Genomic DNA, 56193 nt, shown 5'->3' with positions numbered 1-56193 from the left:
AGGTTGCTCAACTGGCAGGGTCACAAGATCGAATGCCTTACCGTTGCGCGCGTCCAATATCACCTCGTATCGCTCGCCAGCATGTATAACAAGTTCCGTCAATTGCACCGGTTGTGCCAACAACCCTCCATCCGATCCAATCACAAACAACGCGCGATTGTCGGACGCTGCCAACCGATAGCTGCGCGCGTTGGATCCGTTAAGGATACGCAGGCGCAGCCATCCCTTAGCCGTTTTTGCGATCGGGTATTCTGCGCCGTTAACAAGTGCGACATCGCCGACATAGCCTACTGTCACCGCAGCGAGGTTGAATCGGTGAAAGAAATCGCCATCGGACTTGAACCGTCGATCTTGCAATATCAGAGGAATGTCATCTATGCCCCAAGTGGAAGGCAATCCAAGTCTAGTGCTTTCATCATCGTCAACTAACAATAATCCCGCCAAGCCCTTGATGACCAGTTCGGCAGTGGCGGGATAGATATGCGGATGGAACCAAAGCGTCGCCGCGGGCTGATCAATCGACAGTGGCGCCTGCCAGCTCTCTCCAGGCGCGATTATCTGATGCGGTCCACCGTCGACCTGGCCAGGAATAATCAGGCCATGCCAATGAATGGTCGTGGGCTCGGGCAGGGCGTTCCTTACATGCATGACAACTTGATCACCGCGCTTTACCCGTACGGCTGGCCCAAGAAAGCTGCCATTGATCCCATACGTAGAAGTATGGGGTCGGTCGCCAAATGTCATCGAGCCTGTCTGCGCGGTTAAGTGGATTGCCCCATCAGCATTGGCAAACAGTTGGCGTGGGATCGACAGCGCTGGTCTCGCACCTTGTGCGGCCGCTTGGTTTACCGACGGCATCAGCGCACTTGCGCCTAGAGCAGTTAGGCCGCCGAGGATCTGTCTTCGATTTGATTGTGTTCGCATCTCCGCCAACCTTTAGAGTCGCCATTTTCGCAATTCGGTGGAGTGCCTACCTGAGGTTCACCAAGCCTTGAACTGATCCAGGCTGTTTCATATCTAGGACGCAACCTTAGTCAGCGTAAGGGCTCTACTCGTACCCCCGCCACTGTCTATTCTCGTAGCTTTTACCTCCTGCGTCTAGCCCGCTGAAAACCAGCTAGCTTAGTATCCACGCCCTGGACTAGACCCTCCGACTTCCATCACTCCTATCCCGCCGTTTGCCTTTGGTGCACCCTGGGGTTCTAGATCTTTATCGCGTTGGTTCTACTGGTCATTGCCTGCCCCTGCGCGCGGTCCCATCATGGGGCGACGAAAAGGACCCTTTTTGCAGCACTGAACTTCATTCGCGCAACCCACTGATTTTCAGTGTACATGACTGACGCAAAACCCTATGCAAAATACATTCGCGAAAACTGGCAAATTTGCAACCAAGTAGAAATGTCACTGGTTGTGCAAAGTAGAAATGTCCCAGTTGCCGCGGAACGGGAGTGCAGCCTGACAGGGTGGAGACCTCAAACATCGGAGCCCTGGTTGGCTGCACGCTTCTCTTTCGCTGTTTTCGCAAGCCTTGAGTTCCAGCCATCTCAATTGCCGCCAACCGGTCTATGCCGGAGCTGGTGCCGCGTATCACTAGTGACCTGCCACATCCAAGAGCAGGTGGTTGGTCCTTACTTCCGAACTTGAGCGGTCGAAGAAGCTTTGTTCCAAACCCGCTAAACTTACTCATAGGTTCTTAACCCAAATTTTTCGATCTGCATCTTCACCAAATGCGCCAGCTATGGCCTCGATGGAAATAAGAAACCGCTCTGACAAGCTCGCCGCTTCGACCGGTACAAAGCTCGCAAGATCCCGAACCTGTCGACCCCGATCAAAGGAGATGATCTCATAGTTATTACGGGTCCAGTACACTATCCCGCCAAGTAGTACACGTTGATCCCGATCGACGACTTCTAATACCGGATTTGCGAAGAAGTCGGTCCACAGTAGTGTTCCAACACTCACAGCGCGTCCGACAGCCTGCTCAATCGTATTGCTCCTGAACTTGGTCATAATAGAGTCCGTAAGAATGTTGACCAGGCCGGAGGAAAAGCCAATTTGGCGGGCGATGCTCTGCGGAGACAAACCAGCCGCCAACATTCTAAGGACATCTCGTTCATCCCCAGACAAAGACTCCGCGGGGAAATCGAGGGTAATGTCGATTACATCCAGTGCCAAGAGGTGCAGAAGCTGGGCCTCGTGTCGCAATTCGGGGAGGAGCTTCTGAACCTTTGATTGCCAGCGCGTGGCGGGTAGGTTGGAGGTGACAGTGAAAAGGCCAAGATTACCGAACGGGCCGATTGTGGGAATTGATATCCCCTGGCAACCGACGCCGAAGCGTTTTGCAGCCTCAAACATTGGAGCATACTCGGGTTGTGCGGAATATGCTGACCACTCCAACGGCGCAACAGTGTTCGCCCCATATCGAATGAGTGGATCAGCCAATATCAGATTGTTGTCCGTGTAGTAATTCACCCAATCTGTAGGGAAGGTTGTGCACCCATGAACGATTTGGAGAGACGTGTCGATGTGTGCATAAGACGCATTTGTCAGCACATATCTGTCGCAGATTTCTTGCAACCTGGCTTCGCCGGTCTGCTGCAAATCTAGGGTGCTCTGCCCAATATCTGTAAGTTGCATGTGTGTTGTCCTCGGGCGTTTGTTTGCGTTTTAGGTCTTCAACTATCGGTTGTTGAGAACACGAGAAGTCTATTTGCCGCGCTATCACTAAGGTTGATTGCCACAGCTGCTTGACAATGCCACGAAACGGAACGAGATCATACGAGAAGATATGAGAGCTAGTTAGCCAAGCACTTGAAAAACAAGAAAAGAAAATCTGCCCTACCGCCGAAAAATGGCAGCGACTTTAAGGAGCTGTTCAAGTACGCAACGGATATCGGCGTAGGTCTGCCGATAGGTGGCGATGGTTTGCCGATCGGAACCTGGACGCCGCAAACGCTTGCGGCTGCTCTATCTGAGATTGAGGCAAACAAGACCGGTGTTGACCTTCGTGCCGTACAGCACTGGTTCGAAAATAATGATAAAGGAATAAGTGCTCCGAGCATCAATTTGTTAGCCAGGGTGTTCGGTGGTGGCGACACTGAAGCCACGACAGCGTGGCGCTCTGAGCTGACCGCTGGGCAAAGGCGGCTGATGGCAAAAAGGAAGGCAATCAAAAGTAAGAAGAAGCGCCAAACCATAGAAGCGGCTGTAGAAGATCCAACCCCAGCGAAACCATGGCCTGCCCCAGCTATTCCGGTCGGAGAATTTCCCGAGCCGTCTTCTGTACCGACTGACACCAGCGGGATCTATGGCTTACAGCATCATCCAAAGACCCTTGCCGAGAGATGCGAAAAGATCTTGAGTGGTGCAGCGTCAATGAACCTACTGATCGTGTATTGGCTGGTTTTTTGCGGGCTGGGACTGATGAACTATGTCTTTGACACTCTGAGTGTCACATACAGCCCGTTCGAAGGTCTGGACAAGCAAGTCGGGTTTATCTGGGCCCCAACCCTGACCGTCTTGCCGTTGGTGGCTCTCCCGGCTTTCATCTATTACGTGAGCGAATTGACAACCTATTGGAAGCGGGTCGGTCGTTCGAAGTGCATTTTGCAAGGCGTGACGTCAATTGATGGCCCAGGCAACGCGGCCTGGTATGTTAAAGTGAACAATTTCTCGTTCTCGTTTTGGGCAATTGCCCTTTTTTGCCTTCTCTTCGTGTTCGGCTTTCAGTGGGCAGGGATCTACTTGCCTGCTTACCTTTCCGGAGATGCAAACAGCGTTCAGATCGATCGGTACCTTGTTGCGCTTGTTCGGCCAGAAGTCATCTCTATCGAGGAAGCAATGGTGCTATCGTTCGTGGGCTACTTGTATACCGCGTCATACATCGCAGTTTTCATGTTTGGCCTCCTATTCTTTGTCATAATCGTCTTGGACTTCCAAGATATCTGTATGACGCTTGACGTTGAAGACAACGAAATCGAGGGCCGCCAGGTCCGCAAAGAAGGACAGAAAATCGTTTGGGGCGGTTTCAGGGTTGTTGTCTTTGCTTTGTGGTTGGCCACGCTCGTAAAGCTTCAAATTACTTACCTGTCTTCTGATAGCTCAGATTTCCTCTCTTGGATGAGTATAGACATGATGGGTGCATTTGATGCGACCTCATTGCGTAATGGCTTATTGGTGAATAGCTCAATTAGCCATTTCACAACTTTCATGATGATGGCTGTAACGGTCTCTGTCTTCATTTTTGGAGTTCTCAGAATCCGAAGCTCTTTTGAGCGTTTGGCCGTTTACGACCGGATTCAGCAGTCGACACGGGACTATCTTACATTGTTTGAGATGCTGGGTGTGATCGCGCTGTTGTCGATTAGTTTGGTGCTAGTTGGGAGGTTTACTGGGTTTTCTATTGTTGTTGGTATCAGTGCCATCGCCTCACTACACGTGCTATCGGGACCGAAACTGAGAACCTACTAGGTGGATAATGATAGAGGCAGAATTCTACGATCAAATGGCGGAAGGGCCAGCATCCAGCAATGCTTACTGGATGCAGACCGAAGACAATGTACGTGTTCGTGTGGGCGCGTATCGGTGCGAAGGCGAGAGCAAAGGTACTATTTTGCTCATGCTGGGAAGGTTTGGCTACGTGGAAAGATATGGGCGCGTTGCAAAGGCGTTCGCAAGGCATGGGTTTGCAACCGCTGTCATAGACTGGCGAAGCCAAGGGCTTTCGGACCGCATAGCCGATGACCCTTTGGCCGGCCACATTAACAGCTTCTCAGATTATCAGAAGGACGTTCAGGCTCTCATCGAGGCAGCGAACAGTTTAGAGCTACCGAAGCCGTATTTCCTGATTGGCGTATCGATGGGTGCCTGTATCGGTCTCCGGGCGATGTTCAACGGCCTGCCTGTTGCGTCTGCTGCATTTATCTCCCCGATGTGGGGGATACGAATGACCGCTGCACAGCGTATCGCAGCTTGGCCCCTTTCGTGGGCATTCAAGCAATTTGGGATAGGACAAAAATACGTCCCAGGTGAGAGCAGTGAGATTTACGTGTTGGAGACACCATTTGAGGAAAACAACCTTACCCACAATAGCGCCATGTATGACTATTGGGTTGATCAAGCCAAAAAAGCCCCCGAGCTACAAATAGGTGGACCAACAATGGCATGGCTTTATTCGGCCCTATACGAGTGCCGGAGCCTTTCAAAGATGCCCTCCCCCGACATCCCGTGCATAACCTTCTGTGGCGAGCTCGACCAGCTGGTGGACAACTCATCGATCAAGCGTCGAATGGCGGCATGGCCAAACGGTGAGTTCTCGATGATCCGCAATGCCAAGCACGACGTGCTGACAGAAACCTCGGAAGTAGGGGGCGATGTGATAAGCGAGATTGCCGGTTTCTTTACCAAACATGGTGCTTCTGCGACGCCAGCAGAATAGTGTTGGCAAGCTGCCCCTTCTAGGCTTGGGGTTGCTAACAACCCAAGCCGTCTCATCTGGCCTTTAACTCTTGGGTTGATCTTGGCCGGCGGTGTGGCGGTATCCTGCCGTAGCTTGTGTCGCCTAATAACGGACCAGTTCGTAATCGTAGTTCCCAAATATGTCCGACCACTCGACGCCAACGCCACGGAAATAGGTCGGGCACCTATCCTTGTTCAGGGGCAGCCAATCAGGACGGGGGCCTGGCGCGCGATCTGACCAGTGGAAATTGGCGTTTTCGTCGTAGGTCCCGACGGACATATCCAAGCGGGTTGTGCATGGGCCCTCGCGTTCACGGATCCTGTAGCTGTAGTGACGGACATCCCAAACACGGATCGAGCGAATAACATCAAAATCTGCAGATGATAGATCAACGTTTGCAAGTGTTGGCGCGGGTAGGCTAGGGGAGGCGGGTCCGGGGTTGGCCCAAGACTCTAAGGCAAATGATACTTCAACAATTACTGAGGGTTCTTGCTCTTCTTGGGGCAGCTCAGGGAAAGGCGTGGCACTGACCTCCCTAATTGCTTCCAGGCGTTGCATCGGCGTGAGATTGGAAGTGCCCAAGACCACGCCCATCGGACATCGCCAAAGTTGCAATGGTGGTTCAACCGGCATGGGCGTGATGCGACGAATGAACTCGGCCCTTGCCGCGTTGCAGTCGGGATCGGTCGGCCATCCACCAGCTAGACATAAGAAGATTGCACAGTCAATGGGATAGGCTTTGACCTCAGTGGCGGGCACGCTTGCGACTGCGAGCGTACCAACCGCAAACAAGCTTCGGATCATGGGTGTCTTGTGTCTCATAAGGTCTCCTTTCATATATTGCGGCACACTATCAGAGTCAGAACACTTTTCCAGTTTTTTCACATTTTAATGTATCACCTCAATTTAATAGATTGACACAACATAAGTTTTCCATCACAAATTTTGGGTGTAGAAGGCGGTCCAAGGGGGATCGCCATGGCGGACAATAAGAGACAGTATACCGTGGTAACCATTGATATGGTCCGGGGCTTTCTGGAAGACAAAATTCCCTTTACGTGCCGCTACGAATTCATCGGATTTGCGTCCCATGACCGGCCAAAATACCACTGCATTTACACATCACCAGATTACGTTGGTGCGCTTTGTAAATCGAGGATCTCAAGGACAGGTGCTGTCCCGCGTGAGCTTGTCCTTTGGCCCGGCCTCATCAATCACCACCAAGAGTTTGGTGATGGCCGGTTCCTGTGCCTTAAGCCGGATTTCTCCATCGAGTCAGTTTCACCCAAACAACTCGAAACAGCCCTGGCCTTGGACACTCAGCCCTAACTCTAGTCGAGGCCTGCACAGGGCCTCCTACCTTAGAAACTGCTCAAGCACTGCTTGCCCGTCCCGGCACGGGGTAGGGGACGAACCTTTTGATGTCCTTCGCCCACTCGCCTCTGATCATATCATTCTTCTGCATGAAGGAGCGCAGGGCGGATGAAGAAGCTCCTTATCTCCTGCGCGGTGATAGCCGGGGGGCTGATCGCCAACCATCACTTCGGCCAGACGACCAAGGTCCTGCGCGCCTCGGAAGTTGTTGCAGTTGACGGCGACACCATCGACCATGGCGATGACCGCTACCGCCTGGTCGGCTTCGATACGCCTGAGACCTACCGTCCACAATGTGATGCGGAAAAGGCTTTGGGGCTGAAGGCGAAAGACAGGCTCACAGGCCTCATCGACACAGCCGGTCAAATTAAGTTGGTCATCAAACCAGAACTGGACAAGCACGACCGTTTTCTGGCGGTCGGACGTGTGGCCGGGCAGGACGTCGGGGTCATCCTGATTTCCGAAGGTCTTGCGCGACCCTATGACGGCGGCAAGCGCCAGTCATGGTGCATCTGATTGGAGTAAAAATGCAGGAAAAGGAAAGAAACTAATCGAGCAAGGAACGGTCCTGTCGGTTGTTGGCGCAATCGACAGGACCAGAAACGCCCCAATGCGAACCAGGGCATTCCTCAACATCAAGAGAGAACCGTAAGCGATGAAGAATACAGCAACACTCGATGCTGCTCCCAACAAGGACAGCAAATGCGCCGGAGTCAATGCCTCTGACTTCGGAAGCAATAGCGACTTCTGAACGGTCTTCAGGGGTCCGGTAGGTGCGCGCTCATGCATGCCAGAACTACGCCCCATAATGACTGTTATGTTAATTATGTAAGTATTGCTGACCTAATCCTGACAGGCGGAAAGGAGGTGCCAAATGACACTGTTTTTGAACAACAAACCCCTTTCGGTGGATAGCGAAAGCGGACAAAGTGCTCTGACCGCCGCATACAGCGCAGGCACCCGAATTGAATGCCGCTGTCGCATTCCGGCCCCGGAAATGTACATCGCGGCGACCGCCGGCAAATTCATCGTCAAGCGTATGCCCGGAACCGGGCCCGATCATGCAATTGATTGCCCGTCCTTCCTGCCGCCTGAAGAATTGTCAGGGCTGGCACAGGTTCAGGCGTCGGCGATCACAGAAGATCCTGACGATGGCACCACCACGCTCAAGCTGGGCTTTGCGCTGCGCAAGAACAGCAAGAGCCGCACCGCCCCCGAACATACCAGCGCGAAACCACCCGAGGCCAAGGTTGCCCCGCGTAAGCTGACGATCACGAGCGTGCTTCAATTCCTCTGGCATGAAGCTGATCTGGGCAAGTGGTATCCCAGGATGGAGGGCAAACGGTTCTGGGGCGTGATCCATCATGCTCTGTGCCGCGCGGCGGCTGGCAAGATCGTCAAAGGGCAAGAGATGCCCGACATTCTCTACGTGCCGGAATACTTCAAGCCTGAGACCAAAGGTGAGATTGCCGCCAGACGAAACCGGCTCTTTGCAAACCTACGCCCAGCGGGCCGCGGTGCAACGCCTTTCGGTCTGGTGGTCGCGGAATTCAAGGGCAAGGAAACCTCGGCGCACGGGGCGCGGTTCATGTTCAAACATGCCCCGGATTGCGCGTTCTTCGCAGATGAGGATCTGTCCAAAAAGTTCGACAAAGTGTTCGGGGAACAGCTGCTCCTTCTTGAAGCGATGGGGTCCGGCCATGCCATCCTGATCGCCAGCTTTTCAATGGCAAAGGCGGGTTATCCAGTTCTCCATGAAATCGGAATGATGCTGGTGACGGACAACTGGATTCCGTTTGAAGGCTTGCGCGAACTGGAAGTGTTGAATGCGCTGACCGAACAGAACCGCGCGTTTCAGAAGCAATTGCGGTTCAACCTGCCTGTGGACGCACCGATCGCATCGGCTGTGCTGCTGGATTCCAAAGATCCGATTGCCGTCTTTGTTGCAAACAACCCCGACGATGCTGGGGCGCTGACGCTGCTCACCAAAGCCTCTGAAGAAGGCCGGTATGCGAGCTGGAGCTGGTTCGATGATGGGCCAATGCGCCCGTTCCCGCATCGTGGCGCGTCCCCCTCCAGCCATCACTCACGACCACCGGAGGGGGGCGCTACCGGTCAGAGTGTGAGGCCATCACCGGTAAACGAGCGCCGCGCATCGGGCGATGAACGCAACACGATGTGGGATAGCCCCATTCTTCCGAAAGGAGCAAGCGGCCATGGCTAGAGCCACATTCGTATCTCTCGTTTTTCTATCGACAGTAGCAGCCCCGGCATTCGCCCAGAATGACGAGGCCGCAATTTGTGCGGGCCGTGATGGCCCGCTGTTGAGTGGAGGACGCTTGCTCTGCGCGACCGCCCCCACCCGCACCTGCCTGGAACCCGCATTCCGGGCAGGTGCAATGGTTTGCTTGCACTATGAGGATGGCGGCAATTCTGAACAGGTCGTCTCAAAGAATGCAAGTCCGCGCGCCAAAGGCGAATGGGCAGCAGAGGCCGAACGTGCCGCCAAACGCCACGGTGTTCCGGTGCCCCTGTTTCATGCGCTGGTTCATCATGAAAGCCGCTGGAACGCCAATGCGGTGAGCCCCAAGGGCGCGCTGGGGCTGGCGCAGCTGATGCCGCCCACCGCAGCCGCGCTTGGCGTCGATCCGCATGACCCGGTTCAGAACCTCGATGGCGGCGCGCGGTATCTGAAAGCCATGTTCCTGAAGTTCGGCACATGGCGGCTGGCGCTGGCCGCATACAACGCCGGGCCCAAAGCCGTGGAACGCTATGAGGGCGTCCCGCCCTATTCGGAGACCACCCATTACGTCGCAACCGTTCTCGAAGGGGCCGGGCTACCGCCCGACGTCTGAACACCCCAGTCCAAGGAGACTATTTTCAATGAAACGTAACCCTCAAAGCGTCACATTGCTGACAGTGCTGGCCCTCGTGGCACTCAGCAGCCCGGCCATGGCGCAATCGCTGTTTGATGCGCCGGTGTCCATCCTGACCCAGATCCGCACCTTTGTGACAGGTGCCAATGGTATTCTTCTCGGTGGTGCAGCCATTGCGCTGGCCGGGATTTCTGCCGCCAGCCCGCGCGTGCCGGTCACATGGGGCCATTTCTTTGTCATCCTCGTGGTGCTGGGCATCTTCTACGGTGCATTTGGTATCGCCGAAGCCATTCAGGGCTTTGCAACCTGATGAGCGACGATAACCGCATATTCCAGGCGATCACCAAGCCTTCTGAGAGGGCCGGAATGCCGATGACGTTTCACATCGTGGCGATCAGCATTCCCCTGATGACGTTCATCATGACGCAGGGCTTTTTGGGCTTCTGGGGATTGCTCGCCATCGCCCCGTCTTATGCCGCCGCCCGCTGGATTGTGAGCGTCGATCCGTATCTGCCGGATCATGTCGCCACCATGGCCGACTGCAAACTGTTCACCGCAAACAAGCCCTACTGGGGCGGCAATTCCTACTCCGGAGACTGACCCGATATGAACATGCACCCCGAGATTCAAAAAGCCATGCCATCCGCGCGCCGCGGCGCGCGGGAGGTGCCGGCCACCAAGCATATCCCGTTTGTGCGCTTCCTGTCAGATGGGACATTCACCACCCGCAACGGAGATCTGTTGGCGGTGTTGGAACTCAAGGGGTTTATCCACGAAACCGCAGACCGGGCGGCAAGCAAGGCCGCAAATGATACCTTGGCTCGGCTGGCCTCCAGTTTTGAAGACAACCGGACAGTGTTCTATAGCCATACTATCCGGACCAAAATCCAATTGGCCGATACGCTGGAGCCTGTGAGCGAGCCCGCTTTCTCTGCAGAATTGGACAAGCACTATCGGGACCAGCTGGACCAGGTCGAAACCTATCAGCTGCGCCACTTCGTGACGATCGTGCGCCGCCCTTACACCAGCGGCAAGCGGCTGCTGGATGCGGGGTTGCGGTCTCTGCGCTCAGCAACAACAGATCCGGCAACAAGCGCCACCCGCGAAAAGAACCGCAAAGCCCTGCATGTGGTTGCAGAACAGGCCATGCGGGATCTGTCGGTGTTTGGCGCGCGCCGGCTCACCGGGTCAGAGGCGGATCGCAGCCGCACGCTGTCATTTCTCTCGATGCTGCAAAGCGGGATTTGGCAAAAGGCTCCGTCGGTCTGGACTCATCTGGCCGACGCCGTTCCAAACGGGCGTATCACCTTCCGCAAAGACCATGTTCACAGCCTTTCGCCGGGCGGGGACAAGGATCGTTTTGCGGCTGCCTTTGCGGTCAACGCTTATCCCGAACGCTCGAGATACTACATGTTCGATGAGCTGCTGGGTGAGCGCTGCGAGTTCATTGCCACCCAATGTTATTCGCCCATGGACCGCGTGTCCGGCGGCACAAAGATCCGTGACGCCAAGCGGGGCATGGAAGATGCGGGCGATGAAGCGGAATCGCTGCAAAAGGATCTGAATGAGGCGCGCGACGCGGTTGCCTCCCGTGCCATGTCCATTGGACGGCACCACGTCACGGTTGCTGTGTTGGGAAACACCCGCGAAGAGTTGGAAGATGCGGCCACGCGGGTGAATTCCTGTCTGACTGGCGCGGATCTGCGCACGCGGCGCGAAGACATCGGGTTGGAAGCGGCCTGGTGGGCGCAGCTGCCCGGCAACATCGCCTATCAGACCCGCAGCAAAAAGCGCTTCGTGTCCGACAAGAACTTTGCCGATTTCGCCAACCTGCATTCCTGGCCGACCGGATCGCGGGAAAGACTGCGCTGGGGCGGCCCTGTGGCGGCGTTCCGGACGCTGGGCGGTACGCCCTATTGGTTCTCTTTCCACCGGGAAGGCTCTGACAAATCCAAGGGGCCAGGAACCACGGCCATCTTTGGGGCGACCGGTGAGGGCAAAACCCTGCTGGCGAACTTCATGATGTCGAGCTGCTACCGCCTGCCCGAACACCCGCACCTTATTGCCTTTGACAAGGATCGGGGATCGGAAACCTTCATCCGGGCCATTGGCGGCACATACCTTCAGCTGAAATCCGGTATGAACCTCGGCTTCAACCCGTTTGCTGTTGCCACGGATGAGGTTGGTATCGAATGGCTTGAGGGCTTCATTCAACGCCTGACGGGTGCGGACAAACTGACGCCGGAACAGGAACGGCGGATCGCAACAGGTCTCAGGCGCTTGGCCAACGGTGATGCGGCCCTGCGCACATTCTCGGATTTTGCCGACACGCTGCGGTCTGTCGATGATGCGGACGCGCCTGTGCAGCTGCTCGATGCGCTCAGCAAATGGTATGGTTCCGGCAATCGCGCCTGGCTGTTTGATAATCCTCAAGACAGTTTCAGCCTCGATCAGTCCGTGACCGCCTTTGACATGACGGCGCTGCTCAAAGCCTCAGATATCCGGCTGCCCTTGCTGGACTATCTGTTCTACCGGATCGAGCGCAAACTGGCGCAGGGCAAACCGCTGATCATCATGGTGGATGAAGCCTGGGCACTGTTTGACGATCCCCGCTTTGGTCCCCGTATCCAGGACTGGATCAAAACCATCCGGAAGCTGGATGGCATTCTCGTGTTCATGACTCAGGAAACGTCGGATGCGGCCAAATCCTCGATCTCGGACACGCTGATCCAGTCGACGGAAAACCGCATCTTCTTTGCCAATCCCAAGGCCGACCGCGCGACCTATGTGGATGCATTTCGGCTCACTGAGGCTGAGTTCAGCGCCATCTCTACGATGCCGCCGAAATCCCGTCTTGCTCTGATCAACGACGGAGACGGATCGGCCGTGGTCTCGACGCGGCTTGAGCTTCCTGAGCAATTTTATCGGGTGTTGTCCGCCACAGGCGACAGCGTTGGTGAGATGGACCAGCTGCGCGCCGAGCATGGCGAGGATGGCTGGCTCGCCGCCTTCATGACCCCCAATGCCCCTTGAGGAGACCTCCCAATGATCCGCAAAATTGTTTTCGTCGCACTTGGCCTGCCGCTTCTCGGAGCCTGCACCATTACCGGTGATGCTCTCGATCCGCCCCGCGAGCTGAAGGCCAATTGCAATATCGCAGATGCTGAACCGATCCCTCAGACCGGCCTTGCCACCACCCCGCCGCTCAGCATCGGCAAAATCTGACCCCCCCGGAAAGGACAAGACAATGAAGACCATTCTTAAAACCACCGCCGCGGTTGTTGCACTTGCACTGGCCGGAATTGTTGGGAACGGCAACACAGCCCAAGCCCAGGGCGTCCCGACATACAGCGTCACAGAACATGCCGAACTGATCGCGCTGCTCAATTCCAGCGGCGAAATGGTAGGTCTAAACACCGAGATCCTCGACAATGCCCTGCTGCAGTTGCAAGAGCTTCAGGAGCAATTGCGCCAGGCGCGCGCAACGCACAATGCCATCACGGGCGCCCGCGACACGATCACCAACCTGTTCAACGGCGACATTACCCCACGCAAACTGTCCTCGTCCCTGTCTACGCTCTCCATGACCGGCAATTCGGTGAACCGCCGCCTGAGCAATCACATGGAAGAGTTACGGGTGGATTTCCAGCCGCTGAGCGGGCTGCAGGCGTTGGGACGTTCAGTGGAAGATCCGGCCACAAGGTCACATGATCTGGTTTCCGGATCGAGCATGGCCGGGCTGGCGATTGCCGAAGAAGGCTTTGCCGGGGCTGGCGAAGCGATGGAGCGGTATGACGGCTACCGTGAGCAGATTTCCGCGACCGATGATCTGAAAGCTAGCATTGATCTGAACACACGCATAGCGATTGAGAATGGCATGATGCTCGCCACTTTGTTGCAGACCCTCTCTGCACAAGGTCAGCTGGACGCCGCAATCGTAAACCAGCGCCTGCGCGGTCAGGATATCGTCGCGCGCCAGGCGTACAGACCTGAAGGATCAAACTGATGCGCCTCCCCACAAACACGCTTCTTATCGCAGCAACAGTCGCCACCACTCTGGCGGCGGGTCAACCTGCATTGGCTTTGACGGCTGATGAGAAGAGGGAGAACTCGAGGCTAAGCAAAGCATGGAACGTGTCCATTGCGCGAAAGGCGGCTCAACTCAGGTTTGCCTTCGCAGAAAAATGCGAAGCTGCATTTACTGCAGGTGAACCCATGCCAGAGCCGGATCTGCGTATCACAGAAGAAATCGAAATCGACGATGATTTGACAAGCATGACCGTCGAGGAAATCTCGGAGCAATACAGGTTTTCCACTGACGCATTCGATGAGTCGGACCGCGCTGTGAAAGACTGCATCCGCAAATTCAGAAAAAGGAACGATGGGTCATGAGCATCAGAGACTTCCTTGTTGGCACAGATCAGAGTTTTGACAACATTATCAACGGTGGGTCGCAGCAGGTGTTTCAAGCGCTTGCGACCCCCAGCGCTCAATTCCTGACCCTGCTCGCCGGCGCTGCACTGGCGGTCTGGGCGGTCACGGCTGCGTTCCGGGGAAGTTTTTCTCTAGATGGCTTTATCACCTTCGTTTTTCGATTTTCACTGTTCTATCTCGCAGTCTCGGGCGGTGCACTCTGGACGCAGTTCATTTACCCATTCTTGACACAGTTTCCTATCAATGTCGGGAACACAATTATCAGCGAGTTTGGCGGGGGCGGAACTGCAGGGGGAATCGCAACGGCCTTTGCTGAGTTCGCCAATACGGCATTTAGAAACATCATAACCGCTTTGGGATCGTACGGCGTTACGGACTATCTGGGCGGAGACGCTCTTGGTGTGGTCCTGATGGCGTTGATCGCCTCAGTCGCGATCCTTTTCATGATTGTCATCGCGTTGGCGCTGCTTGTGGCGTCCAAAGTTCTTTTGGCCATTCTGATTGCAATATTCCCGGTTATGGCCGTCTGGGCCTATCTCCGCAGTTCCGCAGAAATTTTCAACGGCTGGGTGCGTGGGATTACGATGCTGGTTCTGTTCCAGATTCTGCTATTCGGTGTCATGGGCATCGCGCTCGCTGCAACTGAAGGCACAGCCGACGCAGTGTCAGCGGGTGTTGCTTCCGGAGCAGACATACCGTTGGAGATGTTCAAGCTAGCCGGAATGAGCGGGATCACCGCTGGATTGCTGCTTATCTGTCCGATGATTGCGCAGCGAATTGGCGGCGCGGCGTTGAGCCTTGGTGAATCTCAGATCAAAGGTGCTGGTCAGGCCGGTATGAAACTTCTGGGCGGCCAGCTGACGGGCGGAAACTCTGGCGGCAACAATCTCGGCGATGTCGCCAATCAGCGTGCGAGTGCGGCTAATGAAGCTGACCGACCCTCTGCAACAGAGGCCAATAACCAGCGCATTCAGGATTCCGTAAGGCGCGGGGCCGAACGCATGGCCGAAGACGCACGACGGCGCAGAAGCTGATCAAAACTCATTGAAAACACTGGCGGGCCGGCCCCGCAACAGACGAGGAGTCACCAGATGCAACATGCAGCAGCAGATTTGAGGCCCGATCCGCTCAATCCTGACGGGCAATATCAGGGCTCTCCCCTGCCCGATACAACCACCATGCACGAAGGCCACGACCGCTGGGAAGATGAAATGTATCTCTCGATGCGGCGCAGGGCGCGGATTGCCTATATCGTGGCCGGTGTCGGCGCTCTGATCGGGGTGATGGGCGTTGCGGCCGTCATGGGCCTGGCTCCGCTCAAACAGGTCGTGCCCATCACAATGACTGTCGATAAGCACACCGGCCTGGTCAACGTGGAGTCGCGTCTTGGTGATCTGACACTGGACGATGATGAGTATGTCACCCAGGCGCTGTTGTTCCAGTATGCCCGCGACCGGGAAACCTATGACGCGCACGATCAGCGCGAACGGCTGACCGATGTGTATGGGCGGACCTGTGGCGAGGCCGCCGAGGATCTGGCCGCGCTTTATGACGAGGACAATCCCAACAGCCCGATGAACATCTACGGGAACTATGGCCGCGTCGATGTCCGTATTCGGTCTGTCACACTGAACAACGGAAACTCGGCCACGCTGCGCATCACGAAAAGCGCTCGCCAACAACAGGGCGCCCCGGTCTCGACGCGGAATTTCGTGGTGACGATTGCGTACGAGTTCGACCGCACCGGAAACATGACGCTTGAGGAACGTTGGAACAACCCAACCGGCTTTTGTGTCGCCAACTACCGACTGGATGAGGAGGCGCGATAATGCTGCGTTTAATTTGCACTGTGGCTGTGATGGTGGCGCTTGGCGCGGCCTCTGTCTCAGCTGAACAACAAGGGCGAGGAACCGGCACGGACGCGCGTGTCCGGACCCTCGTCTATCACCCTGACGAGGTTTACAAGATCAATGTTTCAAGGGGATATGCTCTCAGCATTCACCTCCAGGAAGGTGAACAGATGGTCGATGAGGTCCGGGGCGATCCAAAGACCTGGGACTTTATCCCTCTCACCGCTGGTAACGGCTTTGTCCTGAAGGCCAAACATGCCACTTCGCAGGCGAGCAACCTCATTTTGCAAACCAACCTGCGCAGCTATGTGTTTCTCCTTCAGGCGCGTGAAGCCGGTCCACCTGATAATGTCGGGTTTCTCTACCGGTTCAGCTATCCGGATCAAAAAAAGGGCTTCAAACCGCGACAGGCCGGTAACATCCAGACCGCATTCAATACCACTGGGCGTCCTGCCAATCTGCAATACAGCGCAAGTGGTGACAAACTGCTGCGGCCAGAAGTGGCTTTTGATGATGGACGCAAGACGTATCTGCGCCTGAAACAGCAAAGTGTACGGCCTGCTGTTTTTGCAATGGACGCAAAAGGGCGCGAACGTCTGGTCAACTCAACAGATCTGGCAGACGGCACCATTGTTGTGACGGGTGTTTATCCGCGCCTGGTCCTGCGCGACGGGCCATATGTGGTCTGCGTGTTCAACATCCCTCTCTATGAAATCGACCGAAACCGCGACCCGAATAAGCCCCGCAGGGTTTCGTCATCCTCGTCACAGCGCAATGCAGGTCAAGGTGGGGAGAACCGCTGATGTCTGAGAAAAACAAACTGCTTGAGAACCGCATCGAAGGCTCTGAGGAGGAAAAACGCGGTCTGGACCTGCCCATGATCCTCGGCATCGGTGCATTTATAGCCTTTGTTGGCCTGTTCTTCTGGATCAACAGCGGCGGGGATGAAACCGGCCGACGCGGCAGCATCATTCCAGAAGTCAACCAGACGCCGGATCAGCGTAATCAGGGGGGCACCCTTTTTGGAGCGGTGCCAACGGAACCTATGCCCCAGGTCGAACAAGAGCCAGACCCGCGCGTTGCCATCCTTGAGGCTGAGCTGGCCGAACTGCGGGAAATGATTGCAGCTGCGCAGGCAGTGGTACCCGATGAAGAGACCTCCTCGCAAGCGCCCGCCTCGGATCTTGAAGCAGCGGCCCTCGCAGCGCTGGAAAAACGCACCGAACGGCAAGAAAAGGCCCTTGAGGCGTTCCTGAAGAAGCTTGAAGAGGATCGGCTGGCCGATGAACGCCGGCAACGGGAACTGCTCGCGCGGATTCAGGCCAACCGGCCGATTACAGAACCGGGCCAAGCGTCTGAGCCGGCACAGCAAGGCGATGCGGCGCAAGCTGCTGTTACGGCTGAAGAAGACCGGTTGACCCAGCCTTTGACCAATAGCCTTGGGCGCAGTGCAGCTGGGGCGGGTGCTGGCGGCAATGCGAACAACAGCACAGGCAACGATTTCCTCGATGCCGCTGCGTCTCGTAGCGTCCAGACAGCGCGGGCGACCCAACTGCAGGATGTGCATCGTCTGATCACACAAGGCACCATGATTCCGGGCGTTCTGGATACAGCAATATCGTCCGATCTTCCTGGTGAACTGAAAGCCACCATAAGCCGAGATGTGTGGTCGGCGGATGCAACCACGATCCTGATACCCAAAGGCTCAACACTGATTGGAGAATACTCGTCGGATATCTCTCTTGGTCAGCGCCGGGTTCTGGTGGCCTGGAACCGGGTGATCACAACGGATAAGCGCTCAATTATGATTGGGTCGCGTGGTGTGGATGGTCTGGGCCGCGCCGGTCTGACAGGCAATGTGCAGCACCACTTTGGCCTCAAGTTTGAAGCGGCATTCTTCATCTCGATCTTCTCGGGGATTTCCAGCTTCGGCAATCGCACTCTGAGCGAGAACGATCTGTCCACCGGCACCGATGGGTTCGCGAATTCCGGTCAGGATGCCTTTGAGGAATACCTGTCGATCCCGCCGACGATCTGGGTGAATCAGGGCGAGAACATCAACGTGTTCGTATCGCGAGACCTCTATATGTGACGCCATGAGCATCAGTCCAGGCGGGGCGCAACACGGTTGTGCCCCGCAGCGTTTTCGAGCTTTCCATCCCTTAACACTCTTGTCCCGAAGGAGAATGCCATGAGCACCATACAGGCAAAGACCCACCTTCCTTACACGATTGCAGCTGGCGTCATCAGCATCCCGCTCTGGGCCGCGCTTCTGACTGCCTGGAAGGTGAATGGAGACATTGAAACATGGCGGCCGTGGCTCCTGCTCAGCCAGCGCAATACTCTGCACCAGAAGGATTGGGACCTGGTGCTGTGGGGTGGCATCACGCTTGGGCTGATGACCGGGGCCGGTCTTGCCTATCTCTTCGGCGGAATGGTGTTTGGGGTGACGGCGACTGATGCGCATGGGGATGCGCGATGGGCCACAGCCAAAGAGATCCGCACCGCACGGTTGATCAGTGATTGGGGCCTGGTGCTGGGCAAGCTGGGCAAACCGGAGAAAAAAACTCCACATCTGCGCGCCCATACAGATGATCAGGGCACGGTGCTTGTCTCGGGTCCACCGCGATCCGGCAAAGGTGTCGGTATCGTTGTCCCTACCCTGCTCGACTATCCCGGTTCGCTCATCGTCTATGACGTCAAAGGTGAGCTTTTTGAAACCACGTCGCGACGGCGATTGGAAAAAGGCGACAAGGTGCGGGTTCTGTCGCCGTTCGATGTCCAGTTTCCGAACAACCCCGACGGCTCGCTTGTCGGCCGGTCACACAGCTTCAACCCGCTGGTTGAGATTGCGGCAATGGATGACCTGGAAGACCGGCTTGTGCGGATCTCAGAAATCAGTGCCGCGCTGTTGGCACCAAAAAGTTCAACCGGCGCTGAGGCGTCGCTGATGGAAGATGCGCAGGAAATCTTTGAAGCCGCGGCGGCGATCGTCTGCAACGAACCTGAACCGTCGCTTGGCCGCGTGCTGCAGGTGCTGACCCCGCAAGTGGCTGGTGATGATGAGATACCAGATTACAAGGGCATGTTTGTCGCCCTTGCGCCACGTGCGCCAGATCCGGTGTCAAAGGGCGCGATGCTTCGCATGGCGGGTCAGGACAACAAGCAGCTGGGGATCTACCTGTCGGTGTTGATGGGCGGGGGTTTGAATGCCTGGCGCAACCCCGCGATCGTGCGCGCGACAAAGAACAATGATTTCGACTTTGAATCGATGCGTTGGGACCCTCAAACCTGCTACATCTCGATACCGGAGGCGCACAAGCAGGTGTCGCGGCCTTTGGTGCGTTTGTTCATCCAGTGCGCGATCAACGCGCTGCGTCGTCGTCTCATGGCCTCGGGTGAGGATTACCTGCCCGTCCTGTTTCTGATCGATGAGTTTCATTCGCTGGGGAAAATGCAGGGCGTCCTCGATGCTGTAACCACCCTGCCCGGCTATGGCGGCCGCTTGTGCCTGATCGTGCAATCGCCGGCATCCCTTCGGGAACATTATGGGCCAGCTGGTGAGGAGATCCTGACAGAGAGTTCGCATCTGCATGTCTGGCTGACGCCCAATTCCGAAGAAACAAAGCAAAAGCTGTCCAAGGCGCTTGGCAATAAGACCGTGACGCAAAAATCCGTCTCGGGGCGCAACTGGTCGAAAGAGCCCGGGCGGTCGGAAAGCTGGTCCGAAAAAAGCCGGGCGCTGCTCACCCCTGAAGAAATCGGTCGGTTGGGCAAGGAAGAAGTCATTATCACCGGCAAGGGTATGTTCCCGATCCGCACAAATCGGGTGTCCTACTTTAAAGACCATCGGTTCATAGCCCTGAATGACAGTCAAAAGGGAAAGCCCTGGCCGGATGTGCCTGTGGTCAAGGATAGCGTTGTGACCCGATATGATGAGTTCCTGAAGGATGCCGGCACTTCAAAATCGGCTGAGGCCGAAGAACCGGAGCCTGTGCCTGCCGCCAAACCGCCCTTGTCACAGCGTGCGGCCGTCACTGGACCACGCTCTTACGATCCTCCTGAGTATGACGGGTATCTTGATCAGGGCGTGGCTGGCTACGGATACTTCGAAGATCCGCGCGAGGCTGCCGATGAAGGAGAAACAGCCGAGGACCGCCAGCTAACGCAAGCAATCGAAACGGTGAAAGCACCCAGCTTTGCGCACAACCTCAGCAACCTGTTGAACCTGGCACCGATCAGCCCGGACAGTGAGCCCGAACTTGCTGACCTGGCACATCGGCTTTCACCTGACGAGCTGGTCTACAGGTTGATGCCGCTGTTCAGCGGCGAAAACGTGAAGATCAGTGGCCATTCGCTGCGTGGAGCATAAACTGGCAAGAAGCGGAGAGGCTGTGTGAAAACTCCAACTCATGAACTCTCTCGTTACGCTCGTTTTCAACAGCCATGCGAAAGGTCTCTCAGTAGCGTGATAGAACGCACATAAAGGGTGTTTTCGGCGTGTTTCGCCGGACGGTCAGAGTTTTCACACAGCCTCCGAACAAAACCGACCTCCGCTGCGTCATCTGGAACGGCCGTTTTCGCTATTGGAATGCGGCCATTGGCCAATACGTCGTTGCTTTTCAAGCGATCTGCAGCGTTGTTCAAGATGAACTCAGCTTTCGTCGCACGGTCCTAATGCTGACAGGTGACGAAGTACCATGATTTGGGCAAGTGCAGCCAAGATGGCGGCCACAAAGACCGCTTCGAGGGCAACAAAGCTGACCAGAGCCGCCCCGAACAGGGGCGAAAGTGCGGCGGGCGCAGCGAAGGCATTGAACCAAGCGGAGTAGGCTGGGCGACGGTCGCCGGGCGAGATTTCCATCAGGAAGCCGAGATACCCGATTGTTACGCCATTCATCATCGCGCCAATTATGAAAAACAGAACCGAAAAGCCGAAAATGCCACCCCCGTATACGGCCAACAGGAGTGCCAATGCTGGAGGGAGGAGCCGCAGATTTGCAACCATTCTAAGCAGGTCCGGTTTGCCCATTGTGTCGCCGATCCGGCCCCAGGCCGGATTGGAGGTGAGCGCCCCGGCGGTTTGTGTGACCAGAAGCGTTCCGACCGAGGCAATGCCCAGCCCGGCCCCGCTGGCCGCGACGACATAGAACGGCAGCGCCATCAGCGTGGCTGATCCCAGCCATTGGAAGATCAGGAAGAGACGAAACCTCCGGTCGTGGCGCAGAGTTGCAAAGCCTTCGCGCAGGAAGTCCCCCATGCCACCTGTTGCGGCGCGTGGCTTTTGCGATGGCATCTCTGGCTCACCGGCTGAAACGAACAAGGTTGACGATATCAGCATCAACACCGCGCCAACGGCAAAGATCAAAGCATAGGCGCGCAGTGGAGGCAGGGCCTCGAGCGCCAGCCGCAGAATGCCCGCGACCAGAATGGCCAAGAGCCCGCCTCCGAAGAACCGCCAGGCCAGCATCCGGCTGCGTCTCCCTGACGGGATCGCGCGACCGACAATATCGTTGTAAGGAACGGCGACGACGCCGCTGACGAAAGCATAGACCGTCCACAACACGAGAAACCCGGTGATGAGCGGCACGGGTGGCCAGTCGACCTGTGGCCAATCAGCACCCCACCAAAGCAGCCCCGCAATCAGCGCTGTGGCCAGCGCCCGGCCATAGGCACCGACCACATAGAAGGGCATCCGCCGGGTCGCGCGATCAGCCAGGTATCCAACGGGAAGCTGCGTCAGCACCCAGCCCAGTCGCAGCACTGCACTTGCGTAGCCCACGGCCAGTGCGCTGCCGGTCAGGGTGTGAACGAGGCTGGCCACCACCGTCGCACTGTCCACCGCCGCCGACCCACCTTGAAACGCGGCACCCGCTCCGGCAATGCGCCAGAACCGGCGGCGAACGATCATGTCGCGTTCAGCCCCCGGCATTGGCTTCCCCGGCCTCAAGGCGCGCGCGCCGTATATCGATGCCCGATTGCCAGAGCACCAAAAGTCCGATGCCGACGACAAGAATTATCGTGGTGACGTAGTTGAAGAGGATCATTAGCAGGGCCTCTTCGTCAGCCACACCAATCGCCTTGAGCACAAATCCCGCCCCAAAGACGAAGCTGCCGGGAACGCGCACGAAACGTCCGATCACCATGATGAACCCGGCAAAAACCATCAGGAACAAATAATCCCATGCCGTCAGGACAATCCCGACGGCAAGTCCGGCCCAGAGAAAATGCGTTGCCGCTACCACCTTGCTCAGGATGGCCGCAACGATGGCTTTGACGCGGCGCATGCTGTCGCGCGGCCACACGATGCCGTCGCACAGCGCGCCTCGAAGGCCCGCGCCGCAGGCACCCATGCGCGCCGCTACCCAGTCGAAAGCGCGGCAAATCAGCGGCCCCTCGCGGGCAAACAGCACCCGGAAGCGAAAGAGCGCCCAGAGGAAGCCCCCGAACAGGAGCAGGTTCAAGCCGCCTGCGACACTGAGGCCAAGGCGCAGATCACCCTCGATCTGCGGGATGCGCCCGGCCATGGCCACGACACCGGCGAACAACGCAAATACGACTCCGTCGAGAAAACGCGCGATGATCGTGGTGGATAGCACGGTCGCCATTTTTAGCCCATCCATTCGGGCGACCAGCCAGGCCCGCACTAACGGGCTGATCCCAAGCGGTACCAACACGTTGGCACCGTAACCGGCCAACAATGCGCCGGTCAGCCTGATCGTACCGACCGGCTTGACGTCATAGAGGATTTGCCGCCATTTCCAGCCGCTCAAAAGTTGCTCGAGCAGGATCGTTGCGGCAAGGATCGCCAGCCAGAACGGATTGGCTGTGCTTAAGCCCTCAAGAAACCGCGCGAAATCAAGGCTCCCATAGAGCAGGAATGTAAGCCAGAGCGCCAGCGCCGCACCAAGAACCGGCAACAGCCAGCGTCTGAATAATCGTCCGACCATGTTCTACCCGCGCAGCAACTGTTGATCCTGTCTAACCTCCGTATCATAGTACGGAGTCAAGAGTGCATTTCGAAAAGGGGACTGGATATGGCAACGGCGACCATCGGCGCAGCCGCACGGGAAGCGGGCGTTGGAATCGAGACCATCAGGTTCTATGAACGCAAAGGTCTGATTGATCAGCCACCCCGTCCGGCACAAGGCGCGCGGGACTATGGCGGCGAAACACTTGGCAGGCTAAAGTTTATCTCAGGGGCCAAGGAACTTGGATTCTCGCTGTCCGAGATAGCAGAGCTGCTGGACTTGCAACAGGCACCCAACCCAGAGTGCCGCGTTGTGCAGGCTTGCGCACGTGCGAAACGCGAGGATGTTCAGACCAGAATAGACGGTCTTCTGCGCCTGAGGGACAATCTCGACAATCTTATTGCTGCGTGCCCTGGAGATGGCGGTCTTGAGTATTGCTCAATCCTGAACGCCATGAATGGCGTGGGCAAGGCGCGGAGCGTGTGAACCCCAACAAAACCGCCTGCCTTTAGGTCAAGAATCGCCGGTGATGCTCCTTGCGCCTCTATCCAATATCAAGAGGCAGCGACTTTCCCACGATGCGCTCGCAGGGTCTAAGCATCTGTTACGCACGGTAACGTGCAAGCATATTTCAATTTGTCTGAATCCATCCGATTCATTTCTGGATGATTCGACCATCAGTAGAGACGAATGTCAGCGCTACGAAGATTACACTCCTTCAAGCTAGGCGCAGCATCAGGCAAAAAGTGCGCGAAGCGGAAGTCTGCTGCTCCACTCATTTTTTACTGTTCGCCATATTCAGCGCGTCTCAAACAGCGTCTCCAGGATCGGGCACTCTGGCAAATCACCCTGGCTGCACTCTGCCGCCATTCCGGCAAGCGCCTTTTCCAACTTCCGCAGCCCTTTGATCTTTTCACGCACTGATGCCAAATGGCCAATGGTCAAGCCATGCACCTCGCTACATGTGAAATCTTGCCGGTCCACCATTTCCAGCAGCGCGCGGATTTCATCAATGCTGAACCCAAGCTCACGCGAGGTCTTGATGAAAGACAGCCGTTTGAGTTGGTCGTGATTGTACTGGCGGTTGCCACCTGCCGTGCGATCCGGCTGCGGCATGATTTTGATGCGCTCGTAGTAGCGGATCGTTTCAATATTCACGCCGGTGCGCCTGGACATTTCGCCAATTGGATGGCCTCGCGCGTTCGTGAAGTCGGACATCGAAAATCCTCTTGCTTCTGTAGTGGCTACAGACCGCATCTTACATCAAGAAACCTGAATTGCGAGTGCCTGCATGACCGACACAATCGACGTTGACCTAAACCAGAGCGATCCTGACAGCCGCAAGGCGCGCATGATTGCAGCGGGTGGTGTCCTTGGTGCACTTGCCGCCTCAACGTGCTGCATTGTTCCGTTGATCCTGTTTAGTCTTGGCGTGTCTGGTGCATGGATCGGCAATCTGATTGCGCTTGAACCCTACAAGCCCATCTTCATCGTGATCACGCTGGGATTTCTCGGCTATGGCTATTGGATGGTTTACCGCAAGCCCAAGGTCTGCGCAGAGGGCGAAACCTGCGCGCGGCCACTTCCCAACCGATTGATTAAATCCGCGCTTTGGGCATCAACAATTCTTATCGTGATCGCGTTGTTCTGGAACTGGATCGCGCCGGTCGTTGCCCCCATTCTTCTTGGTCTGTGAAAGGACATACAATGAAACTCCACACTTCCGTTTTGGCCTTGATTGGTTTTATGGCCGCCGCCCCTGTCTTTGCGGCTGAGCAGACAGTAACATTTTCTGTTCCCGGCATGACCTGTGCAAGTTGCCCCTTTATCGTTGAATCGGCGATGAGCGGGGTCGATGGAGTTGTAACCGTGACCGCTGATGCCGAAACCCGAACGGCGCTGGTTATCTTTGATGACGCCATCGCCAGTGCAGAAGATATCGCGTTCGCCTCGACTTCTGCGGGCTATAAAGCTGAGCTTATGTCCGACGACGGCAATTCCTGAGCCGCATATGAAAGATAGCTCAACAGGAGGTCTGCTGTCCTTCATCGTCGCGGCACCGGTTGTCGTAATCTACTGCGGCGGAAAGGCATCTCTGATAGGAACCGCTCTTTTCGGAACGGCTGGTTTTCTGACGGGTGCCAATGTGCTGACCATAGCCCTCCTGGCAACGCTTGGCGGGATCGGGATCTTAGCGGCGCGTAGTTTCGTGCGGTTGCGCGGTCACAACCAAGAGTTTGAAAGGGACGGCCAAAGTGAACGACAGACTCCTTAAGACGGGCATTGTTGGCACGGTGATCGCCGCGCTGTGCTGCTTCACGCCTGTTCTGGTCGTGCTCTTTGGCGTGGTGGGGCTGTCGGCTGTCGTCGGCTATCTGGATTACGTTCTATTGCCTGCGCTCGCTGTGTTCGTGCTGATCACGATTTACGCTGTCATCCGCCGTGTTCGGAAAACCTGAACCTGAAAGACCAAACATCATGCTTGATTTACTGAACCCAAACGCGGGCGATACCGATACATTTGACCTCGCAGTTGTTGGTGCTGGGTCTGCTGGATTTTCCGCTGCAATCACCGCAGCGGAAGACGGTGCGCGAGTTGCCCTCATTGGCTTTGGTACCATTGGCGGCACCTGCGTCAATGTCGGCTGCGTCCCCTCCAAAGCGATGATCCGCGCTGTGGAAACACTGCACTCGGCCAAAGGGGCTGATCGGTTTGATGGCGTGGAAGCTACGGTAAAAGTGATGGACTGGGCGGCAATGGTGGCCCAAAAGCAAGCCTTGGTAGATGATCTGCGCGCGGCAAAATACGTCGATGTTTTGCCCAACTATGAGGGCGTCACTTACATTGAAGGTCAGGCGAGTTTCGCCAAAGGTGGCTCCTTAAAGGTCGGTTACCGCACCATCCGCGCGCCAAAAGTCATCATTGCAACGGGGTCTTCGCCTCATGTCCCAGATATCCCTGGACTGGATGACATCGATTTTCTGGACAGCACCTCGGCACTTGAACAGGCGCAACTCCCAAAATCACTGATGGTGATGGGTGGCGGATATATTGGCGTCGAGATTGCTCAGATATTCGCCCGAGCTGGCGTCGAAGTGACCATCGTTACGCGTCGTGGTCTGTTGCCGGAGGCCGAACCGGAAGTCAGCGAAGCCCTGACAAAAGCCTTTGCCGATGAGGGCATTAAAGTGCTGGACGGGCTGGCATATGACAGGTTTGAAAAGTCAGGCGAGGGCGTCACCCTGCACGCCGCACATAACGGCGTTGCGGTCAGGATCGAAGCCGAAAAGCTCTTGCTGGCGACGGGCCGTACCCCAAACACTGGCTCCTTAGCACTTAACGTTGTCGGCATTGAAACGAATGCGCGGGGCGGGATTGTTATCGATCCGCAGATGCGCAGCACACGGGACGGAGTTTACGCCACAGGCGATGTGACCGGGGCAGATCAGTTCGTCTATATGGCAGCTTATGGCGCGAAGCTCGCGGCAAAAAACGCGATGAACGGAAACACCCTGAGCTATGACAATAGCGCCATGCCTGCCGTGGTCTTCTCTGACCCACAGGTGGCCAGTGTTGGCCTTACCGAGACACAAGCCAAGTCTGCTGGTCATGAGGTGGTCACGTCGGTTTTAGGTTTAGAGCATGTCCCCCGCGCATTGGCTGCACGCGATACGCGCGGTCTGATCAAGCTGATTGCGGATAAGCAAAGCAAGAAGCTCCTTGGGGCGCACATCATAGCCCCGGAAGGCGCAGATAGTATCCAGACGGCAGCAATGGCGCTCAAAATGGGTATGACCTACGACGACCTGGGCGCGATGATCTTTCCGTATCTCACGACCGTCGAGGGGCTAAAATTGGCGGCGCAGACATTCGAGAAGGACGTCGCTAAGCTATCCTGCTGCGCGGGGTAGCTCATTCACCGTCCAAGCATGTAGAGACTTCACTTTCCCGACAGCGGCCATTCGCTGCGACACAGAAATTCCGGGAAATGGGCTCCTTGCGGCCATTCTCCGCAGGTTGCTTGAACGTCAGCTCGGCCATACGAGCGATCTGCGCGACCAGAAAACCTACTTCGACCACTTCCCCAACGGGCTTTCAAAAACCTGTACCGCTTTCTCCCTGAGCACCCTGACAGCAACTGGTCGCCTCTGGTCCCCGGTCTTCCGAAACTGCACAATCACATCAATCATTGAGCGGCAATATTCAAGGATCTCGGAATAGGTCAGCCCGGTATCTGCCTGCATTACCATCAACGCCAAACGAGAAAGCGCAGATTCCGGCGAGGCCGCATGCAAGGTCGAGATCCCACCCGGATGGCCCGAGTTGACGGCGGACAGGAAATCATAGGCTTCCGCACCGCGCAGCTCCCCCATGATGATCCGTTCCGGCCGGAACCGCAGGCAGGCTTTCAGAAGATCGCTGCTCGATGCGTTCTTGTTTACCACCAGAGACACCGCATTGGGCTGGCTGGGTCGGATCTCCAGCACGTCTTCAATGGTCATGATCCGCTCTGAATGGTCGACTTCGCCAAGACAGGCGCGCAACCAGGTCGTTTTGCCGGAGGATGTCCCGCCCGATAGCAGGATGTTCCATTTGGCCTTGACGGCCATTCGCAGAAAATCACCAAAACCCTTGTTCTCGTAGGCGTCGAAAACAGCTTCATCGGCGGGATCAACGCCGGATTTCAGATCACCCATGTTGGCGTCCAGGTCAGGCAAGCCCTGCATCAGATCATCGAGCGAAAGTTGCTTTGCCACGGCCCGGCGCAAGGCAAATGCTACGCCAGCCTCAACGGCAGGTTTGACCGCGACCTGCGCCCGCCACAATGACCCGTCGATTTCAAACTGCGACCCGGCCAGCGGTGTTTTTTCTGAAATGGGATTACCGCCAGCCAGGTCATGTGCAAGCGCCTCTGCATCATCCTCACCCATAGGCTGGTCCAGCTGGCGCATGGCAGGCTCACCACTGAGCTCGATCCAGATTCTGCCATCCGGATTCAGGACGATTTCAGACAGGAGAGGATCGGAGAGCAATTGCCCTCCGAACACCCGATTGAGCGTGCTTTCCAGATGACGGCTCATCGGCTGAGACCTCGATCACCTTTGGCGCGTTCTTCCCGTTCCCGACGCCGTTGATCTTGCACGACCGGATCACGGTCAATCTGTCGATCGACGTGTCTAACATCCCAGGCCGTGCGGGTGACATTGACGCGCTCCGGCTCATCGGTCTCCGGGTTCCGGCGTGACCGGGTGACTTCTTCTTTGCCCGCTTTGACGAACGTGGCCTTGTCACCGATAGAGATGTTGTTGCGGGTCATCTGGTCTTGCAGAGCGGTGCCCCAGATTCGTTCCGGCTCATCTTTGCCCTCGACCTTCATATCCACATAGAAAGATTTGCTATTCGGATCGTCGGGGCGCACCAGAGCCTCTTTGGCATCTACGATGACACCCGTGACGCCGGTTTCAACGGAGACCTCCTGGCGGACCGTACGGTCCTGCTGGCCTTTTTCTTCGGGCCGTTCAGGGGACGCATCCCTTTTGATACGCGCAGCCTCTTGCAGTGGTTCAAGCCCACGTTGTGCCTCACGCGGTGCGCGCTCGATGTCGGTGGCTTTCCAGGCACGACGGTTTGCCTCGATGTTCTTCTCTTCGCCGGTCTTTGGATCGACCTTGCTGACCGTCACTCTCTTGTACCCGTCATGGGCAAGCGTAGCCGTGTCACCGATGTTGAGATTTTCACGCTGCATCAGGTCGGGCAGATCGACGCCCCAGACGCGGAAAGGCTTGTCGCGCCCATCCACCTTCAGATCGACATATGGCGAGAGGCTGTCTTTCTCGTCGTCTTTGTAGAGCGCAGACCCGGCATTGACGATCTGCCCGCGCACGCCCGCGTCCAGGTCGGGACGTTGCGGGGCTGAACTGATGGCTTTGACATTTGGGGCCTGCCCTTGCTGTTCACGGCCCGGTCGCGCTTCGCCTTCAACACGATCCGGTGCGCGGCCTGCCACACGCTCCTGCACCCGGTCCTCAATCTCAAGCAAACGTCCACCAATCGCGGCCCGATCAAAACCCTGCCCCTTCATGGCCTGGATTTCATCCTGAACGCCGGTCTTGATCTTCTCCTGCAGGAAGTCTTCTCCCCTGCCCTCGGCAAAGGCCCGGTTGATGTCGCGGATCTCGCCACGGGCATCACGGTAGATCTCAGAAGCATCCTTATACGCGGTCTTCATGTCGACCCGCGCCTGGTTCTCGCTGAGGGAATGCGCGTTCGCCAAGGTCCGCACGTCCCGTTCGAACCAGTTCTCGCGCGTCTGCCGGTCTACATCAGCGCCATTGCGGATGCGCGACAAGACCAGATCGCCATTGATGCCCATCGCTTCGAACCGCTCGGCCACTTGCCGGTCGGCATCTTTCAGCACCGCATTGGTGGCCGCGCTGCGTGGATCGTTTGCATCAGCGCGTGGGTCTCCCCGCTCTTGTCCGATAGGCTGGGTGCGCGTGGGATCGGCTGCGTCCCGTTCTGCTGCACGACGCTGGCGTGTCGGATCAACGTCATCGCGGCCCACCTCAACCTCATCGTCGCGTTCCAGGCGCTTGCCAAAGAACGTCCTGGTCTCTTCATCCATAAGCGGCTCATAGTCCCGCAGGACACGAGAAATCGCGGCCTCTGTCTGGCTGCGCTTGTCCTCGTCCTCCATGGCTTCGGCCTTGTCCGTCATGCCCTGGATAAAGGTGCGGATGTCGCTGCCGATGGCTTTCATCTCACTGTCGATGGCCGGGGCTTGTGCCGGGTCCATCTGGTTGGCGACTTGCGTATTCATGTCGATTTCCTCTGATCTGAGAACCCCGCCCCGCAACAGGATTTTGGCTGCGCCGAGTACAGCCGTTGAAAAAGTGCCCAAGGTCTCGGCTCGCCCTGGGTATTGGGTTGTGAAAATGCCCTGACCCATCCCGGCCTGATGCGACTGGAGGGTTTCGCCAAGGGCGGCATATTCCGCGTTCCGCTGATCCTTCATCGTCTGTAGCTGGTCCGGCGTGATCGGCCGTTGTCGACCGACACCAAAGAATGGAAACCCGCTGCGCTGCTCTGGGGCTGGACGCTCGCGCAGATCGCGACCATCGCGGCGCGCATGGATGCGCGCGCTGCTGTCCCGCTCGGGGCGCAGATTGCGGCTGAACCTGCTGGTCGCTGTCAGGACAATGCCAACGTCCCGCGCTGTCTCGACCTGCAGATTGCGCAGATCCTGCATCGTGATGCCATAACGACCAAGGTGCAGAGCCTTACGCGATGCCCCTGCCCGGCTTATGATCAGATGCGTATGCGGATGGCCCGTATCGTCATGATGGGCCATCACGTATTTGTAGCGATCGCCAAACTCACCGTTGGTCAGCCGCTCCCCAAAACTGCGCGCGGCCTGCTTGGCCGCTTCCCGGTCTGTATCCTTCGGGTAAGACAGGATCATGTGATAGGTGTAGTTTGTTGTGCGCGTATCCATTCGGGCCCAATCCTTCGCCCACTCACTTTGCACATCCCGCAGCGCTTCCATCCCATGCGTCAGCTCGCCGGTGTCGCCCCGCTCCATCTCAACTGTGCCTTTGCGGGTGATGTAAGATAGCTGGCCTCCCAGCCGGCCGGACGCGGTGATGCCACCACTGCGGACAATTTTCACCACAGCCTGATTGGTCAGAAGCGTATTGGCGATCATGCCGGCTGGCCCGCTCGATGCGCTTTGTCGATGTGCCGGACGGTGCCGCGAACGCGCGGGGTTCTGACCATGCCGCGGCTTCAGGTTCGGAATGAGCTGCAACTCTCCAAAGAGCGCATCCCAAGCCGGGTCATATGCCGTTGTCAGGCTGGTCATGTTTTGACCTTCACCTTCGGCGATACACGCGCCGCACGCTGTTTCTCAGCCAGCCGTTCAATCTCAAGCGCACGGGTCAAAGACCGCTCATGGGCCGCATCGGAATAGTCTTCAAACAGCTGGCGCAGGGCGCGCACTTCCAGCTTCATCGCCTCAAGCTGATCTTCGGTGTGCTTGTTGAGCCGAAACTTGCCGGCATTGGCCGCACGGGTCATCTGATTGAGGTTGTTCGCCATACCAACCAGCTGCACCAGGTGCGCATTAAACTTCTTGGCTACGAGCTCTTCTTTCGTTGGAATGCCAAAAGCCACACGCAGGCACATACGCACCAAACCGGTAACGCTGCGCAGCTGCAAAACCTTCCTACGCTGCTCAAGGAACGCCCATTCGTCCTCGTCAAAGCGCATGGATTTTACGACGGATTTTGAAATGCCAGACGGCATCGGGGCGGCTCTCCTCGATCAGAAATCGGGCGAGGCCCCCGCAGGCCGCGCATATGTAGGTTCAAGTGTAGGTAGAAAAGGTGGTCGACTGCAAGTCCAGAAGAATGTGGGTACTACATTCTCCATAATCCCGCAAAGTAAGCGTATAGTGTGGTCGATCTGGTGCGGGAGACTCGACTATTTGCCCCATGCCGCTCACCATTTTCCGCTTGGCAACGGGTCGGTGGCAATAGTCTTTGTGTTGCCGCCTTTTGGCAGGTTGTGATTGCCAGACGGCAACTGGCACCATGCAGAATACAAGCGGCAATTGCCAGTCCATCGCAAACCACTGGGCACGTGGCAAATGCCTGCTGACAATAGCAAATTGGCCTTCTAGGTGGTTGGTTCTTGATGATTGCTTAGAAAAGCAATAGCGTTGAGATCAGCGCGGGTGCGGGATCGCGTGATAACTTGAAATCGCGAGCCCGGTTGTGGCACGCCGCTGCGCGGCGTGGCTTTCGGGCGCAGACCCGGAGACCAAATTGAAAATCTATGCCGCTGTAAACTCCAAGGGCGGGGCTGGGAAATCTTCCATGCTCGTCGCCTTTGCCTCCGCCTTGCACCATCAGGGAAAACGGGTGCGTGTCCTCGACCTAGACTCGCAAGGTACACTCTCGGAATGGTTGAATCCGAACAACGGACTGGAACCGATCCCCGCCGATGAACTTCTGATCGAGGCCGGGCAGTTTTCCAAGGATGATGCTGAGAATGCCCGACTGGCCTATGCCCACATCCTTGAGGCGGAAAAAGCCGGTGGCTTCGACTATCTGCTGATCGACACCAAGGGCGAACCCAGCATGACCGCCGCTATGGCGATGGCTGTCGCAGACATGGTGCTGTGCCCGTCTGATGGCTCATCGGCGGAATACAATCCAATCATGGTCACATACAGATCGTGTGAAGCTGCATTGAAGCAGATCGGCAGCACGGCTGATGCGAAAGACAAATTCCGGATCGTCTTCACCCGGCAATCCATCGCGCAGTCAGCCGGTATTCAGAAAGGCAAGCAGGCGCTGGAAAAGCGGTTCCGCTGTGTCGGCGGAATCGCCGACACAGCCGCCATGGATGACGCGCTTCGGAGCGGGACAACGATCGGGCGGTTGATGGGCTTTGCTGAAGAAGCCAAGGAACAGGCTGAGACGCAAACGGCCAGGTCGAATGCGCGCCGCATGGCGGATCGCTGCAACAAAGCGTTGAGCAATGCAGATTTTGTGCTGAATGCCCTCAAGGAAAGCGAGGTCCAGCATGTCGCGGCCTAAGAGCATAGACAGCCTGCTTGCAGGGTCCGCATCTGATATCGCGCCGACGGTGACGGATCTGAACAAGCGGGAACAAACCACACAGGCGGCTGAACCGAAGCCCGAACCTGCCGAAGAGCAGGCGACGAAACCCAAAAATCCTAAACCAGTCGACACACCGCCAAAGAAAAAGGCCCCTGCCCGTTCCAGTGAGCTTAGCGCCGAAGGTCAACCAATCAGGGTTCAAATTTCTACTTCAGACGGGAGTGAGATTGCGGCAGCACTGGAAGAGGTCCGCAGCAACATACCTGCAGCATTCCAGAAGAACTTTAACCTTGGCGCTTTTTTTAAAGAGGTCCTGCAGGACAATGATGCAGAAATCGCCGTGATGATCCGCAACAACTTGAATGGGGGCGCACAATGAGCAAACGCAAAAGCACTACCAAGGAACAAAAAATTGAACGTACCCCTATCCGGTTTCAGATTTCGGCACCGGAAGGCGGTCATGTCGAAAGGGAGTTGCTGGATTTGCTGGCAGGTGTCCCCCAACCGCTAAGAGCGAGTGTGAACGTCGGACGTTTGTTCCGGCAAGTCATGTTGGAAAACGATAAGGAAATTGCCAAGATGATCCGAACAACGATGCAGCGCGAACAAGTACACTGATCCCGTTTTGTTTGGTCTGTGCGACGCTCAAACGTCACGCTGGCGGTCAAGGCACCGCTGACCGAGGGTTACCCACAGGCTGACGCTGAGATATTTGGTGTCTCTGCTTACAGCCTGCTCCGGTCAGGCCAATTTCGCCCAAGGTTGAAATTGACCAGACTGGGTAACCCTCGGCCCCGCAAACGGAGGGGACATTCCGTCACTCTTGGGTCAGTGAAGGCTGTTGGGATTGAACAAGCCAGGGAAAGGGCTGACATTGCGCGCGTGGGATTACCCTTTGGATATTGTCCGGCTCAAATGTGATGTTTGCGGACGGTACGGCCAATATCGAAAAGATCAGTTCATTGAAATGGTCGGCGCCAGCACGTCATTGCCCGAGGCGCGATACATCATCGCCAAGGATTGCCCCCGCGAAAAGAACGGGCTGGCCCTGCACAACCGTTGCGGGGTCAGCTATCCAGACCTGTCGAAACTGAGAGACAAGACTTAGCTCAGCCTCAAAAGAGGCTGAGCTGGTCGCCTTGGATTGCCGGGCCATCGCCTAGCTCTTTGATGCGCTCTTTGCGGTCCGCCGCGTCTTGCGCGGCCTTTTCAGCGGCGGCTTGGGTCTGCGCTTCATGCTCGGCGCGTTGCTTGGCAAAGGGATCGCCATTGGCGGCAAAGAACACCGGTGCGGCAGCGGTGTATGCGCCGGTGTAGGTCTCCAAGCTGAGGCTGTTGCCATGAATGACCTGCCCGGCCAGCCCGCGCGCAGTGAGTTGCAAATAGGCCATGTGGTAGGTCGCACGTGACAACTCGGTTGCACGGAACCAGACACTTGTTTCAAGTTCCAGCCCCATACCTTCGATAGTATCGGCCACGGCCAGCAACATGCCGCCTGCCCCGGCGGCGGGTTCATCAATCGTTATGAACCCTTCTGCCTCGATGGTCACTTTGGCATCGGTCAAGGTCATTTCCGCCATCATGCGCGACACTTCGTAGGGCGTGAAAAACTGTCCTAGCTTGGCGTCCAGAACGCCAAGTTCACCCGCCACCATTCCGAGAAAATCGCACCCGCCGCTGCCGATCGTACCCGCCATAATTGCCAGTAATTCCGGCATCCGGCGAATGTCGTCTTTGTTGCGATAGCGCCCGACCACCTCTATATACTGCGCCTCAAGGGCGTCTCTTTGCGTTTCATCAGGGCAGGCGCGTTTTGCCAGTGCACAATAGGACAATTCGCAAAAATCGCGGAAAACCTCGCTGCGGTGCTTGGACGGGTCAAGCGCGTTGATGATCCGCACAAAATCAGTGACGGCGGGTGTCATGATTTGGGTTGGCCGTAAAGCGCTTGTGCTGCGTCATTGATGGCAACGAAAGCGGCCCGCGAAAGCACCTTGTGATCCTCTGTTGCGATTTCTGGCATTTTCATGAAAGCGGCGCAGTCTTCACGGAACGACTGGTAACGTACGGGATCATTGAGAAACTCGGCATTCCGGGCGGCGCTGCGAACCAAGTCCATCAGGTCTGCAACCCATGCCTCATAGACCATGCCGCAATTGGTGGCGGCGAAGCCTTGCCGGACCATTGTCATTGCTTTGCGATGGGCTGCGTTGTGCTGAACCTTCTGCCAATAGGCGGGGTCGTTCGGGTTCTGGATGACGATATCAGCCATGTTTGGCCTTTCTTTCGTGGTGATGCGGTGGCCGATCTGCGCCCGACCTGTCCGCTTGCGGTTTGCTGTGGACACAGCAGGCCAAGGAAACGGCCTGCTGGACTGCCATCGACACCCGCACCCCTCCGCGTTTCTCTCCGCGAAGGAGGGGGGCCGATGGAAAAGATCCGTTTCTGATCTGAGGACTGGGGGTCAGGCTGAAATTGGGCAAATTTGGGAGGGGCCCGCGCGGGACGCGTGGGAGGAACCGGGATTTTCACGATTTCTGCTTGAGGCGCATGGAAAGAGGAATGGGAGCCGCGCTCTGGCGCGGGTCTCTCTTTGCGCCCTCCCCCTGGACCGGATCAGATACGAGAGCTTTTCGGCCCCCTGACGCTCGGGGAAAAACAGCGCAGCTGACCGCCCCCAGGCGGGCAGCGATCACAAAAGGAAAGAATGCCGGGGCTGGGGTGAGAGGGCGCAGCCCGTTGATCCCCTGCCCCGTCGACCGGATCATGCGATCCGCGCCTCCTGCGCGCGATCTCACAACACTGAACAGCGGCCTTCCAAACCGGAAGGCTGTCGCGGCACGCGAAGAGGGGCGGCGTTTCCGCCGCCCCCAAGGCCCGGTGGGGCTTAGACTTGATCACCCCCTTCCTCGGATTCCTTGGCTTTGGGCAGGAAGGCCGCCAGCTCGGTAACAGCGACGGGGAAGTCGAGCTTGATGGAGAGGAAGACTTCGCCGGTGTCGTTCTTGGTGTTTTCGAACACTGCGCCAACGCGGCGAAAGCTGGTGTGATCCTGGCCGTCTTTTTTGTAGGTGACGGGAACTGTGAGGACGAAAGTGGTCATGTCGTGATCTCCTTTGTTTCGATGGCTTGAAAAGAGCCGATCGCACCAGGACAGGGCGCAAGCTGAAACTCGGAGGGTCCGCGCGTCGCGTGGAAACCGTTTTTCTGCTTGCCGGAGCGCAGCGAAGGGAACGCACTGGCCGCGATCTGCGACAAGCCCATCAATAAGAAACAAAGGGGGTCAGTTCAGACATGACTTGCGGCATGCGTCCCTGCACCCGTCTCATCAAATACCGGCCCCGACATACTGCACAGAGCGGCGCCGTGTTCGAAAACAGCAGGCGGCAACAACTGCGCTGCCTGTCATCCGTCAAGTGGCGGCACCGAGCCCGAAGACGGTACCGGGGATTTGTGCAAATCTCTGGCCCCAACCGGAAATGCCACGGGGCGAAAACACTGCTCTGACGGTCAAAAAACAGCCCGCCGAAGCGGGCCAGTTGTTCTCACCACGAACGAGAATTAGAAAGTAAAGGGGAATAGGAAACTTTTACCCGTCACGAGATTTGCTGAGCACGCCATCTTCGGTGATGGCACTGACGTTGGATGCTGTACGTCGGGAGACTGTCACACCGTCGCCAGACATATGGGCTTCCGCATAGTCAGTCCGTTTGAACACCGACCCATCGGCGTCTACGGTGGTTTCGTCAGCCTCGGTCTGACGCGTGACCGACCCGTCATGTCCGATCTTGATATAAACATCGTCAGCCGTGCGAACCATGACAGAGTAGGCGTCAACCTGAACGCCCTGCCAACAGACCTCACAATCCCGGCGCAGCACGATCTTATCGGCGCGAACCTTGATTTGAACGTCTTCGCTGGCCGACTTGTTAGCGCTCTTGACGACAAGAAATGTTTCCTGCTCGCTCGGATCGGAATGGATCGACGCGCTGGCATTTTTTGGGGGCCAGACCTTCGCCTGATCGCGCTTGCGCCCGGACTGGTCTTTGTGAAAACCGATATAGAGTTGCGCCGATTTCCAAACGCGTTGCACGGCACTGCCGATGCTGCCGGAATCATTTGTCTTGGTCATGGTCTCGCCTCCAGCTTCTTCTTTTGATTGCACTGAACTGTTGGGATCAACGTAGCATTGCATCGTCTCTCCGCGCGGTCCAGTTGTCTCCTTCACGGATGCAGTCTTGCTCCCGTCGCAACTTTGCAGCGCGGTTGTTACGGTGTGGCAGGGCGCTTGCGCACCCTGCCCCGTCGCTCAGCCCATGTCCTCGGGCAGCCATGTGTCGATCCGCTTCTCCGCCGCCTTGCTCAGTTGCATGGCTGCGCGGGTGTCGGGGTCGTTGAACAGCGCGTCCAGCTTCTTGCGCTTGTCACCAACCTTGAGGCTTTCGAAAGTGTTCACCTGATAGTTGCCCGCCTTCAAACCCAGAACCGTGCGCCAGATTTCATTGAGGTATGGCCCAGCGATGCGGCTGAAGAAATTGTCGAAATTGGGCGTCCAGACCGCACGGATATCGGTCTTGACCTCCTTGTCGATCAGCGCTTTCAGCACCTTGTCGCCGCCGCTCAACAGACCCGTCAGATGGCGGATCAACTCAGCCTGCACGTGGTCGGCACCTTTCTTGCGGAAGGCCCGGAACGCCTTCGCCAGATCACGGTCAAAAGCATCACCGTCCCATTCGGTTGGCGTTGTCAGCCGCTCATCCAGCGCGTAGCCCGCCTCCTGCGTCGTCGGCCAGTTCGGCACATCCGTCTCACTCAAGCCGATGGGACTGCTGTATCGCGCACCGCCCGAAACCTGAAACGCCAGCAAGGCCAGGATCAAATCAGGATTATTGATCGCCGCATGTTGCCGCGCTCCTGTGACCACACGGGCGAGGTCGTCCTGCAAAGCCTGCGACATGCGCGGTTTTGCGGGCGCATCGACGTTACTGACGTCCTCCTTGTGCTTCGATACTGCCAGCACGCCTGCCTCGACCGCCGCGCTTTTGTCCTCCGGCTTGACCAAACCTTCAATGACGTTCAACTCACCGGAATTGCTGACATAGAGGATGATCCCGGCACAATCTTTCTGAACGTCCGAATAGGCCCCATCCAAGATGGTTTGCAGCATCTGCAATTCAGCCTCGCCTGCAGCGTCCAACACTTCACCCTCCGCAAGTTCGGCCAACTCATCGTAGCGCTCGGCCTGTTCTGCGGTCAGCTCACCCGGCTCGGCATAGATGCGGGCGCATTTCATCTGTTCGATGTCGTAACCACCGAAATGAGTGTCACCAACAACCTCGGCCCATTTCCAGCCCTGCTCCTGCCGGATGGTACGCGCAGCAACGGCCAGCTTGTCAGCAAAGCACTGGTCAAGGATTGCCTCATCGTCCAGCAACGTCTTTTCGGCAAAGAGGTCGCCAGAAACACGGCCACCCGCCGCCTTGTAGGCGTCCAGACCAACATAGACTGCCCGCCGATCCGTCACATTGACGGCATCCGGTTTCAGCATGTGCTTGATCTGGTATTCGGACAGGTAGCCTTTCCGGGCCTGTTCCAGAACCTCAAGGATCAGGTCTGTATCATTGCAGATAGTGAACGCCGCTGCTTCGCCAAGATTGATTTCCTTTGCCGCCAGCGCCTCGATCACCTGTTCGGGCAGGCTTGCCAGTTTCAGGCGCTTGTAGACATGGGCCTCGGTCACAGCAAAGGCGCGGGCGATGCCAGATGCGGGCGCACCGGCCTTGTCCATCGCACCATAGGCGCGGATTTCATCTGCCGGTGACAGGTCTTTGCGGCTGATGTTCTCGGCGGTTGCCCATGTCTGAGCGGTTTCCACATCCGGCGCGATCATCACCAATGGGTTCGCCAGTTCAGGGCGGATGCTGGCGAGGTTCGGGTGTTTCTCAGCCAGATGTTGCAGGGCGCGCAGGCGTCGGCCACCGGCGACGATTTCAGCGCCGCCCTTGTCGTCGGCCAAACCGGCAATGCTCTGGATCAGGCCAGCGGTCCAGACGGACTCGGCCAGTTCGATAATCTCACCCTCCGGCACGGTCTGGCGCGGATTCATCGGCGAAAGCGTCAGCGATGCCAGCGGAAAGCGGGCCTCGGTCGCGGTGATCTTCGTTTGCTTGGTCATAGGGGTAACCCTTTTCAGGTGGTGAAATTTTGTGCTATGGGTGCCCTACCCCATTCGGGGTAGAGCGAGGCCGCTTAGGCGGCGGCGTGACGTTTCAAGAAGGCGCGGGCGATCTTGCCGGATAGGCCGCCCTTCTTGAGGTTCTTCCAAGCCAACTTGCGTTGACGCTCAATGGTATATGGATTCATGTTCTCACCTCCTTTCCTGCGCGGGTTGCGCGGCCAGCCCAAACCCGTTGGGCCGGGCTGAACTCAGTAATCGCTCGGAAAAAGGATGGTCAGGACGCGGCGCGTATCAGCCAGCGAGGTCGGGTGTTCTGCCCCACCATCATAGGTGCGGTTATAAAGGTCGATCTTCCACCAGACCGTTTTGCCCTGCACGTCCATGAAGCCCATTTCGCGCGAGCCGTAGGGGTCGTTGTCCTTGGTGAAACCGTCATAGGCTTGGACCGCTTCAAGGCACGCGGCCAAAAACTCCGGCCCTTCATCGTCAATCGCCGTGGTAAAGACCCACTGGCCGCTGCCGCCTGCGGGTTCACGGCGACGGAAAGCGTCATTCTGTTCTGCCAGCCGCGCGCAAACCTGCGACTGCGTCATGGTTGTTTCTGCAATCTGAATAACCATTGTTGATCTCTCTTTCGTGGTGATGCGGTGGCCGATCTGCGCCCGACCTCTCCGCGTGTGATTTCGTTTGAACACAGCAGGCCAAGGAAACGGCCTGATGGACTGCCATCGACACCCGCACCCCTCCGCGTTTTTCCCCGGAAAGGAGGGGGGCCGATGGAAAAGATCCGTTTCTGATCTGAGGACTGGGGGTCAGGCTGAAATTGGGCGAATTTGGGAGGGGCCCGCGCGCACGGCGCGTGGGAGGAACCGGGATTTTCGCGATTTCTGCTTGAGGCGCATGGAAAGAGAAGTGTGAGCCGCGCCCTGGCGCGGCTCTCTCTTTGCGCCCTCCCCCTGGACCGGATCAGATACGAGAGATTTTCGGCCCCCTGACGCTCGGGGAAAACAAGCGCAGCAGACCGCCCGGCGGTCTGCTATCGCAATATGTGTAGTGTCAGGGCCGGGGTGAGCGCGCTTTGGCGCGTCGAGCCCCTGCCCTGTCTAATGATCTATGTGAGCCGTGCGGCACGCGCGGCTTCCTCATTACTATTGTAGGAGCTACGGCTGCATGATGCCGATGCGCAAGATTGACATCCCTAAACTCAAGGCCACGATTGCTGATATCTAAATGAGAGGAGAGTTGGGATGGGTTACATAGATGGGTTTGTCATCGCTGTGCCAACAGCAAACAAACAAAAGTTCATTGATCACGCCAATAAGGCCGATAGCGTGTTCACTGACCTTGGTGCAACGCGGGTGATTGAATGCTGGGGCGATGATGTGCCTGACGGTAAGGTCACCGACTTTCGCAGAGCCGTGCAAGCCAGGGACGAAGAGACGATCGTCTTGTCCTGGGTCGAATGGCCCGACAAGACAACCCGTGACGCGGCGATGAAAACCATGACTGACTGGATGGAAAACCCGGAATCTGGAGACCCCCGCATGGACCCAGTAAAAAACCCAATGCCGTTTGACGGCACGCGCCTGATCTTTGGCGGGTTCTCCCCAATCGTTGAGCTTTGACAGGAAGGTCAGAATTTTCCCGACGTTGACGAGGGGTTCACGATGCTGCGGGGCGGCCCGCCGAACTACAGCATGTCGAAATTGGCCCACCGGCTGGAACCAGGGACTGGGGCACGAGACAACAGGCTCGGGATTTGGCAAGTGCCTGGATGCGTCTCGGCTGCAATTCGTACTCGGCACCGCCTGCCAGTTGGGTAAGTTGTGACGTCAATCCCCATGCCAGGACCGTTCTGAAAAAGAGCCCTCTCTTCGTTTCACCGCAAGATACCAGATGTGGTGCATCACAGCCCGGTCGACACAACATACTTGCTTTTGAGCCCTGTTTGTTCTAATCTGGACCCATGCTGCTTGAGGGGAATTTCCATGCTTGATTACGCGGATTCTGAGACACCCACTGCACTGCCGGCCACACCTAAACAGATCGCATTTGCCCGCCGGATTGCAGAGCAACAGAACCTCGTCTTACCTTGGGAGATTCAGCAGGACCGTAAGCTCATCAGCGCGTGGATTGATACCCAGCTTGCTGCGCCGCGCAATCACGACACGCGTCCGAGCTCAAAACAAGTGGCCTTCGCCGAGCGTATTGCCCGGATCAAACGCCGCGATGTCCCGGATGAGTGTTATCGTGACCGCAAAACGATGACCCACTGGATCGACAGCAACAAACCTTGACGCGTTCAGGCAGGCTGAGCCATCAGGGGTCACGTTGGGCTCCGATGGAAAGCGCTCTGGTCGTATCATAACGGGGTTGACGGGCGCGGCCCTGATAGCGTCCCTTGTGGGCATGACGATAGATGAAAACAAGGTGGATGACGCAGTTCTGGCGTTGCTTTGGCTGACGCTGCATGACGAGCGGCGTGCCTGGAAGGGGTTCGATTGGGACACGCTCGATCGCTTGCACCAGAAAGGGCTGATCCTGGACCCTAAAGGCAAGGTGAAGTCGGTGGTGTTGACCGAGGACGGGCTGCGCCGATCACAAGCGCTCTTTACGGAGCTCTTTGTACAAAAGCCCAGGCAATAACCACTTCGCTACATGACCACCAAAGCAATCTGCACCAACGCTGGTCTGACATCTGGCTGACGGCTGCAATCTGCGCTAGGTCGCACCTGTTCGGTAATTGATGAAGAAGGGCGCAGGTCCATGGGACATGATCTTGACAGGCTCATAGGGTTCATCACCCGCGACGAGGTTTGGCACGAGCGGCTTGCAGATGTTCTGGATGAACATTTCATGCCAGCTCTCGAAACATTCGATCTCGACTTCGAAGATCTGGGGGATCTGCTGGGCGACGATTGGCCAATGGTCTTGTGGGGCGGCGGGCTGGAAGACTTGCTGGGCAGGACATTTGGACCAGACAATGAAAACGCCGCCGATGTCTATCTCACGCAGCGGGGATCGAAGGAAAACGCCCAGACCCGCGCCTACATCGCCGGGTTGCGGGATGCCCCCGTCAGCCTCTACGAGGTCAGCGCAATCGTACCGGGCAAATCAATGGTGCTGAGGGACCTGCTTTTGGACGGTGACCCTGTCACTGTCAGGGAGCAAAGCGCCACGCAGATGTTGCAACAGTGGGATCGTATTGCTGTTCGGGTTGTCAGGCAGGGCGATCACAACGTAATCTCTGGCGCTCTGCTCCCGTTCGACGCAAATGCTGTTGCGATGCTCGAAGATGGGCTTCGGACCGTCCTGAAACTGAACGCCGAAGATGAGCTAAGACTGACACGGGATCAGCTACGGCGCTCCGTACCACTCTTTGCAAATGCCTGGCTCTTCGCACATCTGCCAAGCCTGCTGGACCCGGAACTGCCTCAGATCAGCAACAGCGATGGCGACGACCTGGTTTTTCATGAGCTGCGCTTCCCCTTCGCCACCGGGGTTACTCAAAACCGAGTTTCAGAGAGACTGTTGCAGGCCGCTGAACTCGTGGCCTCCGGTCAGAAAGAATGGACATGGCTAGCTTTGGACAACGCGAGCGGCACGCGACGCGCGACCGGCCTGGTCCTGGACAAGTCGATGTCCGGTGCTGCGGTCCTCGGATCTCTATTCCTGAAAGGCAGGGCGCTGACCCTGTCTGTAGATTCCGTTGCCAGTGCGAGACGCGGCGAAGCATATATCCTTGAGCTGCTGGGTGATCTGGTGAAGCCGCCGCTGACAGCGATCCAGACCGTCGAACAGATGATGGCAGAGGACAACCCGGAGACTGGACCCGCTGTAGACGAGGACATCCCCCCTGCCCTTGCCAGACAACTCGCTCACGCGCAGCTCGACCGCCACTACCGTGACACGCTCGACCAGCTGATCCCCGCGCTGGGTGACAAGACCCCGCGCCAGGCCGTTCGCAGTTCCAAGGGCAAGAAAGCGGTGATTGACTGGCTGAAGACAATCGAAAACCGCAGCGCACGGCAGACAGGGTCCCCCGTTGCGGACTATGATTTCAGCTGGATGTGGGACGAGCTTGGCCTCTCGGAATACCGGAAATGATCCGGCTCGCCGATGAGATCCGACTTGCGTTTGGGAAATCGGTTCTCCAGACGGCGGACATCACAGCGTGATGCAAGCCGACCAAAGGTTCTTCAAGTGCCGGGCGATTGCAAAGACTCATGTCCGTCCTTGCCACAGAACCCTGCTAAAACGGCCCTATTGTTCGCCGGTGATTTCGACCTTGCCCACAACCCTGGCACCGCTCTCGGTTTCCATAGTCCGGGCAACGACATCAGCCTGAACGACTGAACTCGAGGCAAGCTTCAGATCGTCGCATTTTAGGCTGCCATTGTGCTTGCCTTCTATCGTGATCTTTTTGGCCGACAACGCGCCAGCGACGGATCCGTTCAATTGAACAGTAATCGAGTCAGCGCTGACATCCCCAACCACATTGCCTTTGACGTCAACACCTCCTCCGCTTGACTTGACGTTGCCTTCGATTGTCAGGTCTTCTTCAACTATTGAGCCGGCCACATCAACATCCTCTGTCTGAGATAGCGGCGACCATAAAACGGACGCTGGAATTTGACCACCAGCGGCGAAGGCGATTTTTTATCGTGAGCGAAAAAGGACCGAGTTCAAATTCAATTTGTCATGGTCGGCCCATTGCGGTCACTCGGAACGACGTTGGAATATTGCGTTTGCAGCCCACATTGCAGCCATTCACAGCGAGCGCAAATGTGCGGTCGCCATGCTAGTTATTGGCAACCGCGCGCTTTGAGGAGCCAATCCGTCTTTTTGCCAGCAGCCCCACAGATTTCTTCCTAAACCCCAATCGGCTGTCCCAAATTGGATCCGTGCCAAGCCTCAACGAAGTCTTGCACGATTTGCTGTCATAGCTTGCCGTGCCAACTTTGAAGTGTTGAGCAAGGATAATTGCCCCACGTAATGGCTCGATGTCATAGCCTCTGTAGAACCGAATGCTTTGGAAATCCTGGTTCCCCCAAGGCCTTAGGTCGGGCCCTGGGTATAAGAAGGATGCATTGATAAGGCTGCCAGCTACAGATCCAGCTCTTTCATCTGTCACTCTGCAATTGGGATAGTTACCCGCCTGCCTCAGGGCGTTGATCCAGTTTTTGAATTCCCATTTTCCAGTGGGTTCCTTCACTTCAAATGCCAGAACCCAGGGCTCAGTCTCAGATTGCGAAACCGCGACAACGTCGGCCCTTAGTACTTCATCGAAGCCCATTAGAGTCAGTTGACACTCCTCGATACAGTAGAAGCTGCCGCCCAAGTGAGAGATCAACTCATTGCGCTTTCCTGCCTCAATATCCATTTGGTGCTTCTCAAAATAGTTTCTATGACTTTATTACATGCAAACCATTTCGCCTGGCTGCAGCCACGGGGCTACAAGAAAACTCTTTGTCTCGCACCGATGGCACAAAGTCCACGATCAATGGAAGCTGGGGTACTCTAATTTTTTTCCAGGGTATTAGGGTTGGGGACCGGTGTGAGAGGCCAAAAACGCTCATCCACGAAATGGTATTTAGACTTGGGCCTGCTAAATTACGCAGACGGCATTGGCAATAATCACTAATTCGTGTTCCACTAGGCAAAAAACCCCCGCTTAGCGAGGGTTTCTGATGGTAGATCAAGAGATCTCTTATGCGGCAATCAGTTCGTAGCGACCATCGTCTGCCTGAATATTGATCGGCTGATTTTCATCACCCTTTTCAGTGCTGCGAACCAACTTTTCCAGGCCCTCTTCGTATGGGATCAGCAGCTTTTCGACCGCTAGCTGCCGAATGACTGTTTCAGCCAAAGGATCAATTGGGAATTCGCCCCGCTCCCACCTACCAATTGTCTGCCTTTCAGCGTGAATAAGCCCTGCAATTTCTACTTGCGTGTAGCCCATTTCAGTTCGTAGGAAACGCAATTCGGCTCCGCTCATCGCTGACGGATGTCGAATGATACCCTCGGCAATTGCATTGTGGAGATAGTTGACAGCCGAAATCTCAATGCAAAGATCGCCGTCTGCATCCAGTACGGGTTCCAAGCCCCTAATGAAAACGTTCTGCAAGCCGCACTCGGTATAGTGATACTCGCTCATTTGCTTCCCTCCATTAAGGTTCCTGCGCGGGCATGAGCTTCGTCCGCCCACATGACAGTAACCATCTTTATTTTGCACGTGCTGGCATTTGGTATGACAACCAAGCGCACAGTTCGCCCATCGCTATTGGGCGATACGCACTCTATGGTGTATTTGAAGTAGCCTACGGTTTTCTCTGCCGACACTGCGTTCTGCAGAACAAATCCATTTTTTAGAACATAGAGCACATCTGACGAGATGATGCTTCGTTCGGCCATCCGTTCAGTCGAATGAAGCTTGTACACGATAGAAAATGCTGGGCTTCTTGCCATGTCGCGTAGATAATCAGTCGCATCTGCAGGACTCCACGGTTCATTTTTATACACCACTAATCGGCACTCGTTCGGTCATTCCGGTCAAGGGGTATGTATCACCGTGATGCACGAATGCAAGCCATGTCAATCTAAAAATCGCAACAAATTGATAACTGTGCGCACGTTGGATTCCCCGAAAAACCACTGAAAGATACCATCAGTGGTACGCAGACAACGCTGAACCGCTAGACTCGCCATTCAATTCTAACATATTGTTACTTTGGGACCTTCGATTCGGAACGCATTTTGGCGTGGAAACACCGCGTCGAGGGCGACGGGTCCGTCTCGTCTCTTTGGGAAAGAGGAGAAATCCAATGGCCAAGGGAACCCGCAAGATCGGACGGAGCGCTAAAACTGGGCGTTTCACTACGGTCAAAAAGGCTCAACAGCGTAAGTCAACTCACGTTGTTGAGACGATCAAAAAGCCTAAGAAGTAAATGGGCTTCAGGGCGGTTCTTCTTGGCTGGAGGGTCGCCCTATTTGATGATTTGAATATGAATCAAAGCCTCCCAATTGTCCACAAACGACTTAGATCTTCCGCAACCTCACCCCTGCACCGCCGCAGTTCTCGGCCCTAGCCCGACATTCAGCGCTCTTGCCAACGCCGCTTCCTTAAACTGCCGTTCAGCTTCGCTAGCCGCGGCTCATCCTACTTTGGAAACAGTCCAAACCGGCCAGTCTCTAGGGAACCAGTGAACTCGATGGTTTGATCCGACCGCGCAATTTCTGGGGTCGGTGGAACATTTTCGATAATGATGAATTGCCTGTCTTCGCTCGCACTGTTCAAGTCTTGGTAGAAGGCCTCCTTCAAACCGCTGTCACTAAGATCTTCATCGGCGGTATCAGGTTCCTTGTAGGAAAGAAGTGGCGAATCCAGGGCAACGAAACCAGGGTGACGACCTTCATGTTTCTTACAGTATCTCAGTAAACTGACTGAGAACGCTGCCTGTGTGATCGCTCTCAAGCCTTTGCCGTAGGCGATACGGTCTTTGCCGCCGATGACCATATCTTTTGACTTCATATCAAAATAAACGCGCCCCGAATTCGGGAACCGCCATTCCTTCAACGTTTCTTCAAAGGTCATTGCAAAATCATCCACGACCGATTTCGGAAGCTCGGTGCCAATGTTCGAGTTGGATGACGCCGTTGTATCTTCTGCGACGAGCTTTTTTTTGCGCGCTTCAAAATCCGCCAGTGAGTCATATAAGCTGATTGCCTCTTTCACATTGACTCTTTTGTCGGATAACTCTGTATATGTCGCGCGTTGGCGTTTTAAATCGGGTGCAACGATTTCGCGGATCTGGTTTGACACCTCTTGAAGCGAAGTTCTTACGCCGGGCAATCGTTTTTGAAGAGTACTCTGTTCCCGGTCCAATGTTGAAATAGTGGAAACAAGGTCAGTTTTGCGGCCTTCGATCTTTTTGATTTCGGCAGTGGCAGCGGCGACCACTCTTTCGATATCACCATCACAACTATCGTCGGCATGCTGGTGGTCAGGCGAAGCTCCGCAAATTGGGCAGCTGGTCTTGCCCAGAGCTACGAATAGTGAACCCGCTTCTTCGATACCCTTGAGTCTTTGAAGGTCAGAATCATAGTGCTCATCTAAAAGCTCAAAACGTTCGAGTAGTGTAGAAACTTCGGTCAGGCGATTGTCTATGTCCTCAATTTTTCTGAAACAGGTACGCCGTCGCACCGATAGGTCTTTGAATGTACGTTCAACCAACGAGAGCTGTTGTGCCTTCACTTCCAAAGCGTTTCCTAGCTTCTCATCTTGCTCCTCAAGTTCTGCAGGTTTCCCAGCAATGTTTTTGACTTGCTTCTGATAGTTCTTAATCAGGTCATCCAACAAATCGATCTGCGCCTCGCGACTGGTCTCCTCTGGCGTGGTCTTGCGTAGCGAGACAAGTGCAGAGTCATCTGTGCCCGTCAAAAGGTACTTAAATGCGGAAAAGTTAGCTGTATCAGCAGTATAGTTCCCATCCGCCAGCGGTGAGCGCTTCTGAATGATTTCTTCTTCGTTGACGATAGCAAGTCTTGCCAAGTTCCGAAAACTAAGGCTGATAGTGTCGTTATTCTTGTTTTTTCGAATGCGCGAATGCGCCATGTCCAGTTTTTCGAGCAACCAAGCAGACAAGTTGTCTGCATTCCTTTCACTGTGGGTATCAGCAAGGGTAGTCCCCTCGTCATCCACTGGCAGCTCTTGATCATAAATCCCTTCAAAGAGCTTGAACGCGCCGCCTTCATGGCTCCGCAATAGTGTGTATTCATTACCTGTGGATACATTCTCGATGGCAAGCAATACACGGTCATAGCCAACCCGTTCTGGGATATCCGTCAGCGGTCCCTTCCCGCCGAGCATGAAGTCAATCGCTTCTACGACAAATGACTTGCCAGTATTGGATGCGCCATGGATGACATTGAGGCCTGGCCCAAAAGTCACAACAGCGGGCTTCTTGTCGGTTCCGTGAAAGCTCAAAGCACGGATTTGGAAGCCTTCGATCATGGCGCGTTGTCCTCACTGGCACCCTGGACATCTTGAAACTCAACCATCCAGAGATCGAAGAACTCACGCATCATCGCGTCAAATGCCGCCTCATCGTAGTCGGATAAACGAATTGTCAGCCATTCGGCTCGTTCTTTTAGCGCGCAAATATACGGTGTTGTTAGAGACTCAAGAAACATCGCTGCTGCGTCACCGGCACGATAACTTATGCCTGCTTCGCTAACATCTCGCTCGATAAGATCTCTGGCCATCATCATATGTATCGCTTCTTGCACTATTTTTCTGCGAACTTCGGTTGCCGGTGTCTGGATAGGGGCTGAAGGGTGAAGGTCTTCGGGTCCGTCTAGTACCGAAGTACGCACCAAAAGATAGTCGTAAGCAGTCAGTCTCTGGATGTCGAAGCTGTTTGGATACGCGCTTCCCAATACGGCGACAGCTCGGATGCCAGCCTCGAGAGGTCCATTGAAGGTCATTGGCTTGTGATCAGTCATCCGCACTCCAACCCAAGCGGTCATCGTTTGCCAGCTGGTGGCGGATACCCTTCAAATCGCGCGGAAAGGTGCTTGGCGAAAGCGGATGAGCATCAAGCTTCAGGCTCTGTGCTTTGTCAGTTACCGCAACGACGCGAGCAAGTCCGTCGCAGTAATCACTATCACACGTATCAGCCACAGCGTCACACACTTCATCCTGCAGGCTCTCAAACGTGCCAGGTTCGGTTTTGTCACGCACAAAGACGCGCAACGACTCCGAGTGATAGAACGCTTCGCGAGATCGATTGAAATGCTTGCGTAACTTCGGATGTCCGGTGAAGTCTTTAGGGGTCTTAATTACTGCACCGCTGTGATCCGAATAAGCGGCAAAAAGCTTGTTTGTATAGACGGACTCATGTTTTTCGATCGTATCGGAGGGATCGCTGACTTTGGGTCGCGCCGGAAGTCCCCCACCAAATCGCTGAATGAAGTAAGGCGTCTTACGATGCTGCTCTAGAATTTTCAGGGGTGCCGCTGCCTCAAATATCGAGAAATCGAAGGCATCAACGTATGCCTTGAAGTCACCAATCAGTTCGACTGATTGGGTGGATGTGATTTTTGTAGAGACAGTCTTTACCCATGCATTGTACAGACCCTCTTTTAATTTTTTCTCATTGGCCAACAGCAGACCAAGCTTTGTCGACACACCACGCGGGGCGACGAAGAAATATCTGCTAGGTGGATCAAAATCCTCATTGAATGAGTGCCAGAGGCATTTGCCGATTTCGAGGTAAGCGTCGGCCGGGCCAAGCGATTTGCTGTAATGCTTGCACTGGTAGTTGTGCCAGACACCCAACAGTTGTTTTGTGTCGGTGAAGGCTGCGACATCTACACCTTTATCACCGGCACCCGTGAAACGCTGCACGCTCATATAAGTTGTACTAAGAGACGTTACCCATTCGTTGATGAACTTTTCCCATTCATCTGAGTCATAAGTCATGAGACGCGTCAGAGGTTCGATCGGTGGTCCAGATAACATGAGCGCGGCAGTTGGCATGGCATCGGCAGTACTTGGGACGACAATATCAGTCAGTTCTATTTTTCTACTCGCGTTCATAAATGACCTTAGATACTAATAAATTTTTTTTAGAGTATAACACCAATGTCCGCTAAGCCATTGAAAAATCCAACCCTTAGCATCCGCAGAGAATGACCGGTTTCCGCCCCTTCTGTGGAAAAACAGTGTGTTGCAAACGCAGAAAGTGATCTGAAGAACGCAGCGCATGTGCCTCTCAGATCTTTCAGCACGTACTGCGCCATTTTTTAGCGCTAAGCTCTTTTCAGTTTGCCGATGGAAAGGGCGGGTTTCCTGGCCATGAAGAAATACTCGAGATCAGGAGGGGGTGGTTTTATTGCCAGGATACATCACTGTTCGGTAGATCGTCCCGGTGCAGGACCATCACCGAATTTGGTCTGCTTGACGGCAAGTGGTCAACCGCGTCCCAATTCCAAAGAACCAGGTTGATGTCATCAGGCGTGGCACCCGATGCGAAACTGTTCACTAGGACACCTGCGTAGCCATCGTCTTTCAACCTGTCTGCAACAACGTGGGTTGATGGAACCAGTCCCTGGTGCATCTCGGATTCCCAGTTGTCATTGGCGATATCCTCCCATGAGATACCCAATGCCTGCCTGGTATCCCGGCTGGTCAGATCAACGATATGATGGCAATCAACTGCCAGAAAATAAAAGGTATAGGGTTCTTGATTCAGGCTGAAACGCACCTCCCGCGCGGCTGTTTCATGAGAAAGCGACGTATAGAGCGCGGGTTCCCCGATTTGGTTGAACCGCCCACCCCGTCGCGCGGCCCCCTCCCCCGACGTCGGCAGATACGACCAGCGCGGTTTGGCGGCACGGATGACGGTACGCTGCACCCTGATGGCATGCTTCAAGCGTAACCGCCTTCTAGACGCCGCAGAATATGGGACTTCAACGCTGCGTTTTCTCCATCCTTTACGATTTCCTCAGGCGTGCGCCCGCCAAAACCCACAATGGGTTCAGACCGATACCAGGCATAGGCCATGAGCGAGCTTCCAACTGCTGGCGCAACGGCATTCAGAATCTCGACAAGATGACGCAAGGATGTCTGGACTGATACGGAAGCTACTCGCTTCCGCCTGGACAAGGATTCCGGAGCAATGCCCAATGTCTCACCAATCTCGCGTTTGGTGGTTTTCAGATGCCGGGCCAGACGATCCGGTGAGATCATCCGGTCTTCTACAAGATCACGAAGTTCCATATTGATCACTCCTGTTGCCACAATATATGGACCAATTTATTGACAATCAAGGCTGTCCGATCCTTTACGTCGTGTTTCGTGGTGAAAACTCAAGCCGCCTTCCCGCTAAATCCTCCATAGAAGCTGCGTTCAATATGCAACTCCCCTGCCCTCGTAATCCCATTCAGTCTCCGGACATAAGCCGCTGCCGATGCTTCTAGTGTCGCACTCGAGCAACTGGCCTAAATTCGGCAAACCGCGTCATAACTGCCATCTTAACTGCAATTACGTAGCTCTTCGTAAATCCGGAGGTGATGATGGAATTTTGTCCCGTACAGCGCATTAAGCATTTTTGAGATTTTCCAAACCACCCGGCCTAGTTTTCTGAGGTATTAACAGTGTCGTTGGTTCCATTTCTCCCCGATCAATCTTGCTCATGATCGATGATAGGTAGGCTCTATGGCTTTGAATTCTCTCAACACGTTGCAAGATATAACCTAGGGCCATGAAGCGTATCGCTGGGCCATGTGATGATTTCATTGCATACCAAGCCTCTCCAAGCAGCATATGGTCAGCCAACTGGTCCATCAGCTGATCACAATGCGCTTGGTTTCGGGCGAACCTCAATTCTGAACATAACCGAGGGAATGCGTGCTCCATTTGATCCTGGGTCACCTTAATCTTAGAATGATCTTCTTTTTTACAATTATGACTCTGTAAGTGCTCTTTGTGCCCCTCAATTTTGCCGTCGCCATCCCTCAAATTGAGGGTCTCGCAGGGTTCTGATGGGCGGTTTTCCACAGAAACACACTCATTGATTTCGTCCAGTAGCCCCTGGAGAACGTCCTGTTGCGGCCGACGGCGAAGGATCAGTCGCGCCCGAACGAGTAGATCTTGAACACCATCTGAGATGGCGTCCTGAAGCCGAGCCAGCGCTAGTGTGCACTCATCCCGCAGCATCTGAAGGGCCTCTTGTGCACGACGATACTCACCAGCTAGGGCTGAGAACTCTGCATGACGGGTTGCCAGCGGTAGTAGTGACAGACCGCTGACCAGCGTCACCTGCCCTGCTTCGTCTCGTCTGCACCACCTTTTGCCGTTTGTAGCGGTAACGCGTTGAATGATGCCCAACTTTATCAGCTTCGAGATGTGGCGCTCCACTGTTTGAATACTCACGTGGGCTCGCCCAGCTATTGTAGCATTGCTAGCATAAACGATGTGATGGTCATCAGCCATTTTGCTGACACGATCAGCTGACATAAATGAAAGCATAGCTCGCAAAATAGAAATGCTCGTTGCTTTCAGTCCAAGTTTTTCACGGGCTTCTTCTATTGTACGAAGTTGCATCCATTTGGGCGCACTACTTCCCTGCCCGGCCAACGACCTGACTGCTCCTGTTGGAGCGCAATTTGTTACTGTCCTCATAGCTTTTTGTCAGCAGACACAGAAATATGGCCCACCCAAGGGTGTTTTTTCTTGTGTGGTGATTCGGGAGGAGCTAAGTTCAAGTTGCTAGACAAGATTTGGTCCTCGGGAGCATCACCGCTTTCGGGGGCTATTTCTTTCTGCCTTTTCTCCTTTGCTCGCTTGCCTTTGATTTTGTTCACAGCTGTGAACTTCTTACTTCCGTCCGCTCACTGCCTCAAAGCGGTCTCGGAATTCCTTCATTAGTGTTTCAATGTGCTCATCCAGCCAATCAGAGAAGCCGGGGGCTACGCTGTCATTAATGCTGATGTTCAGCCCGGAGGCCCCTTGTTTAACAGTTGCTAGGCCTTCTCCGACGATTCTGGGGTTCGGTCTAGGTGTTTCGGACTTCCTCTTTATCTCATCAAGCAGTGCCAAGAGTCGTTCATCTGAAGAAGAGCTGGGAGGCAGCTTCTCCAGTTCCCGGAGTGCGTTGCGAGGTGTGATAACCTTGTGATCCAAAGCGTCGACCAAGATCATCCACTTGGTGCGACCGAAGCCCGGTGCAGCTCCAATTGCATCACCCAGTTCGCGCGGTATTGATTTCGTAATGCGCTCTAGGTTGGACAACCCGGACTTTGTCAGAGACATAATTGTTATAACCTCTGACCTGTTCTTACCTGAAGCAATTATGTCCGTAGCAAAGCGTGCGCGCTCATAGAACGTGAGGTCCTTCCTGGACGCATTTTCAAGAGCTTTGGCGATCAGAGCCTTGTCATCATCAAGGTCAACAACGTTAGCTTTAATCTTAATGTTTTCGTCTGGGTAGTTTTCTTTCAGATAGCGGCAGGCAGCCAGTCGACGTCGTCCATAGATGATCTGATAACGCCCGGTTCGACCAGGCTCATGGCGCACCTGAATTGGCACTTGCTGACCATTCTCTCGTATGCTGTCTGCCAGTTGTTCAAGTGAATGGTTTGGGACGTCACTGTCTTCATCAACACTGGTGTTCACAGCTGTGAACTTCTCGAGCCTGTCCTCCACGCCCCAGTCATCGACAAGATCGGGGTCTATCTCATCAATAGCGTTATACGTGTCCTCAATGAATTGAAGACCCGGAGTGATTGGTCGGGCAGGGGAGGGGGCCACGTCCTTGACCTCCATAGTCGCTTGCTCTGCGATCTCCATCATGCTGGAATGACGCTTTCTTACTCTTCGCTCTTTTGCCATCAGATGCGCCCCCATGCTTCAAGAACCATGTTTTCTACTTCTTTTCCGACGGCATCCATCGATGCCTTGGCTCGGTCGTAAGTTGCACGTGTCAGGTCCGACCTATTCAGCTCATAGATTGATTGCTGAAGCATGGCTGCATCACTGATGGCGGTGCTTTTTAGGCTGGTCGCAGTCATTACTCGCTCTTGGAAGAGGGCTCGCATGAACGCGACAATTGTTTGAGATGGTGTGTCGACTGGCTCGTCCCGCGTAACCAAGAGACGGTAGTTATCATAAACTAGTTTTGCTCCGCTTCTTTCAATTACCTCCATGTACGACGAAGTCATTTTTAGAAACTGCGCGGTGGATGCGACATCGAGCATCGAAGGAGTTAATGGTACAATCACTGACGTTGCGGCCGCCATACCACCCATTGTGATAAAGCCAAGGCTGGGGGGGCTATCGATCAGAACCACATCGTAATCGGCATCAACCGACATGATGGCGTCGTGTAGGCGCGCAAAGAAGGGGTGCTGCTTGCTGTTTAGCTTTGCCGACTCTGCCTCAAATTCAGACAGCATCAGCCCGCCGGGTGCGATCGAAAGGCCGGGAAAGTACGTTTCTCGAATGACTTCCTTCATCGAAATTGGATCATGGTAAGTGATCGCGTCGTAGACGGTATCAATACTTTCATCCAGCTCGGTTTGAAGGCCACACATTGCCGAAAGCGAAGCTTGAGGATCAAGGTCAACACAAAGGACCCTGAAGCCTTGCAGTGCGAGGTAATGCGCAAGGTGAATACATGTCGTGGATTTGCTGGAGCCACCCTTGAAGTTCATCACCTGAATTCGCTGTAGTGGTTCGCCTTCGCGACGCCGCGGGACGTATCGTCCTGGAGTTTTACCGCGGGCTTCCAGAAGCTGCCGTAGTTTCCAAACTTCCTGACCTGTGTAATACCTGCGACCGTGTTTGATTTCACTGGCCTCGGGAACGGCGCCTTCAACAGTTGCCTTGCGAAGATACTGATGGCTGATGCCAATCAGGTCACAAACTTCTTGAGCCGGGAAAAGGCGCAGTTGCTTTGTAGAGTCTGGAGCATAGGCCGCAAGAAGGTGTTCTTTGATTGCGAGATTCAGTCGACTACTGATCTCACTGCTGATATCAACTGGGGACGTTGATGCGATGGGTGTGGTTGGTATCATGGTTACATCTGTATGCTCGAATTGGCGATTTACGCTCTACCAACACTGAGACCTGATGAAATGATTCAAGTCAACCTTTTTTTACATGTAGAGTAGTGGACTATGAGCCCTACTACATGTTGACAAAAAAGTTCACAGCTGTGAACTTTTTGCGCTGAGACGAAAGGCATGCTTTTTTGCAAGAGCGCTTCGTATCCCGTGCTCTCGAGATCCTTTCGGGGTTTGTTCCAGCAGAGTGTAGAGTGACACCTTAATCTCTGAACAAGTTACTAGCTTCGTCAGCTAGTCGATTTGTCTGTGGATATTTTTGCGGTCTGCCGCGGCATGTTTCTGCGCTGGCCACGTTAAAGGATGCGGCAGAGAAAAAAGGATAGGGCACCGCAGTCTGAGTTTCCCTCAGGCTAGGATTTCTTTGGACAATTTGTAAGTGCTCACCCCAACAGATCTGTTGCCGGGTTCTCAGCAATGTCCACATCGTCGTAGTATTTCTGTGCCTGGGCCATGGAGCGATGCAGGGAGAGGCGCATGGCGGCCTGGATCGGCGCGCCGTCGAGGGCGGCCTGGGTCAGGAAGCCCGAGCGCAGCCCGTGCGGTGAGGCAAAATTCTGCGGCAGCCCAGCCAGTCTCAGGCGGTGCTTGACGATCTGGTAGACCGCATCCGGGCTGAGGCGCCGTTTCAAAACCCGGTCGGCTTTCGAGATCGGGCGAAACAGGGCTCCGTCCGTGATCTGTCCGACTTCGATCCAATGCAGCAGCGCCTGCGCCGCGCGGCCCTTCAGCACCAGCCGCGGGGTCTCGCCTTTTTGGGTGGTCTTGGTTTCAAGCAGCGAGATCCAGATCACGCCGGTTTTGTCGAACTCTTTCAGCGAGACATCCTCGCGCATCAGCCCGGTGATCTCGGACCGACGTCGACCGCCTGAGGCCCAGCCTAGCATCAGGATCGCCCGGTCCCGGCGCGACCCGCGGCAGGTGGCCAGCAGTTGCTCGAGAATGTCGCGGGTGATCGGATGGGCGGATTTTGGGGCAGGGGGCCGGGCGGCGGCGCGCCGGGCTTTGGCGCGGGCCTGTTTTACCTGAGGTGCGTCAAACGGGGAGGCGAGATTCTTCATCCGGTGAAAGGCCAGCCAGGAGGCGATACGGCGGTCCAATGTCGATGGGGCAGGGCAGGCAAGCGACTTGCGTAAGCCCTGCCCGATCAGCGCTTCCGCCGTTTCCCGGGCAATGTCGTCTTTGGGAGCGTCGCTCAGATCGCGGGCATGGTCCAGTAGAAAGGTTAGGGCTGTGGCTTCACTTTCCGGCCAGTCCAGCGCCGCGCCGAAGCGCACCGCTTTCCACGCCGTGATGTAAAGCAGATCGCGCTCATAAGCCCGCAGCGTGTTTTCGGGTGTGCCGCGCACATAGAGGTCGGTCAGTGCCTCCTGATCTGCAAGCGACAGGGACGGGGTGGGGCCGGGAAGATAGGGGGCAGGGGGCTTCATGGGCGTATTCTGCGCCCATTTCCGGGCAAAAGCAATCATATCTGATAAGGGATACTTATCGAATGTAATAAGGGTTTGGTGATATGACAAATGTAGCGATCAAAAACGTCGGTTTTTGCGTACAAAGCGGGTAGGGATATTGCACTGCCGTGAAAATCAAGGCTGTGCCGCTAACTTTTGGATCGACCAGAGTCACCTCTTGCCGGACACACTTATCCTGCGATCTCAGCTAACGCCCGAAAGCCCGAGGTGGCAGCGCTGGAGAATTGCTGTTTCCGGATCATGTTGGCGGGTATTGCCAAGTTGTTGACGTGGGCTTGTGTGGTATTGGTAATGGTAGGTTCAGGCCGCCATTTCCGCGGTGTAAT

58 protein-coding genes (1 of these 58 only partly in view) are annotated in these 56193 nt (G+C 55.7%); 30 read left to right on the top strand and 28 right to left on the bottom strand.

Annotated features, from left to right (window positions below; all coding sequences use genetic code 11):
• Together cueO and AC2FFA_RS18575 are read right to left on the bottom strand one after the other, a co-directional pair.
• On the bottom strand, window positions 1-924 hold the 5' portion of the coding sequence (cueO, locus tag AC2FFA_RS18580) for a multicopper oxidase CueO (protein WP_496852721.1). Its footprint begins 639 nt before the window's first position; 924 of the gene's 1563 nt are visible here — the first part of the coding sequence; its start codon is at window positions 922-924; the stop codon falls past the left edge of the window.
• A 759-nt stretch (window positions 925-1683) separates the two neighbouring features.
• Window positions 1684-2637, bottom strand: coding sequence for a helix-turn-helix transcriptional regulator (locus AC2FFA_RS18575; RefSeq protein ID WP_496852720.1), 954 nt, complete (start codon window positions 2635-2637; stop codon window positions 1684-1686).
• A 174-nt stretch (window positions 2638-2811) separates the two neighbouring features.
• Between AC2FFA_RS18575 and AC2FFA_RS18570 the strand changes: the two genes are divergently transcribed.
• Window positions 2812-4470, top strand: coding sequence for an RcgA family putative transporter (locus tag AC2FFA_RS18570; protein ID WP_496852719.1), 1659 nt, complete (start codon window positions 2812-2814; stop codon window positions 4468-4470).
• A gap of 7 nt (window positions 4471-4477) precedes the next feature.
• The gene (locus tag AC2FFA_RS18565) at window positions 4478-5437 is read left to right on the top strand and encodes an alpha/beta hydrolase (protein WP_496852718.1); all 960 of its coding nucleotides are present in this window, start codon (window positions 4478-4480) and stop codon (window positions 5435-5437) included.
• A gap of 123 nt (window positions 5438-5560) precedes the next feature.
• Here AC2FFA_RS18565 and AC2FFA_RS18560 read toward each other — a convergent pair whose 3' ends face one another.
• Complete coding sequence (locus AC2FFA_RS18560) at window positions 5561-6280, bottom strand: hypothetical protein (RefSeq protein WP_159090196.1); 720 nt, start codon at window positions 6278-6280, stop codon at window positions 5561-5563.
• A 660-nt stretch (window positions 6281-6940) separates the two neighbouring features.
• On the opposite strand from AC2FFA_RS18560, the gene AC2FFA_RS18555 reads away from it, so the two are divergent.
• From AC2FFA_RS18555 to AC2FFA_RS18490, 14 genes are all read left to right on the top strand, one after another.
• Window positions 6941-7348, top strand: a complete 408-nt coding sequence (locus tag AC2FFA_RS18555) for a thermonuclease family protein (protein WP_496852717.1) — start codon at window positions 6941-6943, stop codon at window positions 7346-7348.
• A 358-nt stretch (window positions 7349-7706) separates the two neighbouring features.
• Window positions 7707-9056 carry a DUF1173 family protein gene (locus tag AC2FFA_RS18550; protein ID WP_496852716.1) on the top strand — a complete coding sequence of 450 codons (1350 nt, stop codon included), beginning with the start codon at window positions 7707-7709 and terminating at the stop codon, window positions 9054-9056.
• A complete protein-coding gene (locus tag AC2FFA_RS18545; RefSeq protein ID WP_496852715.1) occupies window positions 9049-9687 on the top strand; it encodes a lytic transglycosylase domain-containing protein in 639 nt (212 codons plus the stop codon). The genes AC2FFA_RS18550 and AC2FFA_RS18545 overlap by 8 nt, the downstream gene beginning before the upstream one ends.
• Window positions 9688-9715: 28 nt before the next feature.
• Window positions 9716-10018, top strand: a complete 303-nt coding sequence (locus AC2FFA_RS18540; protein ID WP_159090194.1) for a TrbC/VirB2 family protein — start codon at window positions 9716-9718, stop codon at window positions 10016-10018.
• Window positions 10018-10308 carry a VirB3 family type IV secretion system protein gene (locus AC2FFA_RS18535; RefSeq protein WP_496852714.1) on the top strand — a complete coding sequence of 97 codons (291 nt, stop codon included), beginning with the start codon at window positions 10018-10020 and terminating at the stop codon, window positions 10306-10308. Before AC2FFA_RS18540 ends, AC2FFA_RS18535 begins: the two co-directional genes overlap by 1 nt.
• Window positions 10309-10314: 6 nt before the next feature.
• Window positions 10315-12741, top strand: coding sequence for a VirB4 family type IV secretion/conjugal transfer ATPase (locus tag AC2FFA_RS18530; protein ID WP_496852713.1), 2427 nt, complete (start codon window positions 10315-10317; stop codon window positions 12739-12741).
• 12 nt (window positions 12742-12753) lie between these two features.
• A complete protein-coding gene (locus AC2FFA_RS18525) occupies window positions 12754-12933 on the top strand; it encodes a hypothetical protein (protein WP_496852712.1) in 180 nt (59 codons plus the stop codon).
• Window positions 12934-12955: 22 nt separating this feature from the next.
• Window positions 12956-13714, top strand: a complete 759-nt coding sequence (locus AC2FFA_RS18520; protein WP_496852711.1) for a type IV secretion system protein — start codon at window positions 12956-12958, stop codon at window positions 13712-13714.
• A complete protein-coding gene (locus tag AC2FFA_RS18515; RefSeq protein WP_496852710.1) occupies window positions 13714-14100 on the top strand; it encodes a hypothetical protein in 387 nt (128 codons plus the stop codon). Before AC2FFA_RS18520 ends, AC2FFA_RS18515 begins: the two co-directional genes overlap by 1 nt.
• Complete coding sequence (locus AC2FFA_RS18510) at window positions 14097-15176, top strand: type IV secretion system protein (RefSeq protein WP_496852709.1); 1080 nt, start codon at window positions 14097-14099, stop codon at window positions 15174-15176. The genes AC2FFA_RS18515 and AC2FFA_RS18510 overlap by 4 nt, the downstream gene beginning before the upstream one ends.
• 57 nt (window positions 15177-15233) lie before the next feature.
• Window positions 15234-15971 (top strand): VirB8 family type IV secretion system protein, encoded by a 738-nt coding sequence (locus tag AC2FFA_RS18505; protein WP_496852708.1) that lies wholly within the window; start codon window positions 15234-15236, stop codon window positions 15969-15971.
• Window positions 15971-16795 (top strand): TrbG/VirB9 family P-type conjugative transfer protein, encoded by an 825-nt coding sequence (locus tag AC2FFA_RS18500; RefSeq protein WP_496852707.1) that lies wholly within the window; start codon window positions 15971-15973, stop codon window positions 16793-16795. Before AC2FFA_RS18505 ends, AC2FFA_RS18500 begins: the two co-directional genes overlap by 1 nt.
• Entirely contained in the window at window positions 16795-18084 is a 1290-nt protein-coding gene (locus tag AC2FFA_RS18495; RefSeq protein ID WP_496852706.1) for a TrbI/VirB10 family protein, read from the top strand. Before AC2FFA_RS18500 ends, AC2FFA_RS18495 begins: the two co-directional genes overlap by 1 nt.
• Before the next feature lie 99 nt (window positions 18085-18183).
• Entirely contained in the window at window positions 18184-20364 is a 2181-nt protein-coding gene (locus AC2FFA_RS18490; RefSeq protein WP_496852705.1) for a type IV secretory system conjugative DNA transfer family protein, read from the top strand.
• A gap of 282 nt (window positions 20365-20646) precedes the next feature.
• Here AC2FFA_RS18490 and AC2FFA_RS18485 read toward each other — a convergent pair whose 3' ends face one another.
• Both AC2FFA_RS18485 and AC2FFA_RS18480 read right to left on the bottom strand, forming a co-directional pair.
• Complete coding sequence (locus AC2FFA_RS18485) at window positions 20647-21924, bottom strand: MFS transporter (protein ID WP_496852704.1); 1278 nt, start codon at window positions 21922-21924, stop codon at window positions 20647-20649.
• Window positions 21911-22942, bottom strand: a complete 1032-nt coding sequence (locus AC2FFA_RS18480) for a lysylphosphatidylglycerol synthase transmembrane domain-containing protein (protein WP_496852703.1) — start codon at window positions 22940-22942, stop codon at window positions 21911-21913. Before AC2FFA_RS18480 ends, AC2FFA_RS18485 begins: the two co-directional genes overlap by 14 nt.
• 87 nt (window positions 22943-23029) lie before the next feature.
• On the opposite strand from AC2FFA_RS18480, the gene AC2FFA_RS18475 reads away from it, so the two are divergent.
• Window positions 23030-23449, top strand: coding sequence for a MerR family DNA-binding protein (locus tag AC2FFA_RS18475; RefSeq protein WP_496852702.1), 420 nt, complete (start codon window positions 23030-23032; stop codon window positions 23447-23449).
• Window positions 23450-23761: 312 nt separating this feature from the next.
• Here AC2FFA_RS18475 and AC2FFA_RS18470 read toward each other — a convergent pair whose 3' ends face one another.
• Complete coding sequence (locus AC2FFA_RS18470) at window positions 23762-24181, bottom strand: MerR family transcriptional regulator (protein WP_496852701.1); 420 nt, start codon at window positions 24179-24181, stop codon at window positions 23762-23764.
• Window positions 24182-24254: 73 nt separating this feature from the next.
• On the opposite strand from AC2FFA_RS18470, the gene AC2FFA_RS18465 reads away from it, so the two are divergent.
• Genes AC2FFA_RS18465 through merA form a run of 5 tightly spaced genes read left to right on the top strand, consistent with a single transcriptional unit; the run spans window position 24255 to window position 26875 of the window.
• Entirely contained in the window at window positions 24255-24659 is a 405-nt protein-coding gene (locus AC2FFA_RS18465) for a mercuric transporter MerT family protein (protein WP_496852700.1), read from the top strand.
• Window positions 24660-24670: 11 nt separating this feature from the next.
• Window positions 24671-24967, top strand: a complete 297-nt coding sequence (locus AC2FFA_RS18460; protein ID WP_496852699.1) for a heavy-metal-associated domain-containing protein — start codon at window positions 24671-24673, stop codon at window positions 24965-24967.
• Between the two features lie 7 nt (window positions 24968-24974).
• A complete protein-coding gene (locus AC2FFA_RS18455) occupies window positions 24975-25238 on the top strand; it encodes a hypothetical protein (RefSeq protein ID WP_496852698.1) in 264 nt (87 codons plus the stop codon).
• Window positions 25219-25422, top strand: a complete 204-nt coding sequence (gene merF / locus AC2FFA_RS18450; RefSeq protein WP_496852697.1) for a mercury resistance system transport protein MerF — start codon at window positions 25219-25221, stop codon at window positions 25420-25422. The genes AC2FFA_RS18455 and merF overlap by 20 nt, the downstream gene beginning before the upstream one ends.
• Window positions 25423-25441: 19 nt before the next feature.
• Complete coding sequence (gene merA, locus AC2FFA_RS18445) at window positions 25442-26875, top strand: mercury(II) reductase (protein WP_496852696.1); 1434 nt, start codon at window positions 25442-25444, stop codon at window positions 26873-26875.
• A 156-nt stretch (window positions 26876-27031) separates the two neighbouring features.
• Here merA and AC2FFA_RS18440 read toward each other — a convergent pair whose 3' ends face one another.
• Genes AC2FFA_RS18440 through AC2FFA_RS18430 form a run of 3 tightly spaced genes read right to left on the bottom strand, consistent with a single transcriptional unit; the run spans window position 27032 to window position 31268 of the window.
• Entirely contained in the window at window positions 27032-28045 is a 1014-nt protein-coding gene (locus AC2FFA_RS18440; RefSeq protein WP_496852695.1) for an ATPase, T2SS/T4P/T4SS family, read from the bottom strand.
• Window positions 28042-30825, bottom strand: coding sequence for a relaxase/mobilization nuclease domain-containing protein (locus AC2FFA_RS18435; protein WP_496852694.1), 2784 nt, complete (start codon window positions 30823-30825; stop codon window positions 28042-28044). The genes AC2FFA_RS18440 and AC2FFA_RS18435 overlap by 4 nt, the downstream gene beginning before the upstream one ends.
• The gene (locus AC2FFA_RS18430; protein ID WP_496852693.1) at window positions 30822-31268 is read right to left on the bottom strand and encodes a MobC family plasmid mobilization relaxosome protein; all 447 of its coding nucleotides are present in this window, start codon (window positions 31266-31268) and stop codon (window positions 30822-30824) included. The genes AC2FFA_RS18435 and AC2FFA_RS18430 overlap by 4 nt, the downstream gene beginning before the upstream one ends.
• A 521-nt stretch (window positions 31269-31789) precedes the next feature.
• Here AC2FFA_RS18430 and AC2FFA_RS18425 point away from each other — a divergent pair.
• The 4 genes from AC2FFA_RS18425 (at window position 31790) to AC2FFA_RS18410 (ending at window position 33698) form a co-directional block, all read left to right on the top strand.
• Window positions 31790-32566, top strand: coding sequence for a ParA family protein (locus AC2FFA_RS18425; RefSeq protein WP_496852692.1), 777 nt, complete (start codon window positions 31790-31792; stop codon window positions 32564-32566).
• A gap of 49 nt (window positions 32567-32615) precedes the next feature.
• A complete protein-coding gene (locus AC2FFA_RS18420) occupies window positions 32616-32969 on the top strand; it encodes a hypothetical protein (protein ID WP_496852691.1) in 354 nt (117 codons plus the stop codon).
• Window positions 32966-33208, top strand: a complete 243-nt coding sequence (locus tag AC2FFA_RS18415; protein ID WP_496852690.1) for a hypothetical protein — start codon at window positions 32966-32968, stop codon at window positions 33206-33208. The genes AC2FFA_RS18420 and AC2FFA_RS18415 overlap by 4 nt, the downstream gene beginning before the upstream one ends.
• A gap of 229 nt (window positions 33209-33437) precedes the next feature.
• Entirely contained in the window at window positions 33438-33698 is a 261-nt protein-coding gene (locus AC2FFA_RS18410) for a hypothetical protein (protein WP_496852689.1), read from the top strand.
• Window positions 33699-33705: 7 nt separating this feature from the next.
• Here AC2FFA_RS18410 and AC2FFA_RS18405 read toward each other — a convergent pair whose 3' ends face one another.
• The 6 genes from AC2FFA_RS18405 to AC2FFA_RS18380 all read right to left on the bottom strand — a co-directional run bounded on the left by AC2FFA_RS18405 (window position 33706) and on the right by AC2FFA_RS18380 (window position 39388).
• Entirely contained in the window at window positions 33706-34515 is an 810-nt protein-coding gene (locus AC2FFA_RS18405) for an N-6 DNA methylase (protein ID WP_496852688.1), read from the bottom strand.
• Window positions 34512-34862, bottom strand: a complete 351-nt coding sequence (locus tag AC2FFA_RS18400) for a hypothetical protein (protein ID WP_496852687.1) — start codon at window positions 34860-34862, stop codon at window positions 34512-34514. The genes AC2FFA_RS18405 and AC2FFA_RS18400 overlap by 4 nt, the downstream gene beginning before the upstream one ends.
• A 615-nt stretch (window positions 34863-35477) precedes the next feature.
• Window positions 35478-35693: a hypothetical protein gene (locus tag AC2FFA_RS18395; RefSeq protein ID WP_496852686.1), complete on the bottom strand. Its 216-nt coding sequence runs from the start codon at window positions 35691-35693 to the stop codon at window positions 35478-35480.
• A gap of 486 nt (window positions 35694-36179) precedes the next feature.
• A complete protein-coding gene (locus AC2FFA_RS18390) occupies window positions 36180-36722 on the bottom strand; it encodes a hypothetical protein (protein WP_496852685.1) in 543 nt (180 codons plus the stop codon).
• 177 nt (window positions 36723-36899) lie between these two features.
• The gene (locus AC2FFA_RS18385; protein WP_496852684.1) at window positions 36900-38765 is read right to left on the bottom strand and encodes a ParB/RepB/Spo0J family partition protein; all 1866 of its coding nucleotides are present in this window, start codon (window positions 38763-38765) and stop codon (window positions 36900-36902) included.
• A 251-nt stretch (window positions 38766-39016) separates the two neighbouring features.
• Complete coding sequence (locus AC2FFA_RS18380) at window positions 39017-39388, bottom strand: DUF3768 domain-containing protein (RefSeq protein WP_496852683.1); 372 nt, start codon at window positions 39386-39388, stop codon at window positions 39017-39019.
• 627 nt (window positions 39389-40015) lie between these two features.
• On the opposite strand from AC2FFA_RS18380, the gene AC2FFA_RS18375 reads away from it, so the two are divergent.
• The 4 genes from AC2FFA_RS18375 (at window position 40016) to AC2FFA_RS18360 (ending at window position 42875) form a co-directional block, all read left to right on the top strand.
• The gene (locus tag AC2FFA_RS18375) at window positions 40016-40393 is read left to right on the top strand and encodes a DUF1428 domain-containing protein (protein WP_496852682.1); all 378 of its coding nucleotides are present in this window, start codon (window positions 40016-40018) and stop codon (window positions 40391-40393) included.
• 363 nt (window positions 40394-40756) lie between these two features.
• On the top strand, window positions 40757-41065 hold the full coding sequence (locus tag AC2FFA_RS18370; protein WP_496852681.1) for a hypothetical protein: 309 nt from the start codon (window positions 40757-40759) through the stop codon (window positions 41063-41065).
• 34 nt (window positions 41066-41099) lie between these two features.
• Window positions 41100-41414: a DUF6429 family protein gene (locus AC2FFA_RS18365; protein WP_496852680.1), complete on the top strand. Its 315-nt coding sequence runs from the start codon at window positions 41100-41102 to the stop codon at window positions 41412-41414.
• Window positions 41415-41534: 120 nt separating this feature from the next.
• Window positions 41535-42875, top strand: a complete 1341-nt coding sequence (locus AC2FFA_RS18360; RefSeq protein ID WP_496852679.1) for a DUF7986 domain-containing protein — start codon at window positions 41535-41537, stop codon at window positions 42873-42875.
• A gap of 156 nt (window positions 42876-43031) precedes the next feature.
• Here AC2FFA_RS18360 and AC2FFA_RS18355 read toward each other — a convergent pair whose 3' ends face one another.
• The 13 genes from AC2FFA_RS18355 to AC2FFA_RS18295 all read right to left on the bottom strand — a co-directional run bounded on the left by AC2FFA_RS18355 (window position 43032) and on the right by AC2FFA_RS18295 (window position 55825).
• Window positions 43032-43349 (bottom strand): bactofilin family protein, encoded by a 318-nt coding sequence (locus AC2FFA_RS18355; protein ID WP_496852678.1) that lies wholly within the window; start codon window positions 43347-43349, stop codon window positions 43032-43034.
• 220 nt (window positions 43350-43569) lie between these two features.
• Window positions 43570-44151 carry a hypothetical protein gene (locus tag AC2FFA_RS18350; RefSeq protein ID WP_496852677.1) on the bottom strand — a complete coding sequence of 194 codons (582 nt, stop codon included), beginning with the start codon at window positions 44149-44151 and terminating at the stop codon, window positions 43570-43572.
• A gap of 327 nt (window positions 44152-44478) precedes the next feature.
• Window positions 44479-44925, bottom strand: a complete 447-nt coding sequence (locus AC2FFA_RS18345) for a helix-turn-helix domain-containing protein (RefSeq protein WP_496852676.1) — start codon at window positions 44923-44925, stop codon at window positions 44479-44481.
• Window positions 44922-45236: a DUF4258 domain-containing protein gene (locus tag AC2FFA_RS18340; RefSeq protein WP_496852773.1), complete on the bottom strand. Its 315-nt coding sequence runs from the start codon at window positions 45234-45236 to the stop codon at window positions 44922-44924. The genes AC2FFA_RS18345 and AC2FFA_RS18340 overlap by 4 nt, the downstream gene beginning before the upstream one ends.
• Before the next feature lie 691 nt (window positions 45237-45927).
• Window positions 45928-47781 (bottom strand): AAA family ATPase, encoded by a 1854-nt coding sequence (locus tag AC2FFA_RS18335; protein WP_496852675.1) that lies wholly within the window; start codon window positions 47779-47781, stop codon window positions 45928-45930.
• The gene (locus tag AC2FFA_RS18330) at window positions 47778-48272 is read right to left on the bottom strand and encodes an ABC-three component system middle component 2 (protein ID WP_496852674.1); all 495 of its coding nucleotides are present in this window, start codon (window positions 48270-48272) and stop codon (window positions 47778-47780) included. The genes AC2FFA_RS18335 and AC2FFA_RS18330 overlap by 4 nt, the downstream gene beginning before the upstream one ends.
• Complete coding sequence (locus AC2FFA_RS18325) at window positions 48265-49368, bottom strand: ABC-three component system protein (protein ID WP_496852673.1); 1104 nt, start codon at window positions 49366-49368, stop codon at window positions 48265-48267. The genes AC2FFA_RS18330 and AC2FFA_RS18325 overlap by 8 nt, the downstream gene beginning before the upstream one ends.
• Before the next feature lie 292 nt (window positions 49369-49660).
• Window positions 49661-50203 (bottom strand): RES family NAD+ phosphorylase, encoded by a 543-nt coding sequence (locus tag AC2FFA_RS18320; RefSeq protein ID WP_496852672.1) that lies wholly within the window; start codon window positions 50201-50203, stop codon window positions 49661-49663.
• Complete coding sequence (locus AC2FFA_RS18315; protein WP_496852671.1) at window positions 50200-50550, bottom strand: hypothetical protein; 351 nt, start codon at window positions 50548-50550, stop codon at window positions 50200-50202. Before AC2FFA_RS18315 ends, AC2FFA_RS18320 begins: the two co-directional genes overlap by 4 nt.
• 321 nt (window positions 50551-50871) lie before the next feature.
• Window positions 50872-51909, bottom strand: a complete 1038-nt coding sequence (locus AC2FFA_RS18310; protein WP_496852670.1) for a helix-turn-helix domain-containing protein — start codon at window positions 51907-51909, stop codon at window positions 50872-50874.
• A gap of 240 nt (window positions 51910-52149) precedes the next feature.
• A complete protein-coding gene (gene repB / locus AC2FFA_RS18305; RefSeq protein ID WP_496852669.1) occupies window positions 52150-53163 on the bottom strand; it encodes a plasmid partitioning protein RepB in 1014 nt (337 codons plus the stop codon).
• On the bottom strand, window positions 53163-54347 hold the full coding sequence (gene repA, locus AC2FFA_RS18300) for a plasmid partitioning protein RepA (protein ID WP_496852668.1): 1185 nt from the start codon (window positions 54345-54347) through the stop codon (window positions 53163-53165). Before repA ends, repB begins: the two co-directional genes overlap by 1 nt.
• Window positions 54348-54778: 431 nt before the next feature.
• Window positions 54779-55825 (bottom strand): tyrosine-type recombinase/integrase, encoded by a 1047-nt coding sequence (locus AC2FFA_RS18295; protein WP_496852667.1) that lies wholly within the window; start codon window positions 55823-55825, stop codon window positions 54779-54781.
• Window positions 55826-56193 lie beyond the last annotated feature (368 nt).

This window comes from Ruegeria sp. YTSB088, from assembly GCF_059609825.1.
This window is presented reverse-complemented; position numbering and strand designations above follow the sequence as displayed.

What these genes read in the sequence shown, in the direction of transcription:
- merA (WP_496852696.1), top strand. Translation starts at nt 25,442, where the DNA reads ATGCTTGATTTACTGAACCCAAACGCGGGCGATACCGATACATTTGAC.
- AC2FFA_RS18510 (WP_496852709.1), top strand. Translation starts at nt 14,097, where the DNA reads ATGAGCATCAGAGACTTCCTTGTTGGCACAGATCAGAGTTTTGACAAC.
- AC2FFA_RS18360 (WP_496852679.1), top strand. Translation starts at nt 41,535, where the DNA reads ATGGGACATGATCTTGACAGGCTCATAGGGTTCATCACCCGCGACGAG.
- AC2FFA_RS18395 (WP_496852686.1), bottom strand. Translation starts at nt 35,693, where the DNA reads ATGACCACTTTCGTCCTCACAGTTCCCGTCACCTACAAAAAAGACGGC.
- AC2FFA_RS18340 (WP_496852773.1), bottom strand. Translation starts at nt 45,236, where the DNA reads ATGGCAAGAAGCCCAGCATTTTCTATCGTGTACAAGCTTCATTCGACT.
- AC2FFA_RS18315 (WP_496852671.1), bottom strand. Translation starts at nt 50,550, where the DNA reads ATGGAACTTCGTGATCTTGTAGAAGACCGGATGATCTCACCGGATCGT.
- AC2FFA_RS18530 (WP_496852713.1), top strand. Translation starts at nt 10,315, where the DNA reads ATGAACATGCACCCCGAGATTCAAAAAGCCATGCCATCCGCGCGCCGC.
- AC2FFA_RS18550 (WP_496852716.1), top strand. Translation starts at nt 7,707, where the DNA reads ATGACACTGTTTTTGAACAACAAACCCCTTTCGGTGGATAGCGAAAGC.
- AC2FFA_RS18440 (WP_496852695.1), bottom strand. Translation starts at nt 28,045, where the DNA reads ATGAGCCGTCATCTGGAAAGCACGCTCAATCGGGTGTTCGGAGGGCAA.
- AC2FFA_RS18525 (WP_496852712.1), top strand. Translation starts at nt 12,754, where the DNA reads ATGATCCGCAAAATTGTTTTCGTCGCACTTGGCCTGCCGCTTCTCGGA.
- AC2FFA_RS18385 (WP_496852684.1), bottom strand. Translation starts at nt 38,765, where the DNA reads ATGACCAAGCAAACGAAGATCACCGCGACCGAGGCCCGCTTTCCGCTG.
- AC2FFA_RS18545 (WP_496852715.1), top strand. Translation starts at nt 9,049, where the DNA reads ATGGCTAGAGCCACATTCGTATCTCTCGTTTTTCTATCGACAGTAGCA.
- AC2FFA_RS18345 (WP_496852676.1), bottom strand. Translation starts at nt 44,925, where the DNA reads ATGAGCGAGTATCACTATACCGAGTGCGGCTTGCAGAACGTTTTCATT.
- AC2FFA_RS18480 (WP_496852703.1), bottom strand. Translation starts at nt 22,942, where the DNA reads ATGGTCGGACGATTATTCAGACGCTGGCTGTTGCCGGTTCTTGGTGCG.
- AC2FFA_RS18325 (WP_496852673.1), bottom strand. Translation starts at nt 49,368, where the DNA reads ATGAACGCGAGTAGAAAAATAGAACTGACTGATATTGTCGTCCCAAGT.
- AC2FFA_RS18455 (WP_496852698.1), top strand. Translation starts at nt 24,975, where the DNA reads ATGAAAGATAGCTCAACAGGAGGTCTGCTGTCCTTCATCGTCGCGGCA.
- AC2FFA_RS18495 (WP_496852706.1), top strand. Translation starts at nt 16,795, where the DNA reads ATGTCTGAGAAAAACAAACTGCTTGAGAACCGCATCGAAGGCTCTGAG.
- AC2FFA_RS18500 (WP_496852707.1), top strand. Translation starts at nt 15,971, where the DNA reads ATGCTGCGTTTAATTTGCACTGTGGCTGTGATGGTGGCGCTTGGCGCG.
- AC2FFA_RS18490 (WP_496852705.1), top strand. Translation starts at nt 18,184, where the DNA reads ATGAGCACCATACAGGCAAAGACCCACCTTCCTTACACGATTGCAGCT.
- AC2FFA_RS18465 (WP_496852700.1), top strand. Translation starts at nt 24,255, where the DNA reads ATGACCGACACAATCGACGTTGACCTAAACCAGAGCGATCCTGACAGC.
- AC2FFA_RS18575 (WP_496852720.1), bottom strand. Translation starts at nt 2,637, where the DNA reads ATGCAACTTACAGATATTGGGCAGAGCACCCTAGATTTGCAGCAGACC.
- AC2FFA_RS18350 (WP_496852677.1), bottom strand. Translation starts at nt 44,151, where the DNA reads ATGGATATTGAGGCAGGAAAGCGCAATGAGTTGATCTCTCACTTGGGC.
- repB (WP_496852669.1), bottom strand. Translation starts at nt 53,163, where the DNA reads ATGGCAAAAGAGCGAAGAGTAAGAAAGCGTCATTCCAGCATGATGGAG.
- AC2FFA_RS18460 (WP_496852699.1), top strand. Translation starts at nt 24,671, where the DNA reads ATGAAACTCCACACTTCCGTTTTGGCCTTGATTGGTTTTATGGCCGCC.
- AC2FFA_RS18475 (WP_496852702.1), top strand. Translation starts at nt 23,030, where the DNA reads ATGGCAACGGCGACCATCGGCGCAGCCGCACGGGAAGCGGGCGTTGGA.
- AC2FFA_RS18520 (WP_496852711.1), top strand. Translation starts at nt 12,956, where the DNA reads ATGAAGACCATTCTTAAAACCACCGCCGCGGTTGTTGCACTTGCACTG.
- AC2FFA_RS18560 (WP_159090196.1), bottom strand. Translation starts at nt 6,280, where the DNA reads ATGAGACACAAGACACCCATGATCCGAAGCTTGTTTGCGGTTGGTACG.
- AC2FFA_RS18415 (WP_496852690.1), top strand. Translation starts at nt 32,966, where the DNA reads ATGAGCAAACGCAAAAGCACTACCAAGGAACAAAAAATTGAACGTACC.
- AC2FFA_RS18380 (WP_496852683.1), bottom strand. Translation starts at nt 39,388, where the DNA reads ATGGTTATTCAGATTGCAGAAACAACCATGACGCAGTCGCAGGTTTGC.
- AC2FFA_RS18295 (WP_496852667.1), bottom strand. Translation starts at nt 55,825, where the DNA reads ATGAAGCCCCCTGCCCCCTATCTTCCCGGCCCCACCCCGTCCCTGTCG.
- repA (WP_496852668.1), bottom strand. Translation starts at nt 54,347, where the DNA reads ATGATACCAACCACACCCATCGCATCAACGTCCCCAGTTGATATCAGC.
- AC2FFA_RS18555 (WP_496852717.1), top strand. Translation starts at nt 6,941, where the DNA reads ATGAAGAAGCTCCTTATCTCCTGCGCGGTGATAGCCGGGGGGCTGATC.
- AC2FFA_RS18375 (WP_496852682.1), top strand. Translation starts at nt 40,016, where the DNA reads ATGGGTTACATAGATGGGTTTGTCATCGCTGTGCCAACAGCAAACAAA.
- AC2FFA_RS18430 (WP_496852693.1), bottom strand. Translation starts at nt 31,268, where the DNA reads ATGCCGTCTGGCATTTCAAAATCCGTCGTAAAATCCATGCGCTTTGAC.
- AC2FFA_RS18400 (WP_496852687.1), bottom strand. Translation starts at nt 34,862, where the DNA reads ATGGCTGATATCGTCATCCAGAACCCGAACGACCCCGCCTATTGGCAG.
- AC2FFA_RS18335 (WP_496852675.1), bottom strand. Translation starts at nt 47,781, where the DNA reads ATGATCGAAGGCTTCCAAATCCGTGCTTTGAGCTTTCACGGAACCGAC.
- AC2FFA_RS18515 (WP_496852710.1), top strand. Translation starts at nt 13,714, where the DNA reads ATGCGCCTCCCCACAAACACGCTTCTTATCGCAGCAACAGTCGCCACC.
- AC2FFA_RS18485 (WP_496852704.1), bottom strand. Translation starts at nt 21,924, where the DNA reads ATGCCGGGGGCTGAACGCGACATGATCGTTCGCCGCCGGTTCTGGCGC.
- AC2FFA_RS18390 (WP_496852685.1), bottom strand. Translation starts at nt 36,722, where the DNA reads ATGACCAAGACAAATGATTCCGGCAGCATCGGCAGTGCCGTGCAACGC.
- AC2FFA_RS18405 (WP_496852688.1), bottom strand. Translation starts at nt 34,515, where the DNA reads ATGACACCCGCCGTCACTGATTTTGTGCGGATCATCAACGCGCTTGAC.
- AC2FFA_RS18330 (WP_496852674.1), bottom strand. Translation starts at nt 48,272, where the DNA reads ATGACTGATCACAAGCCAATGACCTTCAATGGACCTCTCGAGGCTGGC.
- AC2FFA_RS18505 (WP_496852708.1), top strand. Translation starts at nt 15,234, where the DNA reads ATGCAACATGCAGCAGCAGATTTGAGGCCCGATCCGCTCAATCCTGAC.
- AC2FFA_RS18540 (WP_159090194.1), top strand. Translation starts at nt 9,716, where the DNA reads ATGAAACGTAACCCTCAAAGCGTCACATTGCTGACAGTGCTGGCCCTC.
- AC2FFA_RS18535 (WP_496852714.1), top strand. Translation starts at nt 10,018, where the DNA reads ATGAGCGACGATAACCGCATATTCCAGGCGATCACCAAGCCTTCTGAG.
- AC2FFA_RS18470 (WP_496852701.1), bottom strand. Translation starts at nt 24,181, where the DNA reads ATGTCCGACTTCACGAACGCGCGAGGCCATCCAATTGGCGAAATGTCC.
- AC2FFA_RS18370 (WP_496852681.1), top strand. Translation starts at nt 40,757, where the DNA reads ATGCTTGATTACGCGGATTCTGAGACACCCACTGCACTGCCGGCCACA.
- AC2FFA_RS18435 (WP_496852694.1), bottom strand. Translation starts at nt 30,825, where the DNA reads ATGACCAGCCTGACAACGGCATATGACCCGGCTTGGGATGCGCTCTTT.
- AC2FFA_RS18565 (WP_496852718.1), top strand. Translation starts at nt 4,478, where the DNA reads ATGATAGAGGCAGAATTCTACGATCAAATGGCGGAAGGGCCAGCATCC.